The 41,565-nt window shown below is 50.0% G+C and carries 31 protein-coding genes; 17 read left to right on the top strand and 14 right to left on the bottom strand.

Annotated elements, in window-relative coordinates:
- Together F557_RS0108485 and serC are read left to right on the top strand one after the other, a co-directional pair.
- The coding region (locus F557_RS0108485) for a group II intron maturase-specific domain-containing protein (protein WP_044143185.1) at positions 1-511 on the top strand (511 nt) is incomplete at its 5' end.
- Between the two features lie 427 nt (positions 512-938).
- Positions 939-2,027 (top strand): 3-phosphoserine/phosphohydroxythreonine transaminase, encoded by a 1,089-nt coding sequence (serC, locus tag F557_RS0108495; protein WP_026297830.1) that lies wholly within the window; start codon positions 939-941, stop codon positions 2,025-2,027.
- Between the two features lie 197 nt (positions 2,028-2,224).
- On the opposite strand, the gene F557_RS19350 is transcribed toward serC, so the two are convergent.
- From F557_RS19350 to F557_RS0108570, 10 genes are all read right to left on the bottom strand, one after another.
- Positions 2,225-3,412, bottom strand: coding sequence for a capsular polysaccharide export protein, LipB/KpsS family (locus F557_RS19350; protein ID WP_019001811.1), 1,188 nt, complete (start codon positions 3,410-3,412; stop codon positions 2,225-2,227).
- A gap of 91 nt (positions 3,413-3,503) precedes the next feature.
- The gene (locus F557_RS21185) at positions 3,504-4,133 is read right to left on the bottom strand and encodes a rhomboid family intramembrane serine protease (protein WP_169335179.1); all 630 of its coding nucleotides are present in this window, start codon (positions 4,131-4,133) and stop codon (positions 3,504-3,506) included.
- A gap of 504 nt (positions 4,134-4,637) precedes the next feature.
- The gene (locus F557_RS0108520) at positions 4,638-5,129 is read right to left on the bottom strand and encodes an H-NS family histone-like protein (RefSeq protein WP_019001814.1); all 492 of its coding nucleotides are present in this window, start codon (positions 5,127-5,129) and stop codon (positions 4,638-4,640) included.
- A gap of 571 nt (positions 5,130-5,700) precedes the next feature.
- The gene (locus F557_RS0108535) at positions 5,701-6,924 is read right to left on the bottom strand and encodes an EAL and HDOD domain-containing protein (RefSeq protein WP_169335180.1); all 1,224 of its coding nucleotides are present in this window, start codon (positions 6,922-6,924) and stop codon (positions 5,701-5,703) included.
- Between the two features lie 434 nt (positions 6,925-7,358).
- The gene (locus F557_RS0108545) at positions 7,359-9,035 is read right to left on the bottom strand and encodes a BatD family protein (RefSeq protein WP_019001819.1); all 1,677 of its coding nucleotides are present in this window, start codon (positions 9,033-9,035) and stop codon (positions 7,359-7,361) included.
- Positions 9,029-10,729, bottom strand: coding sequence for a vWA domain-containing protein (locus F557_RS0108550; protein ID WP_019001820.1), 1,701 nt, complete (start codon positions 10,727-10,729; stop codon positions 9,029-9,031). The genes F557_RS0108545 and F557_RS0108550 overlap by 7 nt, the downstream gene beginning before the upstream one ends.
- On the bottom strand, positions 10,722-11,708 hold the full coding sequence (locus tag F557_RS0108555) for a VWA domain-containing protein (protein WP_019001821.1): 987 nt from the start codon (positions 11,706-11,708) through the stop codon (positions 10,722-10,724). Before F557_RS0108555 ends, F557_RS0108550 begins: the two co-directional genes overlap by 8 nt.
- The gene (locus F557_RS0108560) at positions 11,693-12,337 is read right to left on the bottom strand and encodes a DUF4381 domain-containing protein (protein ID WP_019001822.1); all 645 of its coding nucleotides are present in this window, start codon (positions 12,335-12,337) and stop codon (positions 11,693-11,695) included. The genes F557_RS0108555 and F557_RS0108560 overlap by 16 nt, the downstream gene beginning before the upstream one ends.
- Entirely contained in the window at positions 12,338-13,252 is a 915-nt protein-coding gene (locus F557_RS0108565; protein ID WP_019001823.1) for a DUF58 domain-containing protein, read from the bottom strand. It abuts the gene before it with no gap.
- A 102-nt stretch (positions 13,253-13,354) separates the two neighbouring features.
- The gene (locus F557_RS0108570; RefSeq protein WP_026297832.1) at positions 13,355-14,314 is read right to left on the bottom strand and encodes an AAA family ATPase; all 960 of its coding nucleotides are present in this window, start codon (positions 14,312-14,314) and stop codon (positions 13,355-13,357) included.
- A gap of 384 nt (positions 14,315-14,698) precedes the next feature.
- Here F557_RS0108570 and F557_RS0108575 point away from each other — a divergent pair, with 384 nt between their 5' ends.
- From F557_RS0108575 to F557_RS0108615, 6 genes are all read left to right on the top strand, one after another.
- A complete protein-coding gene (locus tag F557_RS0108575) occupies positions 14,699-15,175 on the top strand; it encodes a SixA phosphatase family protein (RefSeq protein WP_019001825.1) in 477 nt (158 codons plus the stop codon).
- Between the two features lie 380 nt (positions 15,176-15,555).
- On the top strand, positions 15,556-15,762 hold the full coding sequence (locus F557_RS0108590) for a DUF1107 domain-containing protein (RefSeq protein WP_019001828.1): 207 nt from the start codon (positions 15,556-15,558) through the stop codon (positions 15,760-15,762).
- Between the two features lie 313 nt (positions 15,763-16,075).
- Complete coding sequence (gene prmB / locus F557_RS0108595) at positions 16,076-16,993, top strand: 50S ribosomal protein L3 N(5)-glutamine methyltransferase (RefSeq protein WP_044143191.1); 918 nt, start codon at positions 16,076-16,078, stop codon at positions 16,991-16,993.
- A complete protein-coding gene (gene aroC / locus F557_RS0108600) occupies positions 16,993-18,096 on the top strand; it encodes a chorismate synthase (RefSeq protein WP_019001830.1) in 1,104 nt (367 codons plus the stop codon). The genes prmB and aroC overlap by 1 nt, the downstream gene beginning before the upstream one ends.
- Positions 18,097-20,137: 2,041 nt before the next feature.
- Positions 20,138-22,741 carry a sulfatase-like hydrolase/transferase gene (locus F557_RS0108610; RefSeq protein ID WP_019001832.1) on the top strand — a complete coding sequence of 868 codons (2,604 nt, stop codon included), beginning with the start codon at positions 20,138-20,140 and terminating at the stop codon, positions 22,739-22,741.
- 24 nt (positions 22,742-22,765) lie between these two features.
- Complete coding sequence (locus tag F557_RS0108615) at positions 22,766-25,132, top strand: LTA synthase family protein (protein ID WP_019001833.1); 2,367 nt, start codon at positions 22,766-22,768, stop codon at positions 25,130-25,132.
- A 52-nt stretch (positions 25,133-25,184) separates the two neighbouring features.
- On the opposite strand, the gene F557_RS0108620 is transcribed toward F557_RS0108615, so the two are convergent.
- Positions 25,185-25,913, bottom strand: a complete 729-nt coding sequence (locus F557_RS0108620) for a M15 family metallopeptidase (protein WP_019001834.1) — start codon at positions 25,911-25,913, stop codon at positions 25,185-25,187.
- A gap of 349 nt (positions 25,914-26,262) precedes the next feature.
- Here F557_RS0108620 and F557_RS0108630 point away from each other — a divergent pair, with 349 nt between their 5' ends.
- The 5 genes from F557_RS0108630 to F557_RS0108655 all read left to right on the top strand — a co-directional run bounded on the left by F557_RS0108630 (position 26,263) and on the right by F557_RS0108655 (position 32,426).
- Positions 26,263-27,687: a hypothetical protein gene (locus tag F557_RS0108630; protein ID WP_019001836.1), complete on the top strand. Its 1,425-nt coding sequence runs from the start codon at positions 26,263-26,265 to the stop codon at positions 27,685-27,687.
- A gap of 6 nt (positions 27,688-27,693) precedes the next feature.
- A complete protein-coding gene (locus F557_RS0108635) occupies positions 27,694-28,047 on the top strand; it encodes an ApeI family dehydratase (protein WP_019001837.1) in 354 nt (117 codons plus the stop codon).
- Positions 28,048-28,117: 70 nt separating this feature from the next.
- Complete coding sequence (locus tag F557_RS0108640; RefSeq protein WP_019001838.1) at positions 28,118-30,409, top strand: MMPL family transporter; 2,292 nt, start codon at positions 28,118-28,120, stop codon at positions 30,407-30,409.
- 192 nt (positions 30,410-30,601) lie between these two features.
- Entirely contained in the window at positions 30,602-31,096 is a 495-nt protein-coding gene (locus F557_RS0108650; RefSeq protein ID WP_019001839.1) for an ApeP family dehydratase, read from the top strand.
- Between the two features lie 148 nt (positions 31,097-31,244).
- Entirely contained in the window at positions 31,245-32,426 is a 1,182-nt protein-coding gene (locus F557_RS0108655) for a tetratricopeptide repeat protein (RefSeq protein ID WP_157617795.1), read from the top strand.
- Positions 32,427-32,531: 105 nt separating this feature from the next.
- On the opposite strand, the gene F557_RS0108660 is transcribed toward F557_RS0108655, so the two are convergent.
- From F557_RS0108660 to purT, 3 genes are all read right to left on the bottom strand, one after another.
- Entirely contained in the window at positions 32,532-33,803 is a 1,272-nt protein-coding gene (locus F557_RS0108660) for a hypothetical protein (protein WP_019001841.1), read from the bottom strand.
- A 45-nt stretch (positions 33,804-33,848) separates the two neighbouring features.
- Entirely contained in the window at positions 33,849-34,037 is a 189-nt protein-coding gene (locus F557_RS19360) for a DUF4250 domain-containing protein (RefSeq protein ID WP_044142699.1), read from the bottom strand.
- A 192-nt stretch (positions 34,038-34,229) separates the two neighbouring features.
- Entirely contained in the window at positions 34,230-35,414 is a 1,185-nt protein-coding gene (purT, locus tag F557_RS0108675; RefSeq protein ID WP_019001844.1) for a formate-dependent phosphoribosylglycinamide formyltransferase, read from the bottom strand.
- Positions 35,415-35,750: 336 nt separating this feature from the next.
- On the opposite strand from purT, the gene F557_RS0108680 reads away from it, so the two are divergent.
- From F557_RS0108680 to F557_RS22685, 4 genes are all read left to right on the top strand, one after another.
- Entirely contained in the window at positions 35,751-37,013 is a 1,263-nt protein-coding gene (locus F557_RS0108680; RefSeq protein WP_019001845.1) for a hypothetical protein, read from the top strand.
- 23 nt (positions 37,014-37,036) lie between these two features.
- Positions 37,037-39,091, top strand: a complete 2,055-nt coding sequence (locus tag F557_RS22965) for a hypothetical protein (protein WP_211209520.1) — start codon at positions 37,037-37,039, stop codon at positions 39,089-39,091.
- An 11-nt stretch (positions 39,092-39,102) separates the two neighbouring features.
- Positions 39,103-39,498, top strand: coding sequence for a hypothetical protein (locus tag F557_RS0108690; RefSeq protein WP_019001847.1), 396 nt, complete (start codon positions 39,103-39,105; stop codon positions 39,496-39,498).
- Positions 39,499-39,682: 184 nt separating this feature from the next.
- Positions 39,683-41,565: hypothetical protein (locus F557_RS22685; RefSeq protein ID WP_044142701.1), on the top strand; the 1,883-nt coding region annotated here is incomplete at its 3' end.

Genomic DNA, 41,565 nt, shown 5'->3' on the forward strand with positions numbered 1-41,565 from the left:
AATAGTCAGGGCCAGTGAGGAATCACAGTTCTTAGGTTTTGCTTTCACTCAGCGTGTGAGCCAAAAATTAAAGGACGCCTATCCGGGTACACGTTATTTCCCAACGGTTCATAAGAAGAAGCGTGTGAAGTTTGCAAACTCCGTCAAAGAAATCCTCGATAGAAGGGCAAAAGGTGGTATAGCCACGGTCAAGCGTAAGCTGGAAATGAAGATACGCGGATGGAGTAATTATTTCTACGGGGCTGTTCCAGACTCGTGGATGAAAGAAACGGATGCGTGGATCAGAAGGCGTGTCAGGCAGCTTCTCTGGAAGCAGTGGAAGAAGCCGGGCAAAAGGCTTGAGGAGTTCAGGAAAAGGGCGAAGCGAGTTCCTTTAAAATCCGAATATGCGTATTCCTCTAATAGGTACTGGACTATGTCCATGACTCCTGTAATTCACAGAATTCTTAGTAATAAGCGTCTGCTGAGTGAGGGATGGGCTACTTTGGAACAGTTTGCGTGGAAGGGCTGATATATTTACTTCTGCGTTTATCGTTTTGAACCGCCGAATGCGGATCCGCACGTTCGGTGGTGTGGGAGGGGTGAGTTAGGCTCCCCCTACCCGATGTCTGTACTCCGGGAAATATGCTTCAGGTTCTCCCTGCCGGGATTATTTTGGCAGGAACAGCCGGATCAGGGCTTAGGGGATTTTTGTCCGGTGCTGAATGCCCGGTGGCGATTTCTATATGCGCGGATTTCCCGGAGTCTGCGAAACGGCAGGGGCATTTATGATATAATTCCGCTGCCGGAGGCGTTTCTCCGGAGCTTTTCGGGGACACCGTTCGGACTGTCGCCGGACTGCGTGTGATATGACGGGCTTCCGGAATTTTTCCGGTGCCGTCAGAGGTGATAAAGGTACGGTTACCTTTATTCAGTAATTATCCATAGGCCGCTTAGAAATGAGTAAAGTTTATAATTTTTCAGCTGGACCTTCCATGCTTCCCGAGCCGGTGATGGCCAGGGCACAGAAGGAGTTTCTTAACTATAACGGACTGGGCATGAGCGTTATCGAAATGTCTCATCGTTCCAAGGAATATCAGGCTCTTGCTGACGAAGCGGTCCAGGATCTTCGGGATATCATGAAGCTTCCGGATAATTACAAGGTTCTCTTTATGCACGGCGGCGGCCGCGGCATGTTTGCCAGCGTTCCCATGAATCTGGCCGCCAAAGACGGTACTGCCGACTATGTTCATACCGGAGCCTGGTCCGGATATGCTCTTAAGGAGGCCAGGAAATATACCGGTGTTAACGCCATTGAACTGGAATGCCTGAATGAGAAGGGCCAGCATTCTCTGAATATGGATGCGCTGAAGCTGGATCCGCAGGCCGCCTATGTTCACTACTGCATGAACGAAACCATTCACGGCATCGAGATTTTTGAGCCGCTGAATACCGGCAGTGTCCCTCTGGTGGCTGATGCCTCTTCAACGATTCTGTCCCGGCCGGTGGATGTGAGCAAGTTCGGTATTATCTATGCCGGTGCACAGAAGAATATCGGACCGTCCGGTTTCTGTGTGGTCATTATCCGCGAAGATCTTATCCGCGAGGCAGCTCCCTTCACTCCCGATATCTGCGACTTCAGAATCACCTGCGACAAGGGATCCATGTTCAATACTCCGAATACCTTCGCCTGGTATCTTTCCGGACTGGTGTTCAAGTGGATCCGGGATGAGATTGGCGGTCTGGAGGCGATGGAAAAGCGCAATGCTGCAAAAGCCGCACTGCTTTATGATTTTATTGATTCCTCAGACGGCTACTACGTAAACAGCGTGGATCCGGCATACCGTTCCCGCATGAATGTAGTGTTCAATCTCCGTGACGAATCTCTGAATGAGGCCTTCCTGAAAGAGGCCAAGGAAGCCGGTCTGGTAGGTCTCAAGGGCCACCGTGTTCTTGGAGGCATGCGTGCCAGTCTTTATAATGCGATGCCACTGGAGGGCGTGCAGGCTCTTACCGAGTTTATGGACAGCTTTAAGAGCCGGCACTGATTCTCCGGGGATCTGAAATGACTCCCGCTCCTCTCCTGCCGGGAAAGGAGCTTTGAGCCGGATATGACCTGGCTCTGAAAGGCATGGCCGCGAACAGCGGCTGTGCCTTTCTGTTTTTGTTTTGGAGAAGGTTTTGTCCTGCGAATCCAGGAAGAGCCAATTTATTCAGAAGCCGCTAATTTGTAAGGACGGCAGTATCAGTCCGGACGCTTCTGCCCGGCAAGCCCTGCGGTCAGGGTGCAGCATTTCCGGAACAGGAGGTACAGCTGGTTGCGGATCCTGAAAATCCGGTTCTGCCGGGTTCCTTCAGGATGGTTCAGCAGAACGGAGACTACTTCTTCTGCGGAAGCCTCGCAGCCGGTGTCCCAGTTAAAGTAGCGGGGATAGAGGATAAGGGATCCGATAACCAGATCCGTAATATCGGTGATGACGTTTGCACGGCGTTTACGGGCCGCTACTGCAATTTCGTTTCCATCCAGCGCACAGATGTCTTCGGTAAGACCGTAGCCGGCGTAAAACGGCATGCCATAGCAGACCACCTTTTTTCCCCGGAGCAGAGCTTCAAAACCGGTGAGGGAGCACATGGTATGAATCTCGTCTGCGATTTCCGCCAGATCCAGAGGGCTGTAGCTGTCGGTGCACAGAAAATCGACATGATGCTTAAGCTCGTCCTTTTCCGGAAAGCCGTTGCGAAGTCCGCTCAGGACATCGGGATGGATTTTTACGATGATAAGTGCCCGGGGATTATCCTTCCGGACTCTGCGAATGAGGGAGAGATTGTTATAGCCCAGTCCGCCCAGAACCACCGAGGCATCCTGATCCACCTGAGCGGGGATAAAAATAACCCGATCGAATTTTCCGGGATTCTCCCGGAGCAGAGCGGCAACCTCGTGTACCGGATTAATGCGGCAGCCGCTGCGGTATTTTGTTATCCCGCCGTCAATAACGATCCGGCGGAGCCTGTCAGCCCGGGTGCGGAGTTCCTGATAATCAGAACGGGTACGGAGAGATGTCAGAATGTTTTCCAGATCCGACGGACCGGAAGGATCGTAGTAAATTCCGGATCTGTCCAGGGCCAGAGAGTAGGGATAGAAAAAGTTGCAGCCGAGGCCGTTGGATCTGATAAAGGCATCTTCGATTCTGATAACTGGAATGCCCCGGGCGGCGAGATCCCTAGCCAGATTCCTGAGTTTCGTACAGTGGGCTTCATTGGAAGCCCAGAATGCCACAATGTCATCGTCGCCTGGTTTTGCAGAAAGCTGCCCGGTGTTCAGCCGGTGTTTCAGACTTCTTATTCCGGCGAATCTGATCCGGTATCCCTTAAAAAACGCCGGCAGTACCCTGCGTTTCCAGAAGGTGGTCATTACAAAGGTTACAGTGGTCATAAAGCGAAATTCTCAGATCCGGGGAACGGAACCGGGAAGCCTTGTCCGGATGGCTATGAACAGCCGAAAATAAGCTCCCGTTTCTCCGCCATTATCTTTTATGGATAATAAACCCGGCACCGGCTAGGAGGCCGCCAATAGCTCCGTAGAGGTGGGACGGGGCCGATACCCTATAGTTTGCTGCCTCGTTCACCTGCTGTCTCAGCGAGGTGAAATTGAAATTGCTGCCATACAGGTTGCGGGTAATTTCGTCGAACCCGAACTGGGGATGATTGAAATCGATGTAGATTTTAATGCCGATAGCGGCCAGAATCACGGCTCCTTTCCAGTCCTTTTCCAGAAACAGTCTGGCCAGTGCTGCGGCGGCTGCCATGCCGTGCAGGGCTCCGGACATGCCGGCGTACTCCGTGGTATCAGTAAGGAAGAATATTCCCAGGGTGACACAGATTCCCGAAAACACAAACGAAGTCAGGCGGTGTCCCCAGGTGGCACATGATTCTCCGAAGAAGAAAAACCATATCAGAAACAGGCCGGCAAGATTTTCCACAAGATGCTGGGTGTCGTAATGGGCGAAATTTCCGGTCAGGAACTGCCAGTACTCATGTCCGTGAGAAATGTCCCAGCGGCTGAGACTCCAGATTACCGGATGTTCAAGCGAACACGCCAGAGCTGCGGCAACCAGAAGTGCAAATACAATAATGTTGATGACCTGTCCTTTCATAAGAAATCCTGATGAAGAAGAAACGGATGAAATATCTGAGAAAGCGGTACCCGGGATAAAAAGGGAATCCGATTCCGCCCAGATAATTATAGGCCTTTTGCGGAGCATTATCCATAACTTCAGGGACGTATTATTAAGGAGTGCCGAAACCTGAGAAGATCTTAAATAGAATTTGCCCGGATTTATATGACGGATCCTGCCGGTCAGTTTACTGCGGGAAAGCAGAACTGTTTATCAAAAATATCCGATAATCAGGAAATTATTAAGAGCGTGAACAACTCCTGAGGTGATGAAATACCGCGTTCTCCGAAAGTATATTTACAGGCGCAAATATCAGTATTGAAGTAAAAATGATACTGAGAATAATTCCTTACTGCCAGTGATAGGAAGGGAAATGTAAAAAGGAGAATTATTAACCGATTATCAGAAATGATGGCGGACAATGATGAAATTAAAAGGCTTCTCTATGAGAGAAGCCAAATCAAAAGAAGTAATAATTAAAAATTACTGAGCATTCATCTGCTGTTCGATGGCGGCAATTTCATCATCGGACATTCTGTAGTGTTCCTTGTCAGTAATTCCGTCAGCATCCATGCGTTCCTTGAGAGGAAGCGGAGTTTTGCCCTGACCGGTCCAAAGCTTTTCCTCGCCGGCAAGAGTGGTGTAGCGGTACTTAGGAACAACAGGCTTTCTCGGCTTGCGCTCTTTCTTCTCTGAAGGGGCGGTATTCTTAGTATAGTGAGCAAGGAAATCCTCTTCGGAGATGCCGGAGCTTTCGCGAATGGCATCAATCTGCTTCAGGGCTTCTTCATAAGCCTTAAGACGATTTTCGCGGTCGGCAATTTCCTGCTTGCGTTCCTCAATAACCTGATTAACCTTGGTGATAATATCCTGGAGTTCGGCTATGGTTAAATCCTTGGTAGCGGTTTTAAGTGATTTAACGGTGCTGAGAGCACTTTTTAAAGCATTTGCTTTGGTTTCATGAGAAAAAGCCATTATTCATTCCTTGTTATCTTTCTAATGAATTCGTTTACTCTATTATACACAGTTTTTTATGGTTTAAAATGTTTTTACTAATTTTTTTTTCAAACTTTAATAAAATCGAAATCAGCACTGCAAAAGTACCGGTTCAAATCTCGAAAAACGGTTAAAAACTAAACTAGATAATTGTGATAAAACCTGATAACTGAATTCCGGAACAATGCTGCGGTACAATTATTCAAATGCTTTTTAGGCGGCTTTGCCGATGTGTGATTATTGATTAATTATAGCGGTTGCGGAAGGATGATATTCCTGGTGTATATACAGGATTTAAATATTCGTCCGAATATGATAAATTCGTTATTTTCTGATGTTGCAAAATATTAAGTATCCGTATTTTCAGGAGGGAAGGATTAAATTCCCGGAGGAAAATCGCTCTTTCGGAGATATGAAAGCGGGCTCAGGAATTATGAGTATTCTGATTATTATGCAGTTCTGAGAAGCACCGGAATGGAGGAAATTGCATACACTTTTGCCGGGTAAAAAAAAACCGGCATAGCACCGGCTTTATAACAAGAATCGGAGATCAGCTCTTCATGAATTTTCCGGCCCATTCGTTGGACTGCTGATAGATTTCAATTGCCCGGGATTCGGTAATGCCCAGTCTCTTGGCACGGAGAGTTACAGTGTCAAAATCCAGATTTTCATAATCCTTTACGAAGTTGAGGTAGAAGGCCATCTCTCCCTTGTTTTTGAGTATGGCCTCCTTAATGGGAGCTGAGATGGGCATTTCGTCCATAATCTCCTTCATATCCTTCTGCATGATGGTGTCCAGGAGGGAAAACAGGCCGCACAGAAAAGCCTCGTCGGGATCCGTATGACCTTTTCTTTCCTTGGAAAGCATTTCGCAGAAGGCTGCTCTGGTCAGGGACATCTGATAGAGCTCTGAGGGGGCGTCATTCCCCAGTGATGTGGCGGAGATCAGGTATACGAAGCGCCGGAGCTCCTGCTTGCCCATATATACCACCGCATGGCGGAACGAGGTGATGGGCTCGGAACCGTAGCGGACGTTGTTGGCATAGCGCAGAAGCTTGTATGCCAGAGACAGGTCCTGCTTAAGCAGCTTTTCTACAGCGTCATAATTGATTTCAATAGAGGCAACCTCCCGGAAAAGCTGCATCACTGTCATTTGATTCTGGGATAGTGCACGATCCTTGACTATTATCGGTTTGGAGAAGAAGTAGCCCTGATAGAGGGTACATCCTATTTGCTGTGCTGCGTCAAAATCCTCGGGGGTTTCGATTTTTTCCGCCAGAAATGAGAGATTGGGGAAACGGGTATGCTTGGAAATATAGCTTCTGATAACCGGTACCGGATAGGCCCTGAAATCGAATTTAATAATGTCTACAAAAAGCAGGAAACGCTCCCAGTCCGGGCTCATGTTGAAATCGTCCAGGGCAATGCGGAATCCTTTTGATTTCAGACTCTTGATGTGCTCAAAAAGGGAATCGTTGGGCACGCAGTCTTCAAGAACCTCAATCACTACCTGGTCAACCGGCAGAAAATCAATGATGTTGTGTACAAACAGAGGATAGGGGAAATTTATAAAACAGAGCTTGTCGCCTACGAGAGATGAAATTTTGTTGTCTATAAACTGCTGTGTAATCAGGGTTGCTGTTGCAGCCTCTGCGGTGATTTCCTTAGGGTAGGCGTTAGTAAGCCCGTTACGATACAGAAGCTCATATCCTACTGTATTTTTATCGGCGTCTAGTATCGGCTGTTTCGCCACATAGGAGAACATCTCGCTCATGTTAAAAATCCCCTTCAGTACTGCTTTAAATACATATACCATTATCTTAATAAATGGGATTTTATAAAACCTGCAAATTGCAGTCAGTCAACAAGGATCACGTTTTTTTGGCAAATATCAATAATCTTTTAACACCAGTCCCAGAAAATTCAGTCATGCTGGGACAACAGGAAAATAAAATACTGTGAAAACGTTTGTGATATTTGGTGCGGCTCTAATTACCGGGAACGGATATCCGGCAGCGAAAACGGGAATTCCGGAACTGCCGGAGGTGAATATATTATTTCCGAAAATCCGGCCGCTGAAGGTGAAATCATCCGGTAAAGGAATGATTTCCGGGGGACGGAAAATAAAAAAGGCATGACCCAATGAATCATGCCGCAAAACGAAGTAAGAATAGATTTATCAGTGTAGTTATGTCTCCTTCATTATAATTATTTCAGAGTCTGCCGCACGGTCTCGTAAATCTCCCCGTTAAGACCATAAGGGTTAATGCCGCGCTTGGCTTTGGGCTTCTTATAATTCTTGTTTTTGGAAACAAGCTTATAGAGCTTCTTTCCGTCCCATTTTGAGGCGTCAGCCCCCTTGGACCAGCAGGCACAGGAGAGCTTTTCCATCTCCTCCTTGACCCCGGGATTGTTGTAGAAGGGGAGTCCGGAAAGGCCGACTATAGTCTTTTCCGGCCAGCGCTTCTGAGCCCATTCAATGATGGCGGTACGGCATTTTATAGGATCATCCTTCTTCCAGGATCCGGCGAAGGCTCTCCAGTATCCCATGTAGTCAACACGCTGATGCAGCCAGCCGTAGATGCCATATCTTCTGCGGTACATGAGTATGCTGTAAATTATGAAGATAATGAACAGGATTCCGGCCACAATTGCTGCAAACACCTTGTAGGCAGTTTTGGGATCGCGGGGGATGTAATCGCTGAAACTGAAGCCGTTGATATCATAGGTGGTTCCGAGAACGACAATGCTGTTGACCTTGCCGTCATTGGGGTTCTTCCATTCGATAACGCTCTGGTCTGCCACAAACTTGGTGTGGTTGCGCAGGGGAACGAACACCTGCTTGACAACTCTGGTGGATTTGAGCTGCTTGTTGCGCATGAGCTGTTCCGTTTCGGTGGTAACATCCTCATAGTACTCAAAGTCCATCTCGTTGAAATCCGGTACCGGAACCCGAGGCAGCTGGGAAAGGCTGTTGTTGGTGGCAATATAGGTAATGGTTCTGGTGATGGGGTCACCTACATGAATGTTTTCATCAACAGGATTCCACTTAACAGAAATGCTCAGATTGTCGGAGACAATGAGATTTTCCGGATTCGGTCCCACGGTGATGGTAACATCCTTGGCCTTCTGCATGAACTGGCTTTCCCCGTTCCCTGACAGAACATTGCCGCTGATAGAGGGGCCCTGAATGGTAATCTGGCCTTCCTTGGTAAATACCGCCTTGTATTCGCGGATGGTGGTCTTGTAGAACCGGTTTCCGGCGCTGGCCCGGCTGACGGTTCTCTCGGCAAACAGCTCAAAATGCACACCGGCTCCCTTAGGGGGAGTGTAGGTGGTGATTTTGACCTGCGGCAGATTGTCCACTTCTACGCGGTACATGGCCAGCTGGTTTTTTATGGGGTTCTGAGCCCTGAGCTGCGCTTTGATATAATTCTTGGCGCGAATGCCCTCAACCTGCTTTACCTTGAGGTCAAACTTGGGAGTGCTGAGATCCGAGGTATTGCCAACGGGCATGGGAGGGATCTTTATGAGACCGGCCCGGTTCGGCACCAGCGGTATTACCCAGGTATGGGTGTACTCATTGGTGCTGGAAAACACCACGTTGCCGACTGTAAAGTCCTTATTAAGCACTGTGTAGTTGAGATCCCCGGCGGATATCGGCCGCGGAGTTGTCAAAGCGATATACAGCTTGAATCCGGTACCGTCGTGGAACAGCACGGTCTTGTCGGTACTGATTTTGAAGGAGCTTTTCGTCGGAGCTGCAGCCGGCGCTGCGCCCGTCTGGTCGGCATTTTCTGCCGCATGCACCGCATCCAAAGCTCCCAGTCCCGAGAGACCGAGCAGAGCAAGGAGCATTACAGAAAAAAACTTACTGACTACCATAGCTGTTCCAAATTACCTCTTGCTTGTTTCTTTTTCTGCTGAAGAATGAACCGTTTCTGTAACAGACTGCCGCGTTCGCCCGGATCGATCATCACGGTGCTGGCTTCTGTGTTGACAGTATTCAGAGACTGAGCCGAGCTTTCGTCGATAACGCTTACCTGACGGCTTTTGCTGATCTCGTCCAGCTTCCTGAGATACTCGACAATAACGGTCTTGTTCATGCTGGCCTCGGAGTGATCCGGATTAAGCTCCAGAGCCTGTTCGTAAGCCAGAATCGCATCCTTGAGAGCTCCGGGGGTATTCATATGGGCAAAGCAGTTCCCGATATTGTATTTTGCTTCGGCATCGTTCCCAAGACTCTGGTATTCCTGCAGGGCCTTGTCATAGCGCCCGATGCGGTACCAGGCATTGCCGCGCCACATATGATCCTTCAGATAGAACAGAGCCTTTTCATACTGGCGGTCCTTGTACAGGAGATAGCCGTACTCGTTAGGATGCTTCTCGCCTTCCTCCTCGGTCATTTCAGTGACGTCAGCCAGTGCCGGGGTCGGGGTGAGCAGAGTGGCGGTTCCCACCATGAAGGCAAACAGCAGCGCAAAGAAGTAGTTGCGAACAAATCCGAATACGGAAAGCAGGGAAACCAGCAGGAAGATGTAGCCGATATCCTTGTTCTGGTACTTGCTCTTGGCAGTCTGCTGATACTTCGGGTGTTCGTAGCTGTACATCTGTTCCAGGTGCGGAGCCTCATCGTTGAACTCGTAGTAGATCTTGGCGCCGGAGCGCTTGGCAACCTCGTCAATGAGCTCGGTGTGCAGTCTTGCCATTACGGTTTCGCCGTTGCTGTCATGCATGAGCTCTCCTCTGAAGCGCACGGGCTTCCCGGTCGGGGTTCCGATGGCATAGATGTATACCGGATACTTGCAGCGCTGAATGAAATCCGATACCGCTATGAGCTCGTTTTCATCCTTGATGTCGTCGGTAACGAGCAGAATGTTGCCCGGGGTGTCCTGGCTGTTATTGAGAGCCTTCTGGGACTCCTGCTCGCGGTCAAGAACCTTTTCGGCCATCTCGAGAGCCTGAAGAGGATCAGATCCGAGAGTGGGCATGATCTCCGGGCTCATTTCCTGCAGAGAAAAGAGCAGGGTCGAGGTGTCGTCGGTCAGAGGCGTTACCACATAGGTATTGCTGGTAAAGCCCATAATCGATATCCGGCGGTGCTGCTTCGAAGCATTCAGAAGCTCGATCAGACTGAAACGGGCTCTCTGGAAGCGGCTGGGCTTAAGATCTGCCGCCATCATTGACGGAGAGGAATCAATAAGCCACACCCAGTTTTCGTCGGTCTGGAAGAGCTCGCTTTTCTGTTTAATAGCAGGACCGGACAGGGCGATCACTGCGGAAATATACGGAATGAGAAGCCAGCCGTATTTCTTCCAGAGCTTGGGCTTGGCGATCAGATCCTTTCTTTCCTGTTCGGTAATTTTTTGAACTCCGGGACGGGCATCTTCAACTTCGTCCTCAGATTCTGCATCAGCCTCATTGAGCTGGACGCGTTTCTTGGGAATAAGGAAATTAATGATGTCTTCCTTTATGAAGCTCTGCAGCTTGTAATTCTTGGCAAAATCTACATAGATGAATATCAGCGGCAGGAGCAGGGCGCCCAGCATTACCGGACGCAGCAAAGTAAAATCAACCATTGATTCTCCTTACTTGTATAGCTGTTGCCAAAGCCAGAATGAGGGAAATAATTAAAGGATAAAAATACAGCTCCCTTTCAGGCTGGAACGACTCGGCATCCGATTCTGTGGCTTCCAGGAAGTTGATCTCCTGATAGCGGCCGTGAAGGGATCTGCTGTCCCGGGCTCTGTAATAGGCTCCGTGAGTCGTTTCCGCAATTTTCTTGAGAGTTTCCTCGTCAAGCTCCGCGCTGGTATCATGGCTGTCAAGCCCCCGGTCGTCGGCAGAGAAAACGCCGCCGCCAAAACCGATGGTGTAAATCTTCATATCCTTGTCGCGGGCGATGGAGGCCGCTTCCAAAGGCTGAATGCCTTCAGCGGTGTTGCGTCCGTCGGAGAGAAGAATCATGATCTTCTGATTGGTGCCGGCCTCCTCAAAGCGTTCCACGGCAAGATTAATGGCATCGCCGATATTGGTCAGCTGTCCGGCCATGCTGGCATCAATTTCGTCCACCAGCTCTAAAAGAGATTTTTTATCGAAGGTCAGAGGTGACAGCACGTAGGCATGATCCGCAAACAGGATGACTCCCATACGGTCATTGAATTTGCCGTCCCGGTTTTCAATAAATTCCTTGAGCTGCTTCTTCACTACCTGAAAGCGCGAAATCGGCTTGTTGCTGGCATCATACATGTCCTGAATTTCCATGGAGTCGGAAATATCAACGGCCAGCATGATGTCACGGTGCGGCCGGTTGATGACTATCATGGTGTCAAGGTAATAGGGGCGCATTATTGCCAGTATCAGAAAAAACCAGGCAGCCATGCCCAGCCCGAACAGGAAATAAACCTTGTTCTTGGGTTCATGCGGCAGATAATGCGGCAGCGAGGTAATGTAGATAAACTCGTTTTTCTTGCTCTTGCCCGGAAGAACTCTGATGATCAGGGGAAGAAAAACCAGAAGGATCATCCAGAACCAATGGAATCCTACCTGAGTACCCATAGTCTTCTCCTTAGGTTTGCAAAGAGCCATTTCTTACACTGAGAAACAAGCATTTTCTTTTCTTTATCGTTAATGCCGATGTTGTGATAATCGTAAATTACCTGATTCCAGGCGGTGGTAAAAAGCTCAAAGCTGGTACCGTTGCCGCCTTTGACATGGCTGTTATTGGCAGTGGACTGTTCGCGTCCGGAGGTTCTCGAGGCCTGATACAGGGTGGCTACCTTTTCAAACTCCGAATCACGGATCTGCTGCTCCATATACTTGCTGCCGGACTTGAAGGAGTTAAGAGCTCCGTTGGAGATTATGTCCTTCTGTACCGGTACGGAATCCGGACGATCCAGAAACTCAAGCCACTTTTCACCGCAAAGACCGGCAATGCGATCGCGAGGGTACATAATAAGGGCAGTTTCCTTCAGCCAGTAGTTTATGAGAGGAACAAAGGCCTCGCTTTTTATGTCAATCTTGCGAAGGCGCAGATAAGCCGCAAAGAGCGGGAAGAGACGGTACAGCACATAAAAAATCATGCCGGCCACAACAATTCCCAGGATAACCCAAAGCCACCAGACGCTGTAGTCCGACGGAGGCACACCCTCGTGAATATCCCTCAGAAGTGAATAGTCAAATTCCATTTACTTCACCTCGTTTTCGCTGTCGCTAGTGTCCTGCTCTTCTCTCTTTCCCAGCAGCGGGTCTGAAACATCTATGCAAATGTTTTTCTGAGAAGCTTCGGTAAGCATGCGGTTAATATTGTGTATGCGGTGGACTCCGATACGCCGGTAGTTGTCAACAAAATCCTTGTTGAGAGAGCTGATGAAGCCCTGATTGTTTCCGGTGTTGATGCCCACGGTACCCTTGCCGTCAATTTCCATTTCCAGCTTGTCATATATCTGATAGGTTCTCACAATGTGAGACTTGTTGAGTCTTCTCAGATACAGCCAGGCATTGTCGTTCAGACGGTAGAAGTCGCTGATTATGTGAAAGACGCTTCCCGGGCGGGCGTGGTTTACAAAAATTTCCAGTCCGTTGCTTATGGAGTAATCAAAATTCTGGCGTCTCAGCCCGATTTGGTATGCTTCGTATACCTTGCGAATCCAGGCTAGCATGTCGCCGCGCATTCCGCCAGGCTTGTGTCGTATCGGAGTGTCACCGAGAATTATCATCCCGCCAACCTTGTCCTTCATGTCAAAAGCCTGCCAGGCGCAGGATGCTGCGATCAGCGATCCGAAGCGAGCCTTCAGCTGTCCCTGAGATCCGAAATACATGGCCGGATCCAGATCCAGAATAATGTATACGTTACGATCGCGCTCTTCTCTGAAGAGCTTGGTAAAGGTTTTTCCGGTGCGGGCAGTTATTCTCCAGTCTATGGTTCTGATATCGTCGCCCGGCTGATAGGAACGAACCTCAGAGAATTCCATTCCTCTGCCGCGGCTGTTTGCTCTCAGGAGACCATAGCGCTGACTCGCAACCATGATGTTGGGTAATAGCTGTGACAAAGGAGGAACCAGCATCAGTTCCTCAAATTTAAGCTCAATCCCGTTTGGCATTGTTTAATCCTTCTGGTGCATAACGGTTTGTCACGAAAAATGCTGTTTGATACAAAGAGAAGCAGAGTGTTGCCTCTGCTCCTCTGGTCTTTATACCGATCCTCAGGCTACCACTACCTTCTTGGTAAGGAGCTCGATGACTCGGTTGGCATCCACGCGGTCAGCTTCCGCTTCCATTGTCAGGAACATACGATGTCTGAATACCGGATAGACGCAGTACTGAATATCTTCAGGTGCTACATAGCTCCGGCTGTCAAGCCAGGCGTTAACCCGGGCACAGTTAGCCAATGCCATGGTGGCACGAGGAGATACACCGCAGGCAATCCATCTGGCCAGATCAGTGGAATCGTAGCTGTACGGACGACGGGTAGCCATAGTCAGATTGATGATGTAGCTTTCCAGAATATCCGGCAGAGTTACCTCAAGAACCTCTCTTCTGGCCGCGAACAGCTCGTTCTGGGTCAGTGAAGGCGGCTCCTCGCGGGCTGCGTTTCTGGATTCAAGATGGTTCAGTCTGAGAATCTGCAGCTCGGTACCCTGATCCGGATAGTTAAGCTCCAGCTTAAGCATGAAACGGTCAAGCTGAGCTTCGGGGAGCGGGTAGGTGCCTTCCTGTTCCAGAGGGTTCTGGGTAGCCATTACCAAGAACAGATCGGGAAGCCGGTAAGTCATCTTGCCGATGGTAATCTGTCTTTCAGCCATCGCTTCCAGAAGTGCCGACTGCACCTTTGCCGGTGAACGGTTGATTTCGTCCGCCAGGAGCAGGTGGTGGAACAGAGGACCAGGCTGGAATACGAAAGTACCATCCTGAGGCCGATATATATCTGTACCGGTAAGGTCGGCAGGCAGAAGATCCGGTGTGAACTGAATACGGTGAAAGCGACCTTCGATGCATTCGGCCAGGAGCTTGATGGCACGGGTCTTTGCCAGTCCGGGAGGTCCTTCTACAAGAATGTGGCCATCAGCGAGCAGCGCTGTAAGCAGTCCGTCTACCAGCTCTGGCTGGCCGACGATGTTGCGGTTCATATACTCGCGAACCTTTAACACAGCTTCATTAGACATGAAAATAAAATCCTTTTTTCTTATCTGCGGCATATACCGCCAGAATCAATATCGGGAATCCGTCCGGATTCGCCTCAATATAGCAGCCGCGGCATCTTCACCTCTGTTCTGCTTCCTGAAAATTACTCGCCTTAACAGGAAAACGGCAGGGGGCAGACTGAAAAGTCCGTCGGTGCTCAGATCTGTTTTAAGATAATGGAAAAATTGCGAGTCTGTTAATTTTTTCGCTCAGCAGGCTTTCAAAATTGGTCTTGTATCACTTTTTAGGACTTTTTGATACTCTGCCGGCAGGGAAGCTGGTGTATTTTTGTACAGGGCGATTTTTTTCGGCTGAACCGGCTGAAAAGGATTCTTTTGTTGTGATTTTCAGGGGGGACTGTACAGATGAATGCCAGAGATGCTGTTGCCGGGGGCGGATTGGTAATTCTGATGCGTCATGGTGATTATTCAGTTACTGCTGACGGCCGCAAGGGGCTTAATGCTGCCGGAATTGCCGCGGCTGAACGTTCGGCGCGCTTTATAAGCGAGGAACTCGGGATTACCGGGGTTTCCGCGCTGTTTTCCAGTGATGCGGAGCGGGCCTGTGAGACTGCCGAGATTGTAGGACGGCATTTAAAGTATGAGGAAAGAATTCAGGATGTGGCTCTCAGGCCGGGGGGATCCGGAATTGCCGAGCTTGTTTTCAGCGAGTACTGCGAAAAAAGAGTGATAATCGTAACTCATATACCGGTAATTGAGACTCAGTATGCAGCATTCCTGGGCCGAAATGCCTTTTTTGAGTTTCGTCCGGCTGCGCTGACAGTATTAAAGTATATTCCTGGAAAGTTATGCTATGAACAGATAGCTTCATTCCCTGAGTGAGTTCAGATAAAACCGGGGCCGGGAGGTTCTAAGAGCCCGGGAAAACGCTCCGGGGCTTTCTTTATTGGTTTCCCGGGGCGGCTTTCTGGGGGCTGGTGCCGGTGTTCCCGTGGCGGGAGTCGGATTTCTGAGGACTCTGCGGTTTCGCTTCTTTTTTCAGGAGAGTGTTTTTATGTGGAGCGGATCAGGTATTTGAACATTGCCGGGCGGCTTTTTCCTGTTAATCAGCCAGGTTCTCTTTTTTTTTCACTGGCACGGGGTATGATGTAAAACGGGTTCAGGGAAGAACCCGCCGATGGTCCAGGAGTTCAGGGCTGGCTGCAGTCTCGGTTTTTTTGAGAGGATTTTTTCTTTTGCGGATAACAGGAAAACAATCGCCTATGCTCCGGGTATTCAAAAAATTCACGCCGGTTCTTATTGCCAGGCATGTCAGGACCTTTTACAGGGGACAGTTTTCAGTACAGGGTGTCGGAACCTACGAGTTCGACAGGGGCGGGGTGATGCCCCCCAGAGATGCCGACAAGAGATCTCTGGCCATAGTATCCGAAATAAACAGAGAGATTCAGCGCTGCAAGGGAGCTGCCTGAACTGATATTTCCTTCTCTGATATCATTTTTTTTCTGCAGGGATGCTGTGTTCCTGCTTTTTTGTCCGTTTCTTTTTCTGCATTCTTTCCCGGATTGCCGGTCTTTGGTCACAAAATATTCATCTGAAATCCTCAAACGCTGTTTTTTCTACGGCGGACGCATTATTGACGCTATAATTCAGGGAAAATATAGGTAATATGGCGTAAGACGCTTTGTTTTGTTAGGGCATACCACCATGAGTGATAGTAAATCTTTTAAAATTCCGGAGCTTCAGAAGTTTCCGGAAAACATCGAAACCGAATTTGTCGATGAAATGGTAACCGTTAATGATGCTGTACGCTATGCAACCAGCTATCTTATTGAAAGCGAGGTGTTTCTCGGACATGGCACCCAGAGCTGCTGGGATGAGGCCATGTATCTGGTCATGTGTGCCATCAATCTGGATCCCCCGGCTGATTCCGAAACGCTGGAGACGCGTCTTTCGGTACGTGAAAAGAAGAATATTGCCCGGCTGCTCATGTCCCGGGTAAACGATCGCGTTCCTGCTGCCTACCTTACCGGGAGAGCCTGGTTCTGCGGTTTGGAATTTTATGTTGATGACCGGGTTCTCATTCCGAGATCTCCGATTGCCGAAATGATTCAGGCCAGCTTCAAGCCGTACCTTAAGCACTATCCCCGCAGAATTCTGGATATGTGCACCGGAAGCGGCTGCATTGCTATTGCCTGTGCCGATATGTACCGCAAGGGAACTACTATTGATGCCGTCGATATCAGCGAAGATGCTCTGGAGGTATGTTCCGTAAACATTGCCAATTACGGCCTGGAGAATGTGGTATTCCCATACCAGAGCGATCTTTTTGCCGAGATCCCTGATGATGAGCGCTACGATCTCATTGTCTGCAATCCGCCGTATGTGGATTCCTGCGATCTGGAAAATATGCCGGAGGAATATTCCCATGAGCCCCGTCTGGCTCTGGAGGCCGGTGATGACGGGCTCGGCATCGTGAAGAGAATTCTGGCCTCCGCCTCCTACTATATGGCCGAAAACAGTATTCTGGTATGCGAGGTCGGTAACAGCAGAGTGGCTCTGGAGGAGGAATTTCCGGAGGTGCCGTTCCACTGGGTGACCTTTAAGAACGGCGGGGATGGTGTTTTTGTGCTGACGTATGACGAGCTTATTGAATTCGCTGAGATTTTCAGCGTTTACGGTCAAAAGGAGGAAGCGAAATAATGGCCGGAAATACTTTTGGAGAGCTGTTCCGGGTTACCACCTGCGGTGAAAGTCATGGCTATGGTCTGATGGCTATTGTTGACGGATGCCCTCCGGGAATGGAACTCTCCGAGGAGGATATTCAGCCGGATCTTGACAGAAGACGTCCGGGTACCAGTAAGTTTACTACCATGAGAAACGAGCCGGATACAGTAAAGATCGTTTCCGGCGTGTTTGAGGGAAAAACCACGGGCACCCCTATCGGTCTTCTGATTACAAATGTTGACCAGAAATCCAAGGACTATGCCGATATCGCCAGAACTTTCAGACCCGGTCATGCTGACTATACCTACATGCAGAAGTACGGGATCCGGGACTATCGTGGCGGCGGGCGGTCATCCGCTCGTGAGACCGCCATGAGAGTGGCTGCCGGAGCTATTGCGAAAAAGTATCTGAGCTCCAAGAGGATCTCTATCAGGGGATATGTCCGGCAGGTCGGTCCGATTTCCTGTTCGCGGGTAGTGCCGGGAGACCGGCAGCTTAATGAGTTTTTCCTGTGTGATAATGCCATGGCAGATCAGGTCAGGGAATATCTGGATGGGATTCTCAAGACCCGGGATTCCTGCGGGGCTCTGGTGGAGGTAACAGCCTCCAATGTTCCCCCGGGACTGGGTGAACCGGTTTTCGGCCGTCTTGATGCCGATATCGCTGCGGCTATGATGGGGATCAACGCGGTTAAGGCTGTTGAGATTGGAGACGGTTTTGCGGCTGCTGCTTCCCGGGGAACAATGTTCCGCGACGAAATGACTCCTGACGGATTTCTTTCTAATCATGCCGGAGGCATTCTGGGCGGTATCAGTTCCGGGCAGGATATTGTGGTCAGAATGGCTCTGAAGCCGACCTCCAGTATCCTGACTCCCGGACGTACCGTTGATGTTGACGGTAAAGCCACGGAGATTGTCACCAAGGGGCGGCATGATCCCTGCGTGGGGATTCGTGCAGTGCCTGTGGCCGAGGCTATGCTGGCGCTGGTGCTGATGGATCACCTGATGCGTAACCGGGCACAGAATGCCGAGGTTACCTGCAGTACGCCGGTAATTCCGGGGAACTCGTCCGCTTACTAGTAAAATCAAATACTGCTTTCAGAAACGTCATGACTCTATGCGGGTTATGGCGTTTTTTTTATGTCTGCAGATTCGGCAATTTCCAGGTGCTAAGTTTTTCTTTGGTGGCGGAGTGTAAAAAATGATGGGCCGGGGGCCTCCTAAAGGCACTTCCGGGGTGGTGACCGAAACCGCTTTAAAAAACGGAAAACCTTGGGCAGGCTAATGTCCTGTGAAGGGGGCAATGTTGATGATAGGGTAATTGAAATCATATGACGGAGACTGTTTATATTATTGGTTATGGACCTGTTCCTTAGTATCCGGATTTTTTTTGTTGTTGTTTGTTTGTTTCGTAATAATACTGCTGTTGCTGAATTGATATTGTGTATGGTGGTGATATGTCAATAAATAAAAGACATCTTCGATCTGTTTTACAGGGGGAAAATTATTATGCGGTGGTTGTTCTGCTGTGATTTATGATAATACTTGCTTATTAAAATGTTGTAATGGTCTGAGAATGTGATTTTATTTTATTTTTTTTTTTTTAATATTTTTTATTTTTGACTATTGCTGCTTTATTTGTTTTATTAATTTTATAGCATATATCGCTCTATTATAATCTGCTGGGCCTGGTCTGTTTCTAATTTGTAGAATGTTATAGTGATTTATCCTTGTGGAAGGGGTTTATTGTTATTTTGTTATTGTTATTGTTATTGTTATTGTTATGAATGCTATACGTTGCTTGATTAGTGTTTTTGTAATGGCAATTTCTGGTGAATTGCCAGAATTTAACAACTGTTATTGAAATAATGAGACCTGTTTATATTAATATTATCTGTTATGATGGGCAGATTATCTGACAGTGTGGAGCTAGGGGTTATGCTCCTGGAAATTAATAACTAAAATCATAATTAATCATAGAAATGTACAGAAAATTAATAAATTATTCAGGTTGCTGATATGTATATATATTATTAATAATCGCTATTGCGTATTGTTGTAAGGTGTTTTGATCAGCTATGTCAGTAAGTGTTAATCATAAGTATTAATATTAATAAGATGTTATGTATTAATACTGATTAATGCTTTGTTTAATTTGATTGAAATGCCGCTTTAGCAGGAATCTGAGTAAATTTTTTCTATGTGACGTATTTAAGATGTAATACACTCCCTTTACTGTAGTAAATGCAGTTTATCTTTTGTTTTTTATCCTTAAATATTATTACGGATGTGTTGCACAAGGTGTAGCTATACTTATTTCTTGCGGAGATTATGTGCAATGTTGTTGTCTTTGTTTTTATAATGCTGTATCCCTGCCCTTTTCAATAGTGGTGAAGCTGGTTGTTTATATGCTGTTTGCTATTTTAACAATGTTTTTATTCAGTGTTTTATCTTTGGTTAAGTGTGGATTTTATTAAAGGTGGTGAAAATATCGATTATTAATTTGTCTGGTCTCTTGAAAGAATATGAGATGTTTGCAGGAAAGCAGTAAAATTCTGGCAGATAGTATCTGATAATGACTTCTTTATATCATAATATGATAGCTATTTTAATTTTGCTGTATGAAATAATCAGGCTTTTTTGAGTCGGAATCTTTTTAGGATAATAATGCTGATTTCCGGCCGTTTTCTTAATCTGAGCCACATTATGATGTTTTGGCATATGCGGATATTTCAGAGAACTCATGTTTATCTCTCCCTTGGTATGGGAGTTGCTGCAGCCGGAATCCTGGCGGAATACTTCAGAAAGGTGTGTTTATTTTTGCTTTTGTTGTTTTTTTGTTAACAGCTTTCGGCTATCATACGCGCGTGGCTTCGGTAAGAAGAGTTTTATTCCGACGGGATACGTTTTTAAGACCGGTGTTTCGTCTGCGGTATCCTGTTTTTTTTGTACGGATGCTATGGACTTTCTTGTAATTTATTGTCTTACTTCAAGTTTATGACGTCTCGCTAGGCGGCTATCATTACATAGCAATATATAATTATGCGAGCAACCAGGCGGCACTGCGGTGTTACCGGTTTCGTTTTTTATTTGAGGCTCTCCGTGAAGAGATTTGTCTAAAATGCGTTTTTTTGAAAATCTGTTGTTTGTAGTACTGGCGCTGGCCATAACAGTAGTTGTTAATCTGACGGGGTATGGTTTTACCGTTCCTGTTCATCTTTCTTTCGAGCTGCAGTCGAATACTGCTGCCGATGTTCGCATTTTCTACAAAAATGACAGTAGCGACCGTTTTATCAGGGACTATTCTGTTTCCTTCACTGCCGAGCAGGGGGATGATTTCCACAGGTATGGGTTTGATCTGCCAAATCTGCGCTCAGTCTCGCAGCTGTCCCTCCTTTTTGATGATTCCGCCACCGGAAATGTCTGTATCCGGGCACTGACCATCCACGGCTACAATCAGGATTTTACCTATAATTTCATGCAGTCGGTGCTTAGCAATATTTCCATGTCCAGCAGCGACGAGCAGGGGGAAAGCGCCTGTTTTGTCTTTTACCAGAGAAGCACCGCCGAACCGGTTTTTTCTGACCGGCCCCAGATTATCACCCAGCGCTTTGATGTTAACTCCATTGTTGACCCCTACAATCCCTGGCAGGGGCTTTTCTTTGTGGCGCTTTTCATAACCTTCAAGCTGGTTTATGGCCTCATAATGCGCATCGGCAGAAGGGTGCCGTGGCGCTACAGTCTTGTCGAGAACGTCAGAGCTCTCATGAATGCCGCCGGATGGATTTTTGTTCTGGTGTACATTTTTGGAGAGGTTATTGATGCCTATGCTCTCCACAACAGAGTCCTCCTGATAGGGACTCTGACTGTTGGCCTCGGTTCCTTTTTCTATACTATTAGAGGTTTCTTTGTCCGGCATGCCCACCTGACCCTGACCGTTCTGGTTCTCGTTCTTCTGATGCTGGTGCGCTATGCAGTGTTCAAGAGCGAAGTTGGTACCATTTACCGTAATGAGTTCATGGGCTATATCCATATTGTCAAGCAGGAGCTCCCGTTTGACGTCGGAGCGGTGCTTCTCATTTCTTCCGCCTGTGTCATAAGAAGAAGGTTTGTCCGCAATCTGATCCTGGTCGCTGTGGCTCTGGGACTGGTGCTGATGTTCCTGGATTACGGTATTAATACCGGCAAGGATACGGATCGTCTTATTTTTACCTCTCTTGATTTTTCCAAGCTGAACTATCAGGATTTTGTTACCCAATCCATTCTGTTCTTCCAGACGGTGCAGGGCCTTCTGACAGCAGTTACGTTTATTGTGATTCTGATAACCCTGTCCCTGGCCTTCGGTAAGAATAAATCCGAAATGGTAATGTCTCCGGCCCGGATCTGGTCTTATCTTTTTATTGAGTGTCTGGCTGTCTGGGGGTATTTCGCTAATATCGGCACCAGCAGCGTTTATGATGACAAGTTCTACAATCTGGTGGAGGTCAATCGCGGCATTGAGAACCTTGATTTCTCAATGATTACCGCCTCCTCCAGCGAAATCAGCACTGTCAAGCAGGGCCTTAATTCCCATAAAAATGTTATCGTTCTGGTGGTAAATTCCCTTTCCAGTTTTGGAAGCCGTCTCTACGGCGGGGAGAATCTGACCCCTAACATTGATGTAATTGCCAATCATAATATCTGGTTTAAGAACTACTATGCCCTGGGCTATGATGATGAAACTGCCAATTATACCTTCCTGACCGGGTATCCCTTCCTTCATAATGGCGTGGGGCTTGAAACAAAGGGGCTCTACGGAAGGTCGCTCCCCTATGTCATGAAGAATGCCGGCTATGCCACCATTATGGCCTATGCCTACAAGCCCAGTCCGGTCCAGAAGGTGCAGTACGATAATTCCGGTTTTGACTATCTGGTGGACTATCTGGATTCCCGCTTCCCGGAAACCGCTCCCCGTTACCGGTCAGACGCTCTTGATGACAAGGTGTTCCTGGGGGAGATGGCCAGGAAAGTGGAATACTGGATGCGCACCGGAGGCAAAAACTTCTTTGTACAGATCATTACCGGTTCTGGAATTGCGCCTTTTGCCGTTCCGGTAGAGAACCGTATTGATCCCAGTCAGAAGGAGTTCAACTTCGACAAGGTAATGCAGTTTACTGATGAGGCGGTGGCTCATTTTGTACAGGATCTGACCCGTATAAACTACTTCAGAAACGGAATTCTGGTTATTACCGGGAATCACAGAGCCTCCATACCCATCAGCAAGAGGGAATTTGACACCTATGGCAGGCTTTCCGTTGCCAGAGTGCCCCTTATTATCATTGACAAGAATGTGAAGACTTTTGTTTCCACCAATGACATTTCCTCCGCTTCTCTGGGAGAAATCATTCAGTATCTGACTCTTGATACGTATTCCGGAAGCTCCCTTCATGTGAATCCGTTTGTAGAAAAGGTTAATGAAACCATTGTCTATCAGGAACTCTCTCCGAGAAACGAAATTCTCATCAAGGAAGGCGATAATGTGGGAACCTTTGTTATTGCCGGAAACCAGTCCGAGATTACCGGTACCCTCAGAAACAAGGATGAGGTGTTTGGGAATATTCTGTCGCTCCTGCGCGATACGGACACTCTTATCAGCAATGTGGAGGAACTTCCTGAAGATCAGCGCTACCGGAAGTCCAGCGAATGGTTTGAGTCAGCCGATCCCAAAAAACGGAACCTGAAATAGGCAGCCGTGGTCTGGTGGTGTTTCATGACTGCGGAGAATAGCACGAATTCGCGTCCTGGCAGTTTCCTGCAATTTCTGAAGAGTTTTTTGCGGGGGGCCCTGCCGGATGCTTTTTTTCTGGCTGTGCTGGTCACGGCCGGCATGGTTCTTATGCTGCCCGGACTTCTCACCGAGGTCAGATTTTCCTGTGAAATCGCACCGGCCCTGCCTGGTGATTATGAGGTTACCGTGGGATATGCCACGCCCCTCAGCAGGAATTATTTTGCTGAAAATACCCGCACTCTGAAGCTGAATTTTCCGGCCGGAGCATCCGGAACTCCCGATTTTCAGAAGATAGACCTGAGTTTTCAGAGCGTGCTTATCACAAACGTCCGCCTCAGCTTTTCGGAAACCACCAGCTTCAGAATTCGGAATCTCAGGCTTGAAGGATTCGAAAGCTTTCGGCTGGAGGATTATCCGGGACTGGATCTGGACTGCTCTCCGGACTGCATGCTCCAAAGACCGGAAAGCAGTCTGATTTACGTGCAGCCGCAGCGGTTTTCTTCCGAAATCATGAGCCTGAAGGCTCATAACGATCCTCTGACAGTTTTTACCGGATTAAACCGGCCGGTGCTGTACTTTCTGTCTTTTCTGGCTTCCTTTACGGTAATTGCGGCCCTGGCACAGTTTTTTCGGATGCATCTGATTCTCTGGTGCTGGGCGGCGCTGCCGGTTATTCTGGGGTATGCCCTGAATCTTGTGGTGGCCTTTTTTCCTGATATTTCCCGGGTTTACCGCAGCGAGTTTTCTCTGGGGGTGCTTAACGTTTTTCATCAGTATGGAGTTTGCTTCTTTATCCTGACAGGATGTCTGATTCTTTCTTCCTGGAAAAGGTTCTGGCAGATCCGCTGGCTGGGTATTTTGCTGTTTTTCCTGTTTTTTGCGGTTAATATCACCGATTTTTTTATCCTGCGGGAGCTTAATTCCAGGCTGACCATTGATGCCGTCCGGAATTTCGGCTGGGATTTTGCTCTGGGAGCGCCGCTGGTCCGGGATTTTGTATTGTCTCTGCCAGGAATTGCGGCGCTGTTTCTGCTTTTCTTTTATGTGCGTTTTGTCAGTATTTCATGTTACGAAAGCAGGAATCCGGAATATCCGGCGCTCTTTTCCGGCAGTCTGGTTCTCCTGGCTGTCGGGCTGCTTGCCTGGGGTGAGCCGAGTCCCGGAAGCACGGTGGATGACTACGATTTTGCCAATTTTTTCACGGTGAATTCCTCAAGACATGAGGTGCGCTATTCTCCGGACAGCCCGTACAGAAACAGTATTCCCGGGGCAAAGGTGATCCCGGGGCTTAATTCCCGCAAGAACGTCATTCTCATTGATCTGGAATCCTTCAGCTCGTATCAGAGTATGTTTTTCGGTGGGTTCAGCAATAATATGCCGGAGCTGGATCGTCTGGCGAAAAGCAATGTCAGCTTCACCAACTACTACTCCAACGGCTATGCCTCTGATGTGGCCAATTTTGCCATTCTGACCGGCTTTCCCTATATAAACGGCTGGCGCGGGGTAACGGACCCGGCATATTTTGACCGGGCGCTTCCCCGGATTTTAAGTGCCAGCGGGTATCATACCTCCGTCATGTACTCCTCCCGAAATGTTTTTCATGCGGACGAGCTCCTCAGGCGGGCCGGCTTTGATGAATTCAGTGATGGCAGTGATCCGCATTATGCCATTTCCGAAAGACTGACCTTTAATTCTGTCCCGGATCGGGATCTTTTTGATAATCTTTATCAGCGGGTTTCCCGCTGGAAGCCGGGTCAGGCGCCATTTTTCACCATGGTGCTGACAGCAACCACCCATGCGCCTTTTCTGATGCCTCTGACACATACCGCTTCCTACGAAGGGACTTTGCGGTACACGGATCGGGAGCTCATGGAGCTGGTCGCCAAGCTGCGTTCCGTCAGGTATTTTGATCACGGCATCATGGTTATTGTGGCGGATCACCGGGCAATGCTTTCCCTGACCCTGGATGAGCAGATGCAATACGGAGAACGGGCTTTGGGCCGCGTTCCACTGGTGATCATTGACCGGTCTCTGGGCAGCCGGGTTTTTCGAAACAGCGTGGGACATGATTCTCTGGGCTCCATTATCAGATATCTGATCCTTGACAGCTCCGAGGTTCAGGAATGGCAGTGCAACCCCTTTGCGGATCCTGACTGTCAGGAGGATGTTTTTTATCAGAAGAAGGGGCCGCGGGATGAAGTGCTGGTATTTCGCGGTAACGGCGATATTTCCCGGATAGCACTGGACGGTGATGCAACGGACATTGTCTCCGGGGCGCGGGAGAACCGGGAGCGGCTTTTGCGCGACGTATACTGGTTCCGCAATGATCCGGAATTCGGACAGAAATAAGGGCGGAATTAAGAAGGGCCCTTTTTTTCCGTTTTTTCCGGAGGGGCCCGTTTTAAAACAGTCCGCCGTTTTCCGGAGAAAAGATCCGGAATCTGGCGTCGAAATCAATGCAGATGTTTTCCGCCAGCATTTCCTTTCCGGGCAGGTCGGAATTCATAATAAAGTTCCGGGATTCCGCTTCTGAGACTCCTCTGGTAATGATATCAGCGTCCGGAGCGTAGCTGATATGCCAGAGCTCCCCGGAGGTGCTGGAGGTGGGGGCGGCATAGGGCCGGAAGAATCCGAATTCCTGCATTCTGGTATCCAGCCACTGCGAAACCGGAGCCTGCGGTCCGGAGCTGTATTCCCGGTTGGTCAGCTCCAGAGCCCCTCCTTCAGGAATCAGATCCGGATCATATACGTCGATGTCCGTGCCGTAGTGATGCCGGGAAAGCCCGGGAACGGCACTGAATACCAGAATAGCCCGGATTAGTTCTGCAGGGGATAGTTTTGTGATATCCAGCGGTTTTTCCTGGCGATCCAGTACCGGTCTTATGCCGGTCATTTTTTCGGTAAAGATGAGCTTCTGCCTTTCAAAATTCCTGAAGGACGAAGCGGCCCGGAGATTTATACCGTCCTTAAGGGCTTCCTTCTGCATGTTCCGGAAGGCCATGCCGGCTCCCGGAGTCAGTCTCACTGCCGGGGCTTCCGGCGACAAAGACAGATGGATTTCCGTGAGACCGTGGATGATGAGCGGAAGATCCTGGTAATGTGAAAATGACGGATACGGAAGATGCGGCATAGAAAACCCCGGTTACATACAGTGGCGGCTCAATCGTTTTTCGGCAGTTTTCAGGTACTGCCGCGGAGAGTATATTGAATTTTGCCCGGGCACTCAACTCCGGGATTAATAATCTGCGATACCGGGGTTACCGGTACCGCTTTTCCCGGTACGGGCTTCAGGCGGGCATATCCGTACGGAAAGGATCTGTTTCGAGATCGTACTTTTGAAATCCCGGATGGTGCTTCTGAAACCCTGATATGCTAGACTGTCTCCCGCGGACTGTTCGGGAACGGGATTCGTGATCAGGGGCTTTTTCCGCCGGGGGCGATCTCCGAAGTCTCAGCAGGAACATTGAGGATTTTTAGCAATGGACATTGATTCTCTCTCGCTCGTTTCCTCATTCTACGGAACTGAAAATCCTCATGATGTCATGGGCTTCACTGATGCCGGAATAATGGAGCGCCGTATGTTCCGCCATCATGTGGCCGAGCTTCTGCAGATTATTAGTGCCCGGCCTCATGCCAGAATGGTTATGGAGCTTTCCCGGTACTATCTCATGCGGGTGTCGCTGCAGGTTGCCATGTTTGTCACCGATCGCATTGTCCTGGTGGGTGATAATGTGTCGGATCCCTGTCTTAAGCAGTATCTCAATGATGACGATATTCTGATTACCGATGTTTTCCGGGGGTTTTCGTGCAATGTTATCGATCTCTTTACCACACTGACGTTCATATCCGATCCGGATCAGGATGAGAGGATTCTTGCCCGGGGGCGTATTCCTGACACCTCCCGGATAACCATTACGCTTTTCGGCGGAGATACCGGGGTTTCTGTAAGGGAATATACAGCGCCGCTGTCACTGATGGAAAGTCAGTGCCGGAATCAGATTCACGGACTTCCCGAGATTTCCGAGGCGCGTGCCGTTGTTTCCACCTTTATTCCGTCCAGCGGCTTCGGATTTTCTCACGGGCTTGTCATGAGCATGCTTCTGGATATTCCGATGTTTGACCGCCGCCTTATCAACGGGGCCCAGATAGCGCTTCTGGGGCTTTCCGATTATGCTCTTATAACCTCCGTGTCCTTTCTTGAAAGTCTGGAGAAGGATGATGTCATTGCAGGATGCCGGCTGGTTCTTGTAAACGGATTTTTCGAGAAGATGATGGACTATATCGCCGTAAGCTCGGTTACGGACTGTCCTGTAGTTGAAAGTCTGGGGACCCTGACGCACGGGGTCATTGCCCTGAGACGCCTGGCCAACGGCAAATCATTTCATTTTGTCAATTCTGTAAGATACCAGCTGGATGAGGACGGCGTGCTTACGTGCAATTCCTGCTTTGATCAGGAGAACTGCTGCTATCCTACTGAATACACGGCGCAGGTGACCGGAAGGGACTTTCTTATCACCGGCCGCCGCAAGAGACTGGTTGCAGTCCGGGGCAAGGATTACAATCTGGATGACATGGAGCAGTGTCTGGAGCGGGCCGGATTCGGAAGCCGGGTGGCGGTTTTTGAATTTTCCCGCTGGAAGGAAAAGGAGAAGTACATCGTCATTGCGGTGGAATCGGAGGAGCTCTGCATGCTTTCCGGCAGTGACGATATAGAGAGCCGGGGACTGGCTGCTGATTATGTTAACGAGATCCGGAATGAGCTGATTATTGGAGGTTATCCCGGGGAATTGTTGCCGCGCAAGGTCAGATTTGTCAGAAAAATAAGTTATAATGAATTTGGAAGACCTGATTACGAGAGGCTGAAAAAGGTGTTTAGCCAGATCAGTCCTGATAAACAAAGATAATATGCCATGAAAAAATTTCCAGATATTCTGAAGACTGTAAAAAGCTCCCGGGAATTGAAGCTGATTTTAAATGTTGGGAAGGATCTTGCGTGGTTTGAGGGGCATTTTCCGGAAATGGCCATTCTTCCGGGAATGGTGGCTGTGTTCTGGACGGAGGAGTATCTGAGAATTTATTTTGCTCCGAATGCTGCCATAAAGTCGGTGGACAACGTCAGATTCATGCACCCGATTTTTCCGGATACGGTGGTGGAGCTGGATATCAGCCTTTCCCCGGAGAACAAGACGCTGCAATTCAAATTCTGCGATCCGGACAGTCCGGATATCTGGATTTATTCCTCCGGAGTGCTCCGGGTGGTATGACGAATCCCGGAACGTTTTTCGGGCAGCCCGGAGTATCGCCGGCACTTAATTCCATGATTGTCGCATTTGTATGAAAAAGATTCAGAATTATTTTTCGTTTTTTTTCCTCATTGTTCTGCTGATTCTCTGTTTTCTGGTCTGCCGCTCCTATGCGGAACGCACTCAGCCTCTGACCATTGATTTTACCACTGCAGATCTTATGAAATACTCTGATCACTCCAGTGGAACCGAATTTTCCGGTACCGAGCTCCGGATCTGGCTTTTTGCCGAGGAGCGTCCGGATCTCGGGGAGGCTTTCCGGAAGCTGGATCAGGATATTCATGGCATTCCGGGCATGATCTGGCTTACCGGAAGTGACCGGCAGCAGGGGTTTATTGCAGCTCTGAAAAAGCTTAACTACTACCGGAGTGTGGCCGGAAATACCGAGAAGGGGTTTTCTGAAAGGCTTAAGGAGCTTCAGGCATCGGGGATTGGCACTGAGGAAATGAACCGGATTATGGCGGAAGACCCGCTGCTTCTGGATTACGCCTTTCCGGTGTCTTCATTCTTTCTGAATCCCGAAGGACGTCTGATTTTTAAATCGAATCATTCCAGCCTTTGCGATGCGGATCTGTGTACTCTTTATTACGGCGAGCTTTCCCAGACCTCTGATCTGGAGGCGGTGGAGCACACCGCTCAGGAGCTAAAGCGCGTCAAATCAGAATACGAAAAGGCCGGCGGTCATATCACTGTGTTCAATCCGGTGCAGAAGAGACATGATTTTTTCCGGGTGGCCGAGAAAACTCTGCTTTATGCCTTTCTGGCAGTACTGGCCGCTTCGGGAGCGGCGCTGTTCTTTCTGTACCGCAGCGTCCGTCCCTTTGCGGAAATGCTGCTGGTGCTGGCGTTTTCATACGGTATTTCCATTATGGCAGTCTGGGGATTCCTGGGGCATCTGCACGTGATGACTCTGTTTTTCAGTCTGGCATTCTGGATCCCCGGCATTGATATTTATCTTAATTTCAACAATGCCCGGGAATCAGGACGCCTCAGACGGAATCATATTGCCGGAGTTTGGGTCAGTATGCTGGTCACCGTTGTCATTTATGGTGCCATGGCTCAGATCGGCTTCAGGATTTTCTCCGAACTGGCGGTGATTGCGCTGTTTTTTATTTCCCTTTTCTGCATTCTTTACGGAGGACTGGTCTTCCTGCCTCCGGTGGCATATCGCGGCCGCTATGGCTTTTATCGCCGTATTAGGGGGATCCGGCGCTTTGTCTCCGTCAGGGTGCTTGCCATGCTGCTCGTTTTCGGCATTGCCGCAGTTTCCCTGTACGGCCTTACTACGGCGGCTGACGGCATTATCTTCAACTATGCCAGGGAAGGCGCCGCAGACAAGATGGCCCGGATCGCCAGCGGTGGCCGGGATCTGACTGTCTATTCGGTTACTGCGGGTTCGGATGAAATTCTGGACAGCAGGCTGAGCAGACTCCGGGAGTGGCTGGACCGGGAGCTTCTCGAAAAGAGAATCGGATACTATATTCTTCCCTTTGACATGGTGATTTCCGAAAACGTGGCCCGGCTCAACATGGAGAGAAACCGGGAGCTTTATGTGAAAACTGATTCCCTGCGGGAACAGGCCGGTCTTGCGGGAACGCTTCCTGAAATTCCGGAGGAGGAGTTCAGGTCTCTTATTTCCGCATTTGCGGCAGATCCGGCACTCAGGCTGTTTTTTCCGGAATCGCCCGGCAGCAAAAAGGCCTCCCTGGTGGTTTTCCGTGAAAAGCCGGGGTTCTACAATTCTCTCCGGAACGAGTTTGCCTGGGTTGAGTCTGACGATCAGGTTTCCAGCTACGTGCGCGGCATTGCGCCCCAGAGTGCGGACATTATTATCCTTATCTCCCTGGTCTTTGCGGTGATGGCGGCCGTTATCTATGCGGTGAAGGGCGTCTCGTCGTTCATCGGCATGACACTCCCCGTTTTTGCGGGACTGGGATTTTCCGCTCTGGTCATGACGTTTTTCAGTTCCGGACTTTCGCTGTTTTCCATACTGATAATCCTGCTGGTGTCCGGTATTACCTTTGATTTTGCAGTTTTCTCCAGAAGAGCCGGCCGGCACCGGGATCGCCGGGCGGGGATTACCTTCATAGTTTCGGTGCTGATAAGCGAGAGCATGTTTGCATTATTTCTTTGTTCCGGGGTGCCGGTGTTCCGGATGACCGGGGCAGTGATGGTTTCCGGGATTACCGCCGGGGCGGTCACTGCGCTGCTGTTAAACATGTTTATTCTGTTTTCGGGAAGAGGAAGGCTCAGATCCGTGTCTGCAGGAAAAAAGGCTCCTGAACCGAAGGATCTTCCACCGGAAGCCGGCAGTCCCGCATGATTTCCGGGGCTGTTTTCCGGTTCTCAGGCGCCAGATTTTCCGGTGCGGAATTCAAAAATCCCGGTGTAAAATTGCGGACTTGAAAAAATACGTGTAATATTGAAGTCATAAGGTCTCCGCCAGGCCGTTGTTTATGTCGCGCCGTTAAGAATCCCTGATGTCTGCGGCTTTCGTTCGAAATTGCGGGGGGGTATGAAAAAGTTTGTATTTCCAATGTCCGTTGAGGACTGCATTATTAATAGAACTCCCAATTTGCTTCTTGATACCGTTGACAATGTCACCTCCGATATGGTCGTCTGCAGAATGACCGTGGGATCCCGGGACAGCGTGGCCTATACTGAGGAGAAGGAGCTTCCGGTGATGGCGCTTCTGGAGGTAATGGCGCAGACCATGAGTGTCTGGAGTACCCTTAACCAGTCGTCACGCACCGATCATAAAATCAGGTTCGGGATCCTGGTGGACATTTCCCGCATGATAGTCACCAGGAACAGTCACCTTCCCCGGGGCATGTCGCTGGTTATTACCGCTCATCTGGATCGTCAGGAACGCGGCTATGTGCGTTTTTACTGCGAGGTCAAGGATGAACTGGAGAACGAGATTATCGCTACGGCCCGCATGACCGGTCTTGTTCCCAGTGATACGCAGATTCACGATTTTGTAAAGCATACGGAGCTGAACCGTCTCTGACCTGCCGCATTTCCTGCCAGAACCGGTGTTTTACGGACAGGCAAAAGGAACGCAGGAAAACGGGACGGCGGGTTTTCTTTTTTCTTTTTGTGCAAATTATTTTGATTTGCGGTTTGGTGCCGCAGATCTGGATAAAGAGTTTAATAAAATGACTACCAAAAACAACAAGTCCCCGGATCAGGAAGAACCCAAGGACGAAAAAATAGCAGCCCGGGATAAAGCTCCGGGGAGAACCGCAGAAACGGATCGGAACAAGGCTGTAAAAGTCTCGGGGAAACGCGGTACTGGCACTTCCGGACGAGTGAAACACCGGACTTTAAAGTCCGCAAATAATGGTACTCCCGATATCATGGAGCTGGTCAGGGAGCTCAGCTTATCTGAAAACAAGCGCACGAATGATGAAATAGCTTTTATAAATGAAGGAATTCAGGCCTACAACAGCCGTGATTACCAGAAGGCTCTGGAGATCTTTTTGCGGTCCTGTGATCAGCATGATTACCGCAGCTGCTATTACATCGGTACGATGGCGCTTGCCGGAAAAGGAATGAAAAAGGATTCCCGGAAAGCCCTGAAATATCTGGTTCAGGGAGCAAAATCCGGCTGTCTGTGGTCATTTTTTCAGCTGGGAGAGATGTACCGTGCCGGTGACGGCGTGCCCCAGGATACCGACAAGGCCAACAGATTTATGCTGGATCTGGCGGACCGGATCTTCTGGGAGGAGGGGGCGGTTCTTCTGAGTGATCCCTATCCGGAGATTATGTTTACGGCCGGAGAGATCGCCGGTCAGGGGCTGATCAGCGGAACGGAAAAGGATCCGGATCGGGCTCTGGATTACCTTCTCAAAGGGCGGGATTTTCTGATGCAGCGGTTTTATTTCGGCACTGATGAAATTGACCCGCAGGATATTGATCTCATGGACAGCATTGTGCTGGAGCAGTATCGGAACATCGGTTTTGATACAGAAAACTTCGGTATTTTTGATCTCCTGCAGCTTTTTGTGGATTTTCCTGTTGCAGTGACCTTTGTGTATAAGGGACGGCTGCAAAAGGTGTCGTTCATCCCCTCGGCGTCCGGAGGCTCGGTGGTTCTGAACGGTACCGCATATGAAGACGTTTTTGATTTTTTTCAGCGTGCCCGGCTTCCGGACGGTGCCTATGTCACCCGTGCCTGCCGGGAGCTTTATCTTTTTGAGATTCTTTCTCTGACTCCCGAAAACCGGCAGCTTCTGACCGGAGGCCGTCCCTGCGTGTATCCGGATCTGGAAAGAGAGTACGAAGAGGAATGCGACACTTTTGAAAGACTGGTAGCGGAGCAGGCAGCTGGAGGCTGAGCCCCGGGGAAAGCAGCAGCTAAAAATTAAAAAATGCACTGCCGGAATGCGAAAATTGTTCCGGCATTTTTTAGCCTTCACTACATCAGCGCAGTGCCAGACGGATTAGCTCTGTGCCAGATAGTCGTAAAGATTTTTAAGTCTTTTCAGGCATTCCGGGTTCTGGCGGTTCTTTTCAGCAAGGTCGTTGAGTCTGAGAATGAAATCGTCTCTTTTCCCGGCGATGCGTTCCCGAACAAGTTCACCGTAAAGCTGTGCATACTGCTGATCCAGGAGCTCCGGAGCAGTGGTGTAGAGATAGTCCAGCGCAAGATGTCTTAGCTCTCCGGAGAGCCCGGGGAGCAGACTCAGGAGGCGGCCAGGCTCGGTAGAACCTGCCGCTATTCTGCAGTACCCGGGATGTTCCGTCAGCACATCCAGAGCATTAAGTCCCTCAGTGCTGCCACAGCTCCGGATCTCTGTCAGAGCTTCCTCGGAGGGAATTGCCGCCAGGCAGGCCTCCTCCCGGAATTCCTCCTGATTCATAAGTCCGGTAAGGAGGGCGCTGTTCTCCCTGATGCCTGCTGATGCTATGCCATACTGATCCAGCACGTTTCGGGAAACGGTGCCAGCCGGAGAAATCAGAATATCACCACGGTCATATAGTTTTACAAAACCGTCGCCTCTGTTTTCGGGATCTGCCGGGGATCTGGAAAGATCCCACACCAGAATGCTGCCGTCACTGGCGGAAAGAAGCGGCGTGAACATCATAAAGCTGTTTTCCCCCAGGGCTGCCAGTATCTTTGCGGAGGCAAACGGCACAACTGCTCCAGGGAGGGACAGCAGAGATGCTTTCAGAAAATAATCCAGCAGCCGGGATTCCCGCTGATTCAGAAGGCCCAGGAGGCCGCGGGCACCGGAGAGCTGGGTTTCCGGGCGGCCGGTGATTCCCTCATAGGCTTTTTTTAGATTCCGGGAGGCTGACTCTGGCCAGATTCCCTTGTAAAGGGCGGCGGCCCGCACCAGACTTCTGGCGGAAACGCACTTTTTATTCCGGATGAGATCCGGGAGCAGCAGTCTGAGAAACAGCTTTTTGAGAGCCGTAAGAAAACGGAAGGAGGTAAGTACTATGATGTCCGCTCCGGGATCTTCGAAGATGGCTCTGACCTTTTCCCTGAGTTCCGGAAGCGGTTCGGCATTGTTCAGCATTGCCACCGGATCCTGCGGCAGTGCTGCGGAGTATTCCGGGGCCGGAAAAACTCCCGCCCGGGGAGGAATAATCACTAGCCCCCTGTTTCCGGGAGCTCCGGCAGGGGGACTGTCCGGGGCTGACAGGGCATATTCCAGGGCCAGCGGCTCGTAATTTTCGTTAAGAGGCAGTAGGTGCAGAAACAGCATTGACAATCACCTGGATATCTGAACGGCTGGAAATGACCGGGATTTTCAGCGGAACTGGTTGGCTTCCGGAGAATAGGAAAATCCGGCCCGGGCAAGAATTTCCTGGAGCTTTTCCATGTCAATATCATGGATTTTGCAGAATTCTTCAAGATCGATATTCTGGTCTCTGAGCTCCATGTTAACTCCGGAATACAGGATGAAGGGATCCATATGTTCGTAATTGTCGAATATCATAAACTATAAAAACCTTACTGTTAAAACACCGGGTTCGGAGGGTTCCGGAACCGGGCTCTATGTGGTGCGGACACGGAGGAATTTGGAGGCGGAATACCGGCGGGAGCATCACATAAAAACGGAGACTGGAATAACCAGTCCCCGGTGATTTTCAGAAAAAAAAGCCCCTTTGTCAGGATGTCCGGCTGTCCGCTAGCTGCCGTAATCGATGCGGATGGCTCCGGCAACCTTCTTGCCGTCGGCTACTGCCTGCTCTGTAGTTTCGCCCCGGGTCAGAACTACGCCCAGCCGCCGGTGTCCATGGATTTCCGGTTTCCCGAACAGTCTTACCTGGGAGGACGGGCACAGTCTCATGGCTTCCGGAACATTGTCGAAGGCGATGTTGGCGGAATCTCCGTCTCCGAGGAGCGCCACCGAGGCTGCGGGGCCGGAGGTCAGGATCTGGCCCACCGGGAGTCCCAGCAGGGCCCTTACATGAAGGGCGAATTCGCTGAGATTCTGAGAGATCATGGTTACCATGCCGGTGTCGTGAGGACGTGGCGAAACTTCGCTGAACAGCACCTCGTCGCCCCTGATGAACATTTCAACTCCGTAGATGCCGTAGCCGTCCAGAGCGTCCACAATTTCCTTGGCATAGTACTGAGCCTTGACCAGCAGAGCTTCCGGCATTTTCTGGGGCTGCCAGCTTTCCTGATAGTCGCCGTTTTCCTGGCGGTGTCCGATGGGTGGACAGAAATGAAAGCCGTCTACGGCATGCACGGTCAGCAGGGTGATTTCGTAGTCGAACTTCAGGAATTCCTCAATGATTACCTTCTGCTTGTGTCCCCGGCCTTCATCATGGGCTACCTGCCAGGCCTTTTCGATATCGGCGCTGTCCTTGATGACGGACTGGCCTTTTCCGGATGAGCTCATAACGGGCTTCACCACGCAGGGGATGCCGATTTTTTCAACTCCGGCTCTGAATTCTTCCAGGGTTTCCGCAAAAACATACCGGGATGTGGGGATGCGGAGCTTTTCGGAAGCCAGGGTGCGGATCCCTTCACGATCCATGGTGGTTCTGGCGGCAAAGCTGCTGGGAACCACTTTTATACCCTGCTCCTCGAATTCCCTGAGCCTGTCAGTGGCAATAGCCTCGATTTCCGGAATGATGTAGTGCGGCTTTTCCTCGGTGATGACCTTTGCCAGCTCGTCTCCGTTCTGCATGTCGATTACATGCGAGCGGTGAGCCACCTGCATGGCAGGGGCGTTGGCATAGCGATCAACACCGATAACCTCCACGCCCAGTCTCTGAAGCTCAATGCAGATTTCCTTGCCCAGTTCCCCGCAGCCCAGAAGCAGTGCCCGGGTGGCATGGGGAGTATAAGGAGTTCCCAGCATAAGATTTTTTCCTTATTTTTTGTGTTATGAAAACCCCGTAATCGGGATAAAATTTCCTTAATTATAATGATTTGAGCTCCCGCATTCAATGCTCCGTGTCATAATTGCCGTGTCTGGCCGGGGCTTCGGAACGCGTGTCCGGGGCCTCTGGAGGCGCCGGAGAATACCGGTTTGGAGAATGGGGCGGCATGCCGATCCCGCGTCATTCACATTTTTGGCCAAAAATTGAGGCCCGGATAACATTATTTTTTCCAAAGTCTCTATAATTGTGGGCTGAGCTAAATTAGTAACAGCGATGCAACATTTGTAAATATTCAGAACAGGCAGATACCAATCATGAAGATGTTTTACAGAAAAGCGATGGCCACGGCCGTAATCAGCGGACTCTGTCTTTTTGCCAGCGGAAATCCGGCTCTCGCGGCAGAAGATTCCCGTTCACAGCCGGAGAATGCCTTAAATCCGGCAGCTTCCGATCCGGTTCGTGACACTGCCGGATCTGTCCAGGCCGGTGGGAAATCTGCAAATATCGCTTCATCGGGAGAGGCATCCTTCAGTCCCTGTCTTCTGAATCTGAAGAATTACCGGCTTTCGGACGCAATAGCTGAAGAGTGTCTCAGAGAGGCTGAAACCAGCGAAGCTTCTCCGGAGCTTCTTTATACTGTGGGGATCTGGTATATCAACGGGGAGCACGATCTTTTTGTAAACATTGCTCCGGATGAAAGAAAGGCCCGCCATTTTCTCTACAATGCTGCCAAAAAGGGATACCGGGATGCCAGGGAGGCCTATGTGATTACCCAGATGAACCGGAAGGCCAATGACGGTGTGGACACTAAAAGCGTCGCCGAAAACTTTTTGAAGGAGATGGCCGCCGATACTGCCGATGACGGTTATTTACGCTACGTGACCACTCTCAAGGCGGTGCATCGTCTCAAGAAGGAGGATGCCGACCGGGTAAAGGCCATGGCCGATAATGATGATTTCAAAGCAGCTTTTGTTTATGCCGATATTCTGCAGAGCAGTACTGGCAGCATGAAATCCCAGGCTGACGTCAATAAGGCCATGAAGGAAGCCGAGCATTATTATAACCGGGTGCTTATGCACTACCGTGACCGGCAGGACGAGGAAGCCAGATCCTATGTAGCCAGGGTGTACTGGAACCTGATTGCCTATTATGTCAAACTGTCCCAGATTGATCAGTACCATGAACAGAGCCAGAAGGCTGTTATCAGCTATCTGGAGATTCTTGCCAAAATGGGAGATCTCATAGCAGCTTCCAACCTGGCTGTTTCGCTGCATGTCGGCGACTGGGGGGTGCATGATGACGATGCCGCCTATGCCTGGACCACCTGGGTCAGGAAATGTGCTCCGGGCTCCATTTACAGTCAGGGACTGAAACGTGTTTCCAGGGATCTTACTCTTAAGGTGCCGGTTGAGGAAATGGACAGGCGCCGTGCCAAGGCCGGGGAATATACCCGAGATGCCATCTGTCTCGAAAAGAATCTGCCGGTGCGTCCCGGTGATATGCCTGAAGGACTCTCTGCTCCTGCGGAAGGTGCCGGGGTCAGTGATAATTCGCCGGAGTCCGCGGGCGGAAAGTAGAACCAGATAATCGGAACGTTTAAATGAAACTTTCTAAAATAGCTCAGGCGATAATTATGGCTACAGCCGGCAGCATGTTTCTGGCGCAGACCTCTTCGGCTGAGTCAGCAGATTCCGGGACCAGTCAGCCCGGCGCTGAAACTTCAGGGACTCAGCTTCAGCTCCCTGAAAATTCCGGTACGGAGTTTTTTACCAAGGAACAGGAAGAGGAGATCCTGAAGCATCGCCGGAAGGGACGTGTTACCTATTCGGAAGTGCGTATCGGGCAGCCTAACGAAAAGATCACAAAACAGTTTCTCGACGAACACAATTATCAGCCCGACAGCCCCACAAAGGAATATCGTCCGGTTCTGGTAACCGGGACCGAGGACTGGCGACCGGATTCTCTGCCTGTCTCCAAGGAATCTTCCAAAGGCAATAAACCTGGCGTGAAGCCAGCCGAAAAGCCTGCCGAGAAGCCTGCTGAAAAACCAGCTGAGAAGCCTGCTGAAAAACCAGCTGAGAAGCCTGCTGAAAAACCAGCTGAGAAGCCTGCTGAAAAACCAGCTGAGAAGCCTGCCGAGAAGCCTGCCGAGAAGCCTGCTGAAAAACCAGCTGAGAAGCCTGCTGAAAAGCCTGCTGAAAAGCCCGCTGAGAAGTCTGCCGAAAAGCCTGCTGAAAAGCCTGCTGAAAAACCAGCTGAGAAGCCTGCTGAGAAGCCAGCCGAAAAGCCTGCTGAAAAGCCTGCTGAGAAGCCTGCTGAAAAACCGGCCGAAAAGCCTGCTGAAAAGCCTGCTGAGAAGCCTGCTGAAAAACCGGCCGAAAAGCCTGCTGAAAAGCCTGCTGAGAAGCCTGCTGAAAAACCGGCCGAAAAGCCTGCTGAGAAGCCAGCTGAAAAACCGGCCGAAAAGTCTGCTGAGAAGCCAGCTGAAAAACCAGCCGAGAAACCAGCCGAAAAACCGGCTGAAAAGCCTGCCGAAAAAACGGCTGAGAAACCGGCCCCTAAACAGAACAGCGGGGTTTTCCCGACAAGAGATGGCAAGATTTTCGGGATGGAGGCGGATCAGTTCTCGGTGGAAATTCTGAAACGGGAGGTAGTGGCTCCCAAAAAGGATCTCCCTGCTGATGCGGTGGTACGCGCCAGTTCATCCTTCGATGATGAGTTTGAGAAGACGGATCCCGAGTCAGAAGAAAAACAGAATGACGAAGAGGATACAGAAAACGAGCAGAATGCCGCGGAAAATGAAAACAAGCCTGAGGATTCCGACTGGGAAGCAGATCTTTCCGGAAAAATTCCCGAAAATGGCAGTCAGAGCTTTTCTGCCGCTAATGAAGCCGCAACTGAAGACCCGGTTCCGGATGATGAGGAAGGTGCCGGGAAAAATGCCGGGGAGAGTAACGGTGTTCAGTCCCCTGATTCCGATTCGGCTCCGGAAACGGAGGAGCAGTCTGGTTCTGCGGATGATGATAGTACCGCTCAGGAATCTCCCGAGTCTCCCGCTCCCGCACAGTCTTCTTCCGCTCCTGAGGTGCCTGCAGAAACAAAATCAGGTGCTACGGAATCTTCCGCTTCTGATCTGAAACAGCCCGGGAGCGTAACCGAGTCCGAGCTGGCTGCAAAGTTTCCGCTGCCTTCAGAGCCCGTGAAGGGCGAATGTCCGGCAGCCCCGGAACGGAAAACCGCAACCACCGTGAAGGTGGGACCGGGGCAGGGCTTCGCCTCTGTTCTGAATCTGGTTATGACTCCGGAACTTCAGGCGGCAGGCGTTACCAGAAAAATGGCGGGCGCGGCCCTGTTCCGGAGGAATTTTTCCTCCTTCAGTCATGTAACTCCGGTGTTCCCTTTTGCGGACAGCGAGCTTAAGGTTCCGGGGGCTGAGGAAATGCTGAACGAGGATCCGGCTACCATGGATTATCTGAATGCGGCGGAGGGAGTCAGGATTACCCGGGATTCCATTCCGCTTACCATTTCCGAAAAAGCGTGCCACGATGCCGAAAAGGTGTATAACTCCGCAAAAACGGAATGGGAAAAGCAGGTAAGTGAGGTTAAAACAGCAAGAAAGCGTTATCTTGAGGAGAATAATCTCACACTGGAGTAAATCTTGTCCAAATGGTTAACACAATTCAGGTCTTTGCGATATCATTTGTTCTGCTTTATTTTGCTGGGCTCGGCGGCGTGACGTTCTGGACCTCCGGGCTGTCATCATCTGTTGCCGTGTCTGATGAGCCGGAATTCAGCCTTCGCGATGTCTGGGATACTCCGGAGCATCTCCCAAGCGATCTTCTGGTGATGCTGCCGGCGGATTTTGAGAGAGAGAACCGGGAACGGAAACTCATTCGGGCCGCATTTGACAGGAAACGCACGGTGGCGCGCCGGGTTTCCAGTATCACCCGGGAGGAGATGCTGCGAAGTGCCAGCGGCAGCCAGCTTGATATTCGTGGTCAGCGGGTGGTTGCCAGAAATAACAAGGGTCAGAAAATTCAGGTAAAATGGCTCATTGACTGATGATGCCGGTGTCAGGTGCATGGTATGTTTGTTGCACGAATGCTGAGTGCCGTTGCATTGCTGTTAGTTTTTTGCCGTGTGAAACCATTCTTTTCATCACAGGTACCGGGGATGCGGCCGCTTCGGGCATGACTGGCTATGAATTCAGGCAACAAACGATTGCCATGAACTTTGGGAATAAATTATGAAACTGCGTAAACTGACTCAGGTACTGATCCTTGCCGGCGGAATGACGAGTTTTGCCGCCGGCCTGGTCTCGGCCGAAGAATTCGGAGTGGAGATGAGAGGCCCGGGCGGTGTCAAAAAACCGGCGCCAGCCGCAACTGACGGTGTTCGGAGAGCGTCATCCACCGTGGCGGACGGAAGTTCCAGAAAAGGGACCGGAAAAAAACGCGATACAGCATCTTCCAAAAAGGACGATGCTCCCAAATTCAAGGATCCGGATAAGATCTGCAAGCTGAAAACCATCCCTGACATTGCTGTACCCGAGGCCAAGATTCCGGTAATTCCCGAGGCGGAGCTTATGAAACCCCGGGAGCTTCATGCCGTAAAGCGGGGTGAATCATTTGCCAGCCTTATCCAGTATGCCCAGAACGATGATCAGTCTTTGAATACGGATCAGATTTATGCTGCCATTCTCCGTCTTAATCCCAAGTCCTTCCGCGGCACAGGTCCTCTTGCCGATGCCAGAATTCAGATCCCCGGAGAGGCACTGATCAGACTGGAGAATCCCGAAAGCGGCAAAAAGGTCAGAGAGTCTCTCAACAAGGGGCTGGTAGAGAAGGTCAAACTTCCGGATCTGGAGCTTCCCTGGACGAAGGAACAGAACGAGATTGCCGCAATAGCAGCGCAAAAGCAGAAGCGGGATCAGGAACAGGATCGGCTCAACAAGGAATATGAAACCTGCCGGAATCACGTTATTGCCGAAAACAACAGAATCAGGGAGGCTGAGGAGGACCGGAAACGCGCTGCGGTGGAGACCGCTGACATTTCCAGTCCGGACATGATGATTCAGGATGATCCCGGCCAGAATGTTTCCGATGACGGCAAGCGTCATATAACACTGGTGGATGAGAACAAAAAATCCGAGAGCGCCTCCGGAGTTTCCGGAACCAGCGTGTCCGGTTCCACCCTGACACTGACCTCCGGAAGTGCCGTGGGAAAGAATTCCCAGGGCAATGCGGTAAGCGGCGGAGCATCCTCTGAGGAGCTTAAAAAGCTGCAGTTCCGGGTGGATGAACTTGCAGAACATCTCGGCCGGGAACGGAGTGACAGCGAGCTTAGGATTCAGACTCTCCGGGAGGAGGTGGAGGCTCTTAAGTTCAATCAGGAAGTCCTCATGAAACGGCTGGAGGCTCTGGAGAAAAATACCTCTGAGGTTTCCGGCAAGAGCAGTGACGACAATGGCATGATGATTTTCGTATTCACGCTCATGGGGGTGATCCTGCTTTCCGGCATTGGCTTCGGAGCTTATCTCCGCATCAAGCAGAACCGGAAGAGAAAGGCAATGCTCTTTGATGAAGACGACAACATCATGGAGGGTACTGACGATCTCAATGTGCTGGATTCTCTGGGAGGGGATAATATTGATGATATCTCCGGTTCCCGGCAGAAGGAAGTTTCCCTGAATCCGCCGCCGCAGCCCAAACCCCGGCCGGAACCGCAGCCGGCTCCTCATCCTGTCGGCGATCTTAATGATCTTGATGAGGAAAGCTTCAGGCAGTCTATCAAGGTTCCGGATTTGGAAAAACCTGATGAGGGGATTCCTGAGGCCTCTTCATCTCCTGACCTGGTGCCGCCGCGTCCTTCCTCAAGACATGAGCAGCCGAAGCCAGAGCCGGCCCCTGCTCCAGAGCCCGATCCTAAAGAACAGGAAGAGGCTGCCCGGGCCATGGGTATTGATCTTTCTATGGACGGTGAGGCTCAGGATGCAGCCATGGATGAATGGGCGGCGGCTCTCGGTGAACAGAAGAAAGAGGAACAGAAAGGAACTGAACCGAAATCCGATGCCGATGTCATGAATGAATGGGCGGCGGCTCTCGGTGAACAGAAAAAAGAGGAACAGAA

This window comes from Succinimonas amylolytica DSM 2873 (genome assembly GCF_000378405.1).
Classification (GTDB): Bacteria; Pseudomonadota; Gammaproteobacteria; order Enterobacterales; family Succinivibrionaceae; genus Succinimonas; species Succinimonas amylolytica.

What these genes read in the sequence shown, in the direction of transcription:
- serC (WP_026297830.1), top strand. Translation starts at nt 939, where the DNA reads ATGAGTAAAGTTTATAATTTTTCAGCTGGACCTTCCATGCTTCCCGAG.
- F557_RS19350 (WP_019001811.1), bottom strand. Translation starts at nt 3,412, where the DNA reads ATGACCACTGTAACCTTTGTAATGACCACCTTCTGGAAACGCAGGGTA.
- F557_RS21185 (WP_169335179.1), bottom strand. Translation starts at nt 4,133, where the DNA reads ATGAAAGGACAGGTCATCAACATTATTGTATTTGCACTTCTGGTTGCC.
- F557_RS0108520 (WP_019001814.1), bottom strand. Translation starts at nt 5,129, where the DNA reads ATGGCTTTTTCTCATGAAACCAAAGCAAATGCTTTAAAAAGTGCTCTC.
- F557_RS0108535 (WP_169335180.1), bottom strand. Translation starts at nt 6,924, where the DNA reads ATGAGCGAGATGTTCTCCTATGTGGCGAAACAGCCGATACTAGACGCC.
- F557_RS0108545 (WP_019001819.1), bottom strand. Translation starts at nt 9,035, where the DNA reads ATGGTAGTCAGTAAGTTTTTTTCTGTAATGCTCCTTGCTCTGCTCGGT.
- F557_RS0108550 (WP_019001820.1), bottom strand. Translation starts at nt 10,729, where the DNA reads ATGGTTGATTTTACTTTGCTGCGTCCGGTAATGCTGGGCGCCCTGCTC.
- F557_RS0108555 (WP_019001821.1), bottom strand. Translation starts at nt 11,708, where the DNA reads ATGGGTACTCAGGTAGGATTCCATTGGTTCTGGATGATCCTTCTGGTT.
- F557_RS0108560 (WP_019001822.1), bottom strand. Translation starts at nt 12,337, where the DNA reads ATGGAATTTGACTATTCACTTCTGAGGGATATTCACGAGGGTGTGCCT.
- F557_RS0108565 (WP_019001823.1), bottom strand. Translation starts at nt 13,252, where the DNA reads ATGCCAAACGGGATTGAGCTTAAATTTGAGGAACTGATGCTGGTTCCT.
- F557_RS0108570 (WP_026297832.1), bottom strand. Translation starts at nt 14,314, where the DNA reads ATGTCTAATGAAGCTGTGTTAAAGGTTCGCGAGTATATGAACCGCAAC.
- F557_RS0108575 (WP_019001825.1), top strand. Translation starts at nt 14,699, where the DNA reads ATGAATGCCAGAGATGCTGTTGCCGGGGGCGGATTGGTAATTCTGATG.
- F557_RS0108590 (WP_019001828.1), top strand. Translation starts at nt 15,556, where the DNA reads ATGCTCCGGGTATTCAAAAAATTCACGCCGGTTCTTATTGCCAGGCAT.
- prmB (WP_044143191.1), top strand. Translation starts at nt 16,076, where the DNA reads ATGGTAACCGTTAATGATGCTGTACGCTATGCAACCAGCTATCTTATT.
- aroC (WP_019001830.1), top strand. Translation starts at nt 16,993, where the DNA reads ATGGCCGGAAATACTTTTGGAGAGCTGTTCCGGGTTACCACCTGCGGT.
- F557_RS0108610 (WP_019001832.1), top strand. Translation starts at nt 20,138, where the DNA reads ATGCGTTTTTTTGAAAATCTGTTGTTTGTAGTACTGGCGCTGGCCATA.
- F557_RS0108615 (WP_019001833.1), top strand. Translation starts at nt 22,766, where the DNA reads ATGACTGCGGAGAATAGCACGAATTCGCGTCCTGGCAGTTTCCTGCAA.
- F557_RS0108620 (WP_019001834.1), bottom strand. Translation starts at nt 25,913, where the DNA reads ATGCCGCATCTTCCGTATCCGTCATTTTCACATTACCAGGATCTTCCG.
- F557_RS0108630 (WP_019001836.1), top strand. Translation starts at nt 26,263, where the DNA reads ATGGACATTGATTCTCTCTCGCTCGTTTCCTCATTCTACGGAACTGAA.
- F557_RS0108635 (WP_019001837.1), top strand. Translation starts at nt 27,694, where the DNA reads ATGAAAAAATTTCCAGATATTCTGAAGACTGTAAAAAGCTCCCGGGAA.
- F557_RS0108640 (WP_019001838.1), top strand. Translation starts at nt 28,118, where the DNA reads ATGAAAAAGATTCAGAATTATTTTTCGTTTTTTTTCCTCATTGTTCTG.
- F557_RS0108650 (WP_019001839.1), top strand. Translation starts at nt 30,602, where the DNA reads ATGAAAAAGTTTGTATTTCCAATGTCCGTTGAGGACTGCATTATTAAT.
- F557_RS0108655 (WP_157617795.1), top strand. Translation starts at nt 31,245, where the DNA reads ATGACTACCAAAAACAACAAGTCCCCGGATCAGGAAGAACCCAAGGAC.
- F557_RS0108660 (WP_019001841.1), bottom strand. Translation starts at nt 33,803, where the DNA reads ATGCTGTTTCTGCACCTACTGCCTCTTAACGAAAATTACGAGCCGCTG.
- F557_RS19360 (WP_044142699.1), bottom strand. Translation starts at nt 34,037, where the DNA reads ATGATATTCGACAATTACGAACATATGGATCCCTTCATCCTGTATTCC.
- purT (WP_019001844.1), bottom strand. Translation starts at nt 35,414, where the DNA reads ATGCTGGGAACTCCTTATACTCCCCATGCCACCCGGGCACTGCTTCTG.
- F557_RS0108680 (WP_019001845.1), top strand. Translation starts at nt 35,751, where the DNA reads ATGAAGATGTTTTACAGAAAAGCGATGGCCACGGCCGTAATCAGCGGA.
- F557_RS22965 (WP_211209520.1), top strand. Translation starts at nt 37,037, where the DNA reads ATGAAACTTTCTAAAATAGCTCAGGCGATAATTATGGCTACAGCCGGC.
- F557_RS0108690 (WP_019001847.1), top strand. Translation starts at nt 39,103, where the DNA reads ATGGTTAACACAATTCAGGTCTTTGCGATATCATTTGTTCTGCTTTAT.